We start from the raw sequence: 54030 nt of genomic DNA on the forward strand, positions 1-54030 counted from the left end.
CCGAGGAGATGTTCAGCACCTTGCGGGCACCGCGCCAGTCCTGCGTGGCGCGCAGGAAGGCGGCCGTGAGCAGCAGCGGCGCCTCGAGCCCGATGCGCAGCGATTGCGCCAGGTCGGCCGCATCGGCCTTCTCGAGCGGGCCGAGCTGGCCGACGGTGCCGGCGTTGTTGATCAGCGTGACGCTGTCGAAGGCCTGCGCGTCCTGCGTGGCGAGCCAGGCGGCCACGCGCTCGGCCGCGGCGGCCGGTGCAGCCAGGTCGAAGGACCACTGCTCGATCTTCGCGCCGTGCTGCGCGGCCTTGGCGGCCAACGCGTCGTCGGTCTTGCGCGAGATGCAGACCAGCGTGTGGCCGGCCTCGAGCAGCTGTTCGGCCATGGCGCGGCCCATGCCGCGGGAGGCGCCGGTGAGGAGGGTGAGGTGCGATGCGCTCATTGCTTTGTGTCCTGGAAGGAGATGGCGGAAGAAGAAGAACTGGAAGAAGGGGCCGTGACGCTGGCGCGCAGCGCCGGCAGGTCGAGCACGCGCAGGCCGCCGTACTCGACCTGGATCATGCCTTGTGCCTCGAGGGTGCGCAGCGCTTCGTTCACGCGCTGGCGCGACAGGCCGATCAGGTAGGCGAGCTCCTGCTGCGTGATGCGCAGCAGCTGGCCCACGCCGGGGAACAGCACCGGATTGAACAGCGCCGCGAGGTTGCGCGCCACGCGCACGTCGGGGTTGTTCAATCGGTCGGCCTCGCGCGCTGCGATGAACTGGGCCAGCCGCTCGTTGAGCTGGTTCATCACGAAGCGGTTGAAGCCGATCGAATGGTCGAGCAGCCAATGGAAATCGTCGACCGGCAGGCCGGCGATCACGCTGCGGCGCAGCGCCTGGATGTTGTAGCGGTAGGGCTCGCGCTTCATCACCGTGCCCTCGCCGAACCAGCCGCCGGGCGGCAGGCCGCTGTAGGTCATCGAGGTGCCATCGGCGTTGTCGTTGCTCATCTTGAACAGGCCCTCGATCACGCCGAACCAGTAGGTCGGCGGCCGGCCCACACGGCAGATCAGGTCGCCGGGTTCGGCCTCGCTGACCACCAGCGCGGCTTCGGTGCGCTGCCGCTCGGCCGGCGCCAGTGCATCGAGCCAGGGGATGTTGCGCAGCTCGTCGGCACGGGCCGCGCGCAAGCGATCCCGGATCGAACCGGAGGCAGGGGCCGCGGAGGTCATCGGGTAAGTCCGGGGGAGTGGAGACCCTGAGATTGTCGTTGGAACGACAACTTGGCGTCAAAGTCGGTCCTACAGTCGCCCCATCGTGAACACAAGCACACCGGCCGACACCACCTTTCCCCGCCTGCTGCGCGCCCATGCCGCCGCGCAGCCCGACGCGCCCGCCGTGCGCGAGAAGGACCTGGGCATCTGGCAGACCTGGACCTGGGGCGAGACCGCGCAAGCGGTGCGCGAGATGGCCTGCGGCCTGGCGAGTCTGGGCTTCGAGGCCTTCGACAACCTGGCCATCGTGGGCGCCAACCGCCCGCACCTCTACATGGCGGTGGTCGCGGCGCAGAGCCTGCGCGGCGTGCCGGTGCCGCTGTACCAGGACGCGGTGGCGAGCGAGATGGTCTTCATGCTCGACGACGCGGAAATCCAGTTCGTGATCGCCGAGGACCAGGAGCAGGTCGACAAGCTGCTCGAGTGCCGCGAACTGCAGAAGGACAGCGGCCACGCGATCCGCCACATCATCTATGACGACCCGCGCGGCCTGCGCCACTACACGCAGCCGGGGCTGATCAGCTTCGAGCGTCTGCGCGAACTGGGCCGTGCCCACGACGCCGCCCACCCCGGCTTCTTCGACGCCCGCGTGGCGAGCGGCGAGCCCGGCGACGTCGGCGTGATCCTCTACACCTCGGGCACCACCGGCCGGCCCAAGGGCGTGTGCCAGACGCATGCGAGCTTCATCGCCGCGGGCCACGGCGGCGTGGTCACCGACCGGCTCGGCCCGGGCGACAACGTGATGAGCTACCTGCCCATGGCCTGGGTCGGCGATCACCTGTTCTCGGTCGCGCAATGGCTGGTGGGCGGCTTCACGCTCAACTGCCCCGAGTCGGCCGCGACCGTGATGAACGACATGCGCGAGATCGGCCCGAGCTACTACTTCGGCCCGCCGCGCACCTTCGAGGGCCTGCTGACCGCCGTGTCGATCCGCATGGAAGACGCAGCCGCGCCCAAGCGCTGGCTCTATGCGAAGTTCATGGCGCTGGCGCAGCGCGTGGGCGCCGACATCCTGAACGGCGCGCCGGTCGGCGCGGGCGACCGCCTGCTCTACGGCATCGGCAACGTGCTGGTCTACGGCCCGCTGCGCAACGTGCTGGGCATGAGCCGCATCCGCGTGGCCTACACCGCGGGCGCGGCCATCGGCCCCGACCTGTTCCGCTTCTACCGCTCGATCGGCGTCAACCTCAAGCAGTTCTACGGCCAGACCGAGACCTGTGCCTACGTGTGCCTGCAGCAGGACGGCAAGGTCAAGCTGCAGACCGTGGGCCCGGCGGCGCCCGGCATGGAACTGCGCATCGCCGACAACGGCGAGGTGCTGGTGCGCGGCGTGTCGGTGCTCAAGGAGTACTACAAGCGGCCCGATGCCACGGCCGAGGTGCTCGATGCCGACGGCTACTTCCACACCGGCGACGCGGGCGTGCTCGACAGCGAAGGCCACCTGCGCATCATCGATCGCGCCAAGGACGTGGGCCGCATGTCGGGCGGTGCGATGTTCGCGCCCAACTACATCGAGAACAAGCTCAAGTTCTTCCCGCAGATCAAGGAAGCCGTGTGCTTCGGCGACGGCCGCGACGCGGTCTGCGCCTTCGTCAACATCGACTTCGAGGCGGTCGGCAACTGGGCCGAGCGCCGCGGCCTGGCCTACGGCGGCTACGTCGACCTGGCCGGCAAGCCGGAGGTGCTGACGCTGATCGCCGAATGCATCGCCAAGGTCAATGCCGACCTGGCGGCCGAAGCCGGCATGGCCGACACGCAGGTCGCGCGCTTCCTGGTGCTGCACAAGGAACTCGACCCCGACGACGACGAGATGACCCGCACGCGCAAGGTGCGCCGCGGCTTCGTCGCGCAGAAATACGCGGTGCTGCTCGATGCGCTGTACGGCGGCAGGAGCGAGCAGTTCATCGAGACGCAGGTGAAGTTCGAGGACGGCCGCACCGGCTCGGTCAGCGCCACGCTGCAGATCGTCGATGCCAAGCGTTATCCCGAAGTGAAGGCCGCAGCATGAGCAACAGGAAGACCGGCGACGTCATCCTCGACGTCCAGAACATCAGTCTCAGCTTCGGCGGCGTGAAGGCCCTGACGGACATCAGCTTCAACGTGCGCGAGCACGAGGTGCGGGCCATCATCGGCCCCAACGGCGCGGGCAAGAGCTCGATGCTCAACTGCATCAACGGCGTGTATGCGCCGCAGCAGGGATCGATCACCTTCCGCGGCCAGACCTTCAAGCACATGAACTCGCGCCAGGTGGCCGAGATGGGCGTGGCGCGCACCTTCCAGAACCTGGCGCTGTTCAAGGGCATGAGCGCGCTCGACAACATCATGACGGGGCGCAACCTCAAGATGAAGAGCGGTCTGCTGGCGCAGGCCTTCCGCAACCCCTTCGGCTGGGGCTCGGCCGAACGCGAGGAGCTGGCGCAGCGCGAGTTCGTCGAACGCATCATCGACTTCCTCGAGATCCAGCCCTTCCGCAAGACGCCCGTGGGCCAGCTGCCCTACGGCCTGCAGAAGCGCGTCGACCTCGGCCGCGCCCTGGCGATGGAGCCGCAGGTGCTGCTGCTCGACGAGCCGATGGCGGGCATGAACGTGGAAGAGAAGCAGGACATGAGCCGCTTCATCCTCGACGTGAACGACGAGTTCGGCACGACCATCGTGCTGATCGAGCACGACATGGGCGTGGTGATGGACATCTCCGACCGCGTGGTGGTGCTCGACTACGGCAAGAAGATCGGCGACGGCACCCCCGACGAAGTACGCAGCAACGAAGACGTGATCCGGGCTTATCTCGGCGCGGAACACTAGGAACGGCGGGCCCCATGGGTTTCTTTCTCGAAACGATTTTCGGCGGCTTGATGGCCGGCATGCTCTACGCCCTCGTGGCGCTGGGCTTCGTGCTGATCTTCAAGGCCTCGGGTGTCTTCAACTTCGCGCAGGGTGCGATGGTGCTGTTCGCGGCGCTGGCGATGGCGCGCTTCGCCGAATGGATTCCGAAGTGGTTCGGCTTCCAGAGCGTGGTGCTCGGTGCCGTGCTCGGCTTCATCGCCGCCGCGCTGTGCATGGTGATCGTGGCCTGGCTGATCGAGCGCCTGGCGCTGCGCCGGCTGGTCAACCAGGAAGGCATCACGCTGCTGATGGCCACGCTGGGCATTTCGCACGTGCTCGACGGTGCGGGCCAGCTGATCTTCGGCAGCGCCACCTACAAGATCGACATCGGCATGCCCAAGGAACCGCTGCTGGTGCTGGAGAACATGTTCGAAGGCGGCCTGCTGCTGAGCAAAGAAGACCTCTACGCGGCCGCGATCGCCGCCACGCTGGTGGTGCTGCTCACGCTGTTCTTCCAGAAGACCGGCACCGGCCGCGCCTTGCGCGCGGTGGCCGACGACCACCAGGCCGCGCAGTCGATCGGCATTCCGCTGGCGCGCATCTGGGTCATCGTCTGGTCGATCGGCGGCATCGTCGCGCTGGTGGCCGGCGTGATCTGGGGCAGCAAGCTGGGCGTGCAGTTCTCGATCTCGCTGGTGGCCCTCAAGGCCTTCCCGGTGGTGATCCTCGGCGGCCTGACCTCGGTGCCCGGCGCCATCCTCGGCGGCCTGATCATCGGCATGGGCGAGAAGCTCTCCGAGATCTACCTCGGCCCCTTCCTCGGCGGCGGCATCGAGAACTGGTTCGCCTATGTTCTGGCGTTGGCCGTGTTGCTGATCCGGCCCCAAGGCCTGTTCGGCGACAAGATCATCGATCGCGTATGAAAAAGCTCGCCCCCAGTCTTCGCGCACTTCGTGTCGCTTCGCCAACCCCCTCGCCGGGGGCAATACCAACGGCCCGGCAAAGCCGGTTCCGCGGTATTCCTGGACTCTCCCCCGAGGCTTCGCGCACTTCGTGTCGCTTTGCCCTCCCCTTCCGGGGGCCATACCAGCGGCCCGGCAAAGCCGGTTCCGCGGTATTCCTGGAATGGTTCACGCACTGAGCGACTGATATGTTCTATCGAGAAAACGGTCAATTCAAGAGCAGTTACCGCGCGGATCTGGCGCTGTTCCCGGTCGCGCAGGACCGCTGGGTCATGCTGGCCTTCGCGGCCATCGCCTTCATCGCGGTGCCGATGCTGGCCAGCGACTACAGCTTCCGTGCGGTGCTGATCCCCTTCCTGATCCTGGCGCTGGCCGCGATCGGCCTCAACATCCTGGTCGGCTACTGCGGCCAGATCTCGCTGGGCACCGGTGCCTTCATGGCGGTGGGCGCCTATGCGGCCTACAACCTGCAGGTGCGCATCGAGGGCATGCCGCTGCTGGTGTCGCTGATCGGCGGCGGCCTGGCGGCCACGGTGGTGGGCGTGCTGTTCGGCATCCCCAGCCTGCGCATCCGCGGGCTGTACCTCGCGGTGGCCACGCTGGCGGCGCAGTTCTTCATGGACTGGTTCACCAACCGCGTGAAGTGGGTCACCAACGATTCGTCCTCGGGCTCGGTCAGCGTCAATTCGCTGCAGATGTTCGGCTACGAGTTCAACACGCCGACGCAGAAGTACCTGCTGTGCCTGAGCCTGGTGGTGGTGTTCGCGCTGCTGGCCAAGAACCTGGTGCGCGGCGCGATCGGCCGCGAATGGATGGCGATGCGCGACATGGACGTCGCGGCCTCGGTGATCGGCATCCGGCCGGTCTACGCCAAACTGACCGCGTTCGCGGTGAGCAGCTTCATCGTCGGCGTGGCCGGCGCGCTCTGGGGCTTCGTGCACCTGGGGGCCTGGGAACCCGCGGCCTTCGGCATCGACAAGTCGCTGCAATTGCTGTTCATGATCATCATCGGCGGCCTGGGCTCGATCGCCGGCAGCTTCTTCGGCGCCGCCTTCATCGTGCTGCTTCCGCTCTTGCTGAACTACGTGCCGCACTGGCTGGGCCTGTCGATCTCGACGGCCACCGCATCGCACCTCGAGCACATGATCTTCGGCGCGCTGATCGTGTTCTTCCTGATCGTCGAGCCGCACGGCCTGGCGCGCCTGTGGTCCACCGCGCGGCAGAAGCTGCGGCTCTGGCCCTTCCCCCACTGATCCCCACCGATCCCCATATTCCGTTCCACCACGCACTCACGTGCTATTACAAGGAGACAAGCCATGCAATTCAGGAATCTCGCACGCACCGCGGCACTCGCCGCCGCGGGGCTTTCGATGGTCGTCGCGGGTTCGCTCGCGCAGGCCCAGCCGGCCGAGCAGTTCGTGCCGCTGCTGGTCTACCGCACCGGCCAGTTCGCACCGCTGGGCATCCCATGGGCCGACGGCAAGCAGGACTACCTGAAGCTGGTGAACGCACGCGACGGCGGCGTCAACGGCGTCAAGCTGACGTATGAAGAATGCGAAACCGCCTACGACGCAGCCAAGGGCGTGGAGTGCTACGAGCGGCTCAAGGGCAAGGGTTCGGGCGCTTCGGGCTTCGACACGCAATCGACCGGCATCACCTTCGCCGTGACCGACAAGGCCTTCGTCGACAAGGTGGTCGTCGAGACCCCCGGCTATGGCCTGTCGCAATCGGCCGACGGCACGGTGTTCGAGTGGAACTTCCCGCTGCTGGGCACCTACTGGACCGCGGCCGACGTGATGATCCAGGACATCGCGAAGAAGGAGAAGGGCAACCTCAAGGGCAAGAAGATCGCGCTGGTCTACCACGACTCGCCCTACGGCAAGGAGCCGATCCCGCTGCTGCAGAAGCGTGCCGCGGCCCAGGGCTTCGAGCTCTCGCTGTTCCCCGTCACGCCACCCGGCGTGGAGCAGAAGTCGACCTGGCTGCAGATTCGCCAGCAGAAGCCCGACTACGTGCTGTTCTGGTCGGCCGGCGTGATGACGCCCGCCGGCATCCGCGAGGCGCAGGCCAGCGGCTACCCGCGCGAGAAGATCTACGCGGTCTGGTGGGCGGGTTCGGACCATGACGTGAAGGACATCGGCGCCGGCGCCAAGGGCTACAACGCGATCACGCTGCACAACAGCGCGGCCAAGGACAAGATCCACGACGAGCTCAAGAAGCTGGTGTACGACAAGGGCCAGGGCACCGGCCCGGCCGACGGCATCGGCTCGATCGCGCACACCCGCGGGATGATGATCTCGATGCTGCAGGTCGAGGCGATCCGCGCCGCGCAGGACAAGTACGGCAAGGGCAAATCGCTCACGTCCGAGCAGGTGCGCTGGGGCTTCGAGAACCTGAACCTCACGGCCGACAAGCTCAAGGCACTGGGCTTCGGCGAAGTCATGCGGCCGGTGAAGACATCCTGCAGCAACCACATGGGCGACGACTGGGCGCGCATCGTGCAGTGGGACGGCGGCAAGTGGGAGATCAAGTCCGACTGGTACCAGTCCGACAAGAGCTACATCGATCCGCTGGTCAAGGAATTCGCGGCCAAGTACGCCAAGGACAAGAACGTCAAGCCACGGAACTGTTGATCTCCCCCAAGCTTGCGCACTTCGTGTCGCAGCGCCAACCCCCTCTCCGGGGGCGACACCAGCGGCCCGGCAAAGCCGGTTCCGCGGTGTCCCGCGACAAGAAGTGCGTAGCCAGGGGGCCGGCTCGACAGAGCCGGCATCTGAAAGGCGCGCACAAGCCCGCCTTCCACATGCTTCGGACACCACCATGAGCGAACCCAACATCCTTCTCAACGTCAACGGCATCGAGGTCATCTACAACCACGTGATCCTGGTGCTCAAGGGCGTGTCTCTGACCGTGCCCGAAGGCGGCATCGTGGCGCTGCTCGGCGGCAACGGCGCGGGCAAGACCACCACCCTGCGCGCGGTGTCGAACCTGCTCGCGGGCGAACGCGGCGCAGTGACCAAGGGCACGATCGAGCTGCGCGGCGAGCGCATCGAGGCGCTGTCGCCCGCGGCGCTGGTGCAGCGCGGCCTGATCCAGGTGATGGAAGGCCGCCACTGCTTCGCCCACCTGAGCATCGAGGACAACCTGCTGACGGGCGCCTACACGCGCACCGACGGCAAGGCCGCGATCGCAGAGACGCTCGAGAAGGTCTACGCCTACTTCCCGCGGCTGAAGACGCGGCGCGCCTCGCAGGCGGCCTACACCTCGGGCGGCGAACAGCAGATGTGCGCCATCGGCCGTGCGCTGATGGCCAACCCGACCATGGTGCTGCTCGACGAGCCCTCGATGGGCCTGGCGCCGCAGATCGTCGAGGAGGTGTTCGCGATCGTGAAGGACCTGAACGAGAAGGAGCGCGTGACCTTCCTCTTGGCCGAGCAGAACACCAACATGGCGCTGCGCTTCGCCGACTACGGCTACATCCTCGAGAACGGCCGCATCGTGATGGACGGCGAAGCCCAGAGCCTGCGCGAGAACGAGGACGTGAAGGAGTTCTACCTCGGCGTCGGCGGCGCCGACCGCAAGAGCTTCAAGGACGTCAAGAGCTACAAGCGCCGCAAACGCTGGCTGGCATGAGCGCGCGACGGAACCGAATCCATGACTGATTTCTACGACGCACTCGAAACACGCGACCCCGCCCGGCGCGAGGCCGACCTGCTGGCGGCCCTGCCCCACCAGATCGCGCACGCGCAGGCCGCGGCGCCGGCCTTCGCAGCCCTGCTCGACGGCGTCGATGCCACGCAGGTGACCAGCCGCGAGGCGCTGGCGAAACTGCCGGTGGTCCGCAAGTCCGAGCTGCTGGAGCGGCAGAAACAATTGCGCGCAAGCGACCCCTTCGGTGGCTTCAGCGCGATCGCGCGTGGCCCGGCCATGCTGCGCGTGTTCGCCAGCCCCGGCACCATCTACGAGCCCGAGGGCGCGACCCGCGACTACTGGCGCACGGCGCGTGCACTGCACGCCGCGGGCTTTCGCAGCGGCGAACTGCTGCACAACAGCTTCAGCTACCACATGACGCCGGCCGGCGCGATCCTGGAGAACGGCGCGCACGCGCTGGGCTGCACGGTGTTCCCGGGCGGCACCGGCCAGAGCGAGCAGCAGGTCGAGGCCATGGCCGAGCTGCGGCCCGACGGCTACATCGGCACGCCCAGCTTCCTGCGCATCCTGCTGGAGAAGGCGGCGGCCATGAACGTCGCGCTGCCCAGCCTGACCAAGGCGCTGCTGTCCGGCGAGGCCTTCCCGCCCAGCCTGCGCGACTGGCTGGCCGAGCGCGGCATCGACGGCAAGCAGTGCTACGCCACGGCCGACCTGGGCCTGATCGCCTACGAGACCAGCGCCCGCGAAGGGCTCGTGCTCGACGAAGGCGTGCTGCTGGAGATCGTGCGCCCCGGCACCGGCGACCCAGTGCCCGAGGGCGAGGTCGGCGAGGTGGTCGTGACCACCTTCAACCGCGACTACCCGCTGGTGCGCTTCGGCACCGGCGACCTCTCGGCCGTGCTGCCGGGCCATTGCCCGACGGGGCGCACCAACACGCGCATCAAGGGCTGGATGGGCCGCGCCGACCAGACCACCAAGGTGCGCGGCATGTTCGTGCACCCCGGCCAGGTCGCGAGCGTGCTCAAGCGCTTTCCCGACGTGCTGCGCGCACGTCTGGTGGTCGAGGGCGAGATGGCCGACGACCGCATGACGCTCAAGGTGGAAGCGGCTTCTTCGGAAGCAGCCGCCCAGATCGCCGAGGCGATGCGCGACGTGACCAAGCTGCGCTGCACGGTCGACGTGGTGGCGCCGGGCACGCTGCCCAACGACGGCAAGGTGATCGAGGACGCGCGCAGCTACAAATAGCCGCAGCGCACGCGCTTCAGATCGCCGCCACGCTGCCCGTCACCGGCAGCACGATGCCCGTGATGTAGCCCGCGCACACCGGCGAGGCCAGGAACACGTAGGCGGGCGACAGCTCCTCGGGCTGGGCCACGCGCTTGAAGTCGGTCTCCTTGCCGAACTTGCGCACGTCCGCGGGCTTCTTGTCGGCCGGGTTGAGCGGCGTCCACACCGGCCCGGGCGCGACCGCGTTGACGCGGATGCCGCGGTCGATCACGTTGAGCGCCAGCGCCTTGGTGAACGCATGGATCGCGCCCTTGGTGGCCGAGTAATCGATCAGATTGCGGCTGCCCTGCAGCCCGGTGCGCGAGCCGGTGTTGATGATCGATGCGCCGTTCTGCATGTGCGGCAGCGCCGCGCGCGCCATGCGCATGTAGCCGCCGATATTGGTCTGCAGCGTGAGGTCCATGCGCTCGTCGCTGATGTCTTCCAGCGTTTCCGCATGCATCTGGAAGGCCGCGTTGTTGACCAGCACGTCGAGCCGACCGAAGGCTTTGAGCGTGCGCGCCACCGCGCGTTCACAGAAGGCCGTGCGGCGCACGTCGCCGCGGATCAGCAGGCAGCGCCGGCCTTCGGCCTCGACCGCGGCCTGGGTTTCCTTCGCATCGTCGTCTTCGTGCAGGTAGACGATGGCCACGTCGGCGCCCTCGCGCGCGAACAGCACGGCGACGGCGCGGCCGATGCCGGAGTCGCCGCCGGTCACGATGGCGGCAAAGCCTGCGAGCTTGCCGCTGCCGATGTAGCCGGGTGCGGTGTAGCGCGGGCGCAGCGCCATGTCCTTCTCGCGGCCGGGCTTGGCGAGGTGTTCGCCCGGCAGCGTGTCGGGCTGCACGCGCGCGCCGGCCTGGACGGCGCGGGTCTTCTTGCGCGCGGCGGGCGCGGCGCGGTCGCGCGCGTCCTGGCTGCGCTGGATGGCGCGCTGGCGTTCGACGACCGGACGTGTGGTGGTGGTGACTGACTTGGCCATGCGGCGGACTCCTGGATTGGCGCGATGCGGTCCATGCTGGGCATGGCGCGGACTCGGCCGTGTCGGCCAAAGCCCTGCGCCAGGCGCCGAAAGCGCCACGTTCGACACCGTGTTCACCCCGAGTCGTACCCATGCCACCCCTCAAAAAATAAGGGCTATTTCTTAGGGCATTTCGGGATGAGTCCGGCCCGTATCAGCCCGTAAGATCGCGCCCTTTGATACCTCCGGAGTCCTTTCATGAAGAAACTGTTCGCATTGGCTGCCATTGCCGCTACCGTCTCAGGCGCCTTCGCCCAGAATTTTCCGGACGGCAAGGTGATCACGATCGTGGTGCCCTTCGCAGCCGGCGGCCCGACCGACCGCGTGGCCCGTGACCTGGCCGAAGCCATGCGCAAGCCCCTGGACGGCGTGAGCATCGTGATCGACAACGCCGCGGGCGCGGGCAGCACCATCGGCAACGCCAAGGTCGCACGCGCCAAGAACGACGGCTACACGCTGCTGCTCACCCACGTGGGCATGGCCACCACCCCGGTGCTCTACCGCAAGCTGCCCTACAACTACGAAACCGACTTCGAGTACCTGGGCCTGATCAACGACGTGCCCATGACCGTGATCGGCAAGCCGCAGCTCGAAGCCAACAACTTCAAGGAACTGCGCGAGTGGATCGGCAAGAACCCGGGCAAGGTGAACCTGGGCAACGCGGGCATCGGCTCGGCCTCGCACCTGTGCGGCCTGTTGTTCCAGAGCGAGCTGAAGGCGGAAATGACCACCGTGCCCTACAAGGGCACAGCCCCTGCCATCGCCGACCTGCTGGGCGGCCAGATCGATCTGCTGTGCGACCAGACCACCAACACCACGAGCCAGATCGAGGCGAAGAAGGTCAAGCCGTACGCGGTGACCACGCTCAAGCGTCTGACGACGCCGGCCCTGAAGGACCTGCCGACACTGGACGAGTCGGGCATGAAGAACTTCCAGGTGACGATCTGGCACGGCCTGTATGCGCCCAAGGGCACGCCGGCGCCGGTGCTGAAGAAGCTCAACGACGCGCTGAAGGTGGCGCTGAAGGACCCGGACTTCATCAAGAAGGAAGAGGGCCTGGGCGCGGTGGTGGTGACGGACAAGCGCGTGGAGCCGGCCGAGCACAAGAAGTTCGTGCAGGCGGAAGTCGCGCGCTTCGGCCCAGTGATCAAGGCGGCGGGCGTGTACGCGGACTGACCTCGCGCTTCGCTTGAGTGACAAAGCCGCCGGCCCTCGGGTCCGGCGGCTTTTTCAATGATGGCGCCTCATTTCGGCCGGATCGCGTCGGCCGTGCCCTGGATGAAGGCCTTGAGGCTGTCGATGTCGTCGTTGCTGAGCTTGCCGGTGAAGTCCGGCATGCCGCGTGCCATGGCCGGCCCCTTGAGCACGAACTTGTCGAGGTTCTCGATGTAGGCCGGGTCCATGTAGCCGAGGTTCGGGATGTTGCCGCCGCGGTCCACGCCCGGCACACCATGGCAGAACACGCAGTTGGCCACGTAGAGCATCGTGCCCGCCTGCACCTTGGCCGGGTCGTACTTCACGCCCTGCACCAGCTTGTCCATGCGGTACTGCACGAACTCCGGCATCTTCGCAGTGCCGCCGACCGCGAAGGTGTAGACCGTGCCCGGGCCCTGGCGCTCGGTGGCGCGCTGTGCGAGGCCATAGACGCCGCCCCAGCCCACGGCCACCGACACGTACTGCTTGCCGTCGACCAGGTAGGTCGCGGGCGCCGCCACCACGCCGGTGCCGGTGGGCGACTCCCAGAGCTTGGTGCCGTCCTTCGCGTCGTAGGCCACGAGCCGGCCGTCGGCCGTGCCCTGGAACACCAGGTTGCCGGCGGTGGTGAGCGTGCCGCCGTTCCAGGGCGATGCGTAATCGACGCCCCAGGCTTCCTTCTGCGCCACCGGGTCCCAGGCGACCAGCCGGCCGAAGGGCTTGCTCTTGGGCGCCTCGGCATTGGCGAACTTGGCGGTGTTCCAGCCCAGCGCGGCATGCGGGCGGCCGGGCTTGTCCTCGTCGAACTTCCAGTCCTTGTCGTCCATCAGGTTGAGCGGCACGTGCTGCGCGGGCAGGTAGGCCAGGCCGGTCTGCGGATTGAAGGACATCGGATGCCAGTTGTGTGCGCCGAAGGGTCCGGGGATCGCGTCGTAGGGCTTGCTGCCGTCGCGTGCGGCGGCCAGTTCGATCGGCCGTCCGTTCTTGTCGTAGCCCGTGGCCCAGTTGACCTCGGTGAAGTTCTTCGCCGACACGAACTTGCCGTTGGTGCGGTCGATCACGAAGAAGAAGCCGTTCTTCGGCGCGTGCAGCAGCACCTTGCGCGGCTTGCCGTCGACCTTGAGGTCGGCCAGGATCATCGACTGCGTCGAGGTGTAGTCCCAGTTGTCGCCCGGCGTCTCCTGGTAGTGCCACTTGTACTTGCCGGTGTCGGGGTCCAGCGCCACCACCGAGCCCAGGTAGAGGTTGTCGCCGCCGCCCGGGCTGCGCGCCTTGTGCGACCAGGGCGAGCCGTTGCCGGTGCCCACGTACATCAGGTTGAGTTCGGGATCGAAGGCGAAGCTGTCCCATGCGGTGCCGCCGCCGCCGGCCTCCCAGTATTTGCCGCTCGGGTCCCAGGTCTTGGCCGCCTTGGCCATCGAGGCGTCCTCGAAGGGCTTGGACGGGTCGCCCGGCACCACGAACCAGCGCCACTTCTGGTCGCCGGTCTTGGCGTCGTAGGCCGTGACGTAGCCGCGCACGCCGTACTCAGCGCCGCCGTTGCCGATGATCACCTTGCCCTTGAACACGCGCGGCGCGCCGGTGATGGTGTAGCTGCCCTTCTGGCCCTCGAGGGTGTTCTTCTCCCAGGCCTTCCGGCCCGTGGCCGCGTCGAGTGCGATCAGCCGGCCGTCGTAGGCGGCCACGTAGACCTTGCCCTGGTAGAGCGCCACGCCGCGATTCACCACGTCGCAGCAGCCACGGAAGCCCTTGGACTTGTCGACCTCCGGATCGAAGCGCCAGAGCTGGCGGCCGGTGCGCACGTCGATGGCGTGCACCACGCTCCAGGAGGCGGTCACGTACATCACGCCGTCGACCACCAGCGGCGTGGCCTCCACCCCACGCGTCGACGCGAGGTCGTAGGACCAGACCAGCCCCAGGCCCTTGACGTTCGCGCTGCTGATCTGGTCGAGTCGGCTGAAGCGGGTCTCGGCGTAGTCGAGCCCGTAGCTGGGCCAGTCGGGCGTCTTCGCGGCGTTCTGCCGGATGAAGTTGCCGTCGACCTTGGCCGCGGTGGCCTGCAGGTGGGCGGTCGAGCCCTTGGCGGCGGGCTGCGCGTGCGCCGGGAACACAAGGCCCGCGCACAGCCACGCGCCGAGCGCGATGGCGCCGGTGATTCTTCTCATCGTGTCGTCTCCTGTTGTTCTGGTGCGAAGGATGTCCCTGCGACACACTTTGATCACCTTCGGGATTTCCCGGTCCCGTGACTGTTCCATTGCGGAACACAGTCGGCAGGTCGCATCCATCCCTGCAGGCCATGCCCATGGCGCACCGAACGCCCCCCTCAGACGCCATCCCCCGCGTGCTCTTTCCAAGCACGCTCGCCCAGCGGACCGCGCTGGCGCGCCATCAGTTCTTCGAGGAAGGCATCCGCCCCTCGGGCCTGGTGGGCGAGGAGGTCATCCAGTCGTGGCTGCGGTGCAGCCGGCTGCACCGCGACCCGAAGCGCATCGTGCCCTTCGATCCGGTCACGCCCAGCCGGCGGCACTCGGTGCTGCAGCGCAACCGTGCGCTGATCGACGCGGCCGGGCCCGACCTGCTCTCGATCGAAGGCACCCTGGCCGGCACCGACTGCCGGGTGATCCTGACCGACCGCGACGGCGTGGTGCTGCACGCCACGCACCATCCCACGGCCGCGCAGCAGCCCGTGCTGCAAGCCACCTCGCGCGTGGGCGTGAACATCGCCGAGGGCATCGTGGGCACCACCGCGCCGGGCATCGTGACGCAGACCGGCAAGGCCTGCACGGTCGATGGCGCCGAGCACTACTTCGACGTGCTCCAGGGCATGCAATGCGCGGCGGCACCGATCCGCGACGTGCACGGGCGGCTGGCCGGCGTGCTCGACCTCACGGCGGAGCAACGTCGCTTCGGCTTCGACGCGGCGGCGATGGTCGGCCTGTATGCGACCACCATCGAGAACCGGTTGATGCAGGCGCAGTCGCGCGACCAGCTGGTGCTGCGCTTCCAGGCGCATCCGACGCTGCTGGGCACGCCGCTGGAAGCGCTGGCGGGCGTGTCGTCGGAGGGGCGCGTGACCTGGCTCAACGATGCCGCCGCGCGCCTGCTGGGCGGGCTGCCCGAAGACGCCGAAGCGCGCGCGGTCGAGCAGTTGCTCGGCCATGACCTGGCCAGCCTGCTGCGCCTGGGCCGTCGCGATGCGGCGTCCGCGCTGCGCCTGCCGAGCGGGCTCGGCGTGTGGCTGCAGGTGGCGCTGCCATCGTCGAACGGCACCGACTTCCGGCATGCGGTGGCCGTTGCGGTGCCCGACGGTCTGCACGCGCCGGCGCAACCCGAAGCGGTCGCGCCCTCGCCGCCCGAAGCGCCATCGCCCGCCGCCACGGCCGAGACACTGCGCGCGCAGCATCGCAAGCTGATCGAGGACACGCTCCAGGCGCAAGGCGGCAACATCTCGCAGGCCGCGCGGCAACTGGGCGTGTCGCGGGGCACGCTGTACCGGCAACTGCGCCGCGGTTCGAGTTAGGGCCTTCCGCCGAGCCTTCGTTACGATCACCGGGACGCGTCAAAAAAACAGGCGCGCTGGAGACAAGACGACATGGATTCGAATTTCCCCCCGGCCGAGCGCGCGCACGCGCTCTACCGAACAATGGTGCGCATTCGCGCCTTCGAGAACGCCGCCGAGATCGCCAGCCAGGGCGGCGTGAGTGCCTATGGCCAGCAGGCGACCGGCACGGTGCGCGTGCGTGGGCCGCTGCACCTGTCGACCGGCCAGGAGGCCGTGCCGGCCGGCGTGTGCGTGCACCTGACACCCGCCGACTACCTGACCTCGACCCACCGCGGCCACGGCCACACGCTGGCCAAGGGCGCCGACCTGGGCCGCATGATGGCCGAGCTGTTCGGCAAGGCCACGGGCTTCAACGGCGGCAAGGGCGGCTCGATGCACATCGCCGACTTTTCAGTCGGCATGCTGGGCGCCAACGGCGTGGTGGCGGCCGGCCTGCCGATCGCGGTGGGCGCGGCGCATGCGCAGAAACTGCAGAAGAAAGATGCCATCACGGTCTGCTTCTTCGGCGACGGCGCGATCAACCGCGGCCCCTTCCTCGAAGCGCTCAACTGGGCGCAGGTGTACGGCCTGCCGGTGCTCTTCGTCTGCGAGGACAACCGCTGGAGCGCCACCACGGCCAGTGGCCCGATGACCGCGGGCGACGGCGCCTCGGTGCGGGCCGAAGCGCTGGGCATCGCCGCCACGCAGGTCGACGGCAACGACGTGTTCGCGGTGCATGCCGCCGCGGCACGGCTGGTCGACCAGGTGCGCAGCGGCAGCGGGCCGCGCCTGCTGCACGCGCTGACCTACCGCGTGAAGGGCCATGTGTCGGTCGACCCGGCCGCTTACCGCGACCCGGCCGAACTGGCCGCCGCGCTCGAGACCGACCCGATCGCCCATGCGCGCGCACGCTGCCTGGCAGCGGGCACGGCCGCCACGTTGCTCGACACGATCGATACCGAGGCGCACGCCGAAGTCGAGGCCGCGCTCGCGGCCGCGGCCGCCGCACCCTGGCCCGACGCCGCCGCCGCCTTCACCGACATCCAGACCACGGGAGCCGGTCAATGGCACTGAACGACACGACGACGACCGCAGCGGAGATGAGCTATGCCGAGGCCGCGGTGCTGGCGGTGCAGCGCGAGATGGAAGCCGACCCGAACGTGGTGGTGCTCGGCGAGGACGTGGGCCGCGGCGGCATCTTCGGCCAGTACAAGGGGCTGCAGCAGCGCTTCGGCGACCAGCGCGTGATCGACACGCCGATCAGCGAGGCCGCGATCATGGGCGCCGGCGTGGGCATGGCGCTCGCGGGCCTGCGCCCGGTGGTCGAGATGCGCGTGGTCGACTTCGCGCTGTGCGGCATGGACGAACTCGTGAACCAGGCCGCGAAGAACCGCTTCATGTTCGGCGGCCAGGGCCGCGTGCCGCTGGTGGCGCGCATGCCCGGCGGCATCTGGGACGCCTCGGCCGCGCAGCATTCGCAGTCGCTCGAAGCCTGGTTCGCCCACATGCCGGGCCTGGTGGTGGTGAGCCCCTCGACGCCGCAGGACAACTACAGCCTGCTGCGCGCGGCCTTGCAATGCGGCGACCCGGTGGTCTACATCGAGCACAAGGCGCTGTGGGGTGCGCGCGGGCCGGTGGACGAGACGCGCGCCGTGCCGCTGGGCCAGGCCGCGCGCCTGCGCGAGGGCGATGCGCTCACGCTCGTGAGCTGGGGCAAGCAGGTGCAGGCCTGTGCCGCGGCCTGCGATGCGCTGGCCGCCGAAGGCATCGCGGTCGATCTGATCGACCTGCGCACGCTGTGGCCCTGGGACCGCGAGGCAGTGCTGTCTTCGAGCGCGCGCACCGGCCGGCTGCTGGTGGTGCACGAGGCGGTGCAGGCCGCGGGCTTCGGCGCCGAGATCGCGGCCACCGCGGCCGAGGCCACGGGCTGCCGCATCGCGCGCCTGGGCGCGCCGCGCATTCCGGTGGGCTATGCGCAGGCGCTGGAAGCGCAGTCGCGCGTCACGGCCGAGGCGATCGTGGCTGCGGCGAGGAAGCTCGCGGGCTGAACCTCAGGCTGCGAAACCCCCGTCGATGTTCAATCCAGCACCGGTCACGAACGCGGCCTCGGGGCTGGCCAGGTAGGCCACCATGCCGGCGATCTCGTCGGCATGGCCGTGGCGGGCCAGCGCCATGAAGCTGTGCATGGTGGCGGCCATCGGGCCGTCGGCCGGGTTCATGTCGGTGTCGACCGGGCCGGGCTGCACGTTGTTGACCGTGATGCCGCGCGGGCCCAGATCGCGCGCCAGGCCCTGCACCAGGCCGGTCAGCGCCGACTTGCTCATCGCGTAGACGCTGCCGCCCGCGAACGGCATGCGCTCGGCGTTGGTGCTGCCGATGTTCACGATGCGCCCACCCGTGCCCATGTGCGCCAGCGCGGCCTGGATCGCGACGAACACGGCGCGCACGTTGACCGCGAGGGTGCGGTCGAAGTCGGCCAGGCTGAACTGCTCGACCGGGCCCAGGTACAGCACGCCCGCGCTGTTGACCAGGATGTCGATGCGCCCGCCGAAGTGCTTCGCGGCCTGGTCGATGCCGGCCTTGAGCGCGTCGGCGTCGGCGCTGTCGATCTTCAGCGCCAGCGCACGGCCGCCTTCGGCCTCGAGCGTCCGCACGAGGTCGTCGGCAGCGGCCTGCGCATTGCTGTAGCTGAAGGCCACGGCCGCGCCGTCGCGCACCAGCCGGCGCACGATGGCGGCGCCGATGCCGCGCGAGCCGCCGGTGACGAAGGCGACCTTGCCGGCCAGCACGGGGGAAAGGGATGCAGTGGTTGAAGTCATGGATTTTCCGATCGCTTGAAGAAGCATGGGTGGAGAAGGAAGGCCTTCAGTGTCGGCATTCCAATCCGTTGCCGGTAGCCATCAATAGCCGCAAGCAGCTTCAACCCAAAGTTGAAGATGCGATCCACAATGCGCCCATGGAACCGCTCAACCACCTCGAGTCCTTCGTGCAGAGCGCCGAGGGCGGCAGCTTCTCGGCCGCGGCCCGGCGCCTGGGACTGACCCCTGCGGCGGTGAGCAAGAATGTGGCGCGGCTCGAGGCCCGGCTGGGTGTGCGGCTGTTCCAGCGCAGCACGCGCCGCCTCACGTTGACCGAAGGCGGCGAGCGCTTCCTTGCGCAGATCGGCGGCGCCCTGACCACGCTGCAGGAAGCGGTGGCCGGCCTGGCCACCGACGACGGCCAACCGGCGGGCACGCTCAAGGTGAGCATGGGCCAGGCCTTCGGGCGCGAACATGTGTTGCCGCTGATGGGCGACTTCCTCGCGCGCTACCCGGCCATCCTGCCCGACTGGCACTTCGAGAACCAGCAGGTCGACCTGGTCGGCGAGGGTTTCGACGCGGCCATCGGAGGCGGCATCGAGTTGTCGGCCGGGCTGGTGGCGCGCGAGCTGGCGCGCATCCACGTGGTGGCGGTGGCGTCGCCCGCGTACATGAAGGGCCGCAAACGGCCGCGCCACCCGTCGGAGCTCGCCGCCCTCGACACGCTGCTGCGGCGCTCCTCGCCCACCGGCCGACTGCGCGGCTGGACGCTGCGGCATGCCGCGCGCGGTGAGGAGGCCACGGTCGACCTGCCGCGCCCGCGCGCGATCTTCAACGATCCCGAGGCCATCGCGCATGCCGCGCAGATGGGGCTGGGCGTGGCCATGTTGCCGATGCCTTTCGTCGAACGCGGGCTGCGCAACGGCGAGCTGCTGCGGCTGCTGCCCGAGTGGTACCAGGATGCCGGCGCGATCTGGCTCTACTACCCGAGCAAGAAGCTGCTGCCGCCGAAGACGCGTGTCTTCATCGACTTCGTGCTCGCGCGTTTTCGCGAAGAGCGCTTCGCCCAGCGCATGCAGGCCGGCTGAGCGACCGTCTCAGGGGGTTTCCACTCGCGACGCCTGTGGCGCGCGCCTGTACAAACACGCGCATGACATCCTCTCTCTTCCCCTCGAATCGCCGCACCGCGCTGGTCGCTGCCGTCGCCACCGCCCTGGCCGTGATCGCGGCGCCCGCATGGGCCCAGGGCGCCTGGCCGAACAAGCCGGTGCGCATCGTCGTGCCCTTCGCGGCCGGCGGCACCACCGACATCCTGGCGCGCGCGATGGCGCCCGAACTGTCGAAGGCCTTCGGCCAACCCTTCATCGTGGACAACCGCGGCGGTGCGGGTGGCAACGTGGGCACCGACATGGTGGCCAAGGCACCGACCGACGGCTACACGCTGCTGATGGGCACGGTGGGCACGCATGGCATCAACCGTGCGCTCTACCCCAAGCTGCCTTTCGACCCGATCAAGGACTTCGCGCCGATCACGATGGTGGCCGCGGTGCCGAACGTGATGGAGATGAACGCCGACAAGGCCAAGGCGCTGAACATCCGCAACGTGCAGGACTTCATCAAGTACGCCAAGGCCAACCCGGGCAAGCTCAACATGGCATCGAGCGGCAGCGGCACCTCGATCCATCTGGCCGGCGAACTGTTCAAGAGCATGACCGGCAGCTTCATGACGCACATCCCCTACCGCGGTTCGGGCCCTGCGCTGCTCGACATGGTGGGCGGCAGTGCCGATGTGATGTTCGACAACCTGCCCTCGTCGATGCAGCAGATCAAGGCCGGCAAGCTGGTGGCATTGGCCGTGACCAGTTCCCAGCGTTCGCCGGCATTGCCGGACGTGCCCACGGTGGAAGAAGCCGGCGGTCCCGCGCTCAAGGGCTTCGAGGCCAGTTCGTGGTTCGGCCTGCTCGCGCCCGCGGGCACCCCGCCCGAGATCGTGAGCCGCATCCAGCAGGAGGTCGCGAAGTCGCTCGGCACGCCGGCCATGAAGGAGAAGCTGCTCGCGCAAGGCGCGATTCCCAGCGGCAACTCACCGGCCGATTTCGCGAAGCACATCGACCGCGAGCACACCAAATGGGCCAAGGTGGTGAAGGACTCCGGCGCAAAGGTCGACTGACGCGCGTCGGTTCCGCCTGATGCAAGGAACACCGCAGAACCGGCTATGCCGGGCTGCTGGTGTTGCCCCCGGTAGGGGGTTGGCGAAGCGACACCCTTCGACAAGCTCAGGACGGGCCAAGGTGCGCGAAGACTGGGGGCGAGCCTAAACCCCCCAGACGACGTCCCTGCCTTCGGCGGCCGAGCGCTTGAGCATGTCGATCAAGGGCGCGGCACGCTGGTGCAGCGCGACGTGCTCGCGTTCTGCGGGCTCCTCGTGCTTCTCGGACGCGAAGGCATCGTCGTTGTTCCGGTGCTGCGCATGCTCGTGCGCAATGGCGGCCTCGAGCGCGGAGAGGGCGGCAGGGATCTGCTCGCTGGTGATGATGCCTTGCGCACCGGGTGCCTTGCCGATGACCTCGAGCAATTGGCGGGCATTGGGTTCGAGCATCACGACATCGGCCGTGGCCTGCGATTTGAAACGGTAGAGCATGTTGTTTACTTGTAAAGAAAATCCCGGTTGAAAGGGTACACCGATTGCGCACCGCGCATCGGGCCCCCTTCGACCTTGTCATCGGGGCGCGTCGCCAGCATCTGGTGCAGCGAGATCCAGCCACGCTCGAAACTCATCGCCGAGCCCGCCAGGTACAGGCGGTAGGCGCGCAGGATGCGTTCGGCCCGCTCGTCGCCGGTGCTCGTGCGTCGCAGCACCGCGCGAGCCTCGTCGAGCTGCGCCTCCAGCGCATCGGACCAGGCCCAGAGCGTGCGCGCGTAGTGCGGCCGCAAATTCTCTGTATCGACCATCTCGAGGCCCGCGCCGGCCAGGTCGCGCAGCACCTGCGTGACGTGCAGCAGTTCGCCGCCCGGGAAGATGTACTTCTCGATGAAGTCGCCCATGCCCGCGCCCAGTTGCTGGGTGTCGAGCCGTCCGGAGGTGATGCCGTGGTTCATCACCAGGCCGCCCGGCGCGAGCAGGTCGTGGATGTGCTTGAAGTAGGTCGGCATGTTGGCACGCCCCACGTGCTCGAACATGCCCACCGAAGAGATCTTGTCGAAGGGCTTCGCAATGTCGAGCAGCCGGTAGTCGCGCAGCTCGACACGCACCCGCGCCTGCAGCCCCTTCTCCTCGATCAGCCGCTGCACGTACGCATGCTGGTTCTTCGACAGCGTGATGCCGGTCGCGTCCACGCCGTAGTGCTCGGCGGCCCACAGCAGCAGGCCGCCCCAGCCCGAGCCGACATCCAGGTAGCGCTCTCCGGGCCGGAGCATGAGCTTGCGGCAGATGTGGTCGAGCTTGGCTTCCTGGGCCTGGGCCAGCGTCAGATCGTCGCTGCGGTAGTAGGCACAGGAGTAGACGCGGCGCGGGTCCAGCCACAGCGCGTAGAAGTCGTCCGAGACGTCGTAGTGGAACTCGATCTGCGCCGCGTCCTTGCCCAGCGTGTGCGATCCGCGCGACTTGGCGCGCTGCAGCAGGCGTGACCACCATCCGGTGTCGGTCTCGGCCGGATTGCCGGGCAGCAGGCCCGCCGCCGCGTCGATCAGGTCGCGCATGGCGCCGTCGATCTGGACGCGGCCCTCGACATAGGCCTCGCCGATCGCACCAATCTGGCGCGCCGCGAGCTTGGCCAACGAGGCCCAGTCGGCGAAGGCGAGCGTGACGCGCGAGCCGGGCGAGGAGACGGTTCGACCATCGGGCAGCTGCAGCGCGATGGGGACCGGCAGGCTGGCAAGTTGAGACTCGATCTTCGGTATCAGGCTTGGCATGCCGATGATTTTTCCCAGCCCATCGACACCCGTCAACCGGCCCCGTCCTAAGACCCTTCCCCCATTGACACCCAAATGTTTATGCCTAAACTATTTATCCATGAACATCCTCACGCCCTCCCTCCAACGCATCCTGTGTATCGGCGGCGGGCCCGCGGGCCTGTACTTCGCCCTGCTGATGAAGGCGCGCCATCCGCGCCTCGACATCACCGTGGTCGAGCGCAACCGCCCCTTCGACACCTTCGGCTGGGGCGTGGTGCTCAGCGACCAGACGCTGGCCAACCTGGCGGCCGCCGAGCCCGAAACGGCCGAACTCATCGGCCAGTCCTTCCACCATTGGGACGACATCCAGGTCTTCTTCAAGGACCGCCAGGTGCGTTCGGGCGGCCACGGCTTCTGCGGCATCGGGCGCAAGCGGCTGCTCAACATCCTGCAGGAGCGCTGCCTCGCATTGGGCGTGGACCTGGTGTTCGAGACCGACGCCACCGATGACCAGGCGCTGGCCGCGCAGTACCGTGCCGACCTGGTGATCGCCAGCGACGGCCTCAACAGCCGCATCCGCACGCGCTACGCCGAGGTGTTCCAGCCCGACATCGACCAGCGCAAGTGCCGCTTCGTCTGGCTGGGCACGCACCAGACCTTCGACGCCTTCACCTTCGCCTTCGAACAGACCGAGCACGGCTGGTTCCAGGCCCACGCCTACCAGTTCGACGACGAGACCTCGACCTTCATCGTCGAAACGCCTGAAGAGGTCTGGAAGGCGCACGGCCTCGACCAGATGGAGCAGCCCGAGGCCGTGGCCTTCTGCGAGAAGCTGTTCGCCAAGTACCTGGGCGGCCATGCGCTGATCAGCAACGCCTCGCACCTGCGCGGCTCGGCCAACTGGATCCGCTTCCCGCGCGTGATCTGCAAGCACTGGACGCACCGCGTCGAAATCGACGGCAGGACCGTGCCCGTGGTGCTGATGGGCGACGCCGCCCACACCGCCCACTTCTCGATCGGCTCGGGCACCAAGCTGGCACTGGAAGACGCGATCGACCTGGCCGACGAGTTCGGCCATGGCGGCAGCATCGACGAGGTGCTGGTGGGCTACGAATCGCGCCGCAGCGTCGAGGTGCTGAAGATCCAGAACGCCGCGCGCAACTCCACCGAGTGGTTCGAGAACGTCTCGCGCTACACCGGCATGCAGGTCGAGCAGTTCGCCTATTCGATGCTCACACGCAGCCAGCGCATCAGCCACGAGAACCTGCGGCTGCGCGATGCGGCCTGGCTCGGTGGCTACGAGAAATGGCTGGCCGGCGGCAAGAAGATCGCGCCCATGCTCACACCGTACAAGGTGCGTGGGCTCGAGCTCAAGAACCGCATCGTGGTCTCGCCGATGGCGACCTACAGCGCGGTCGACGGCCTGCCGCAGGACTTCCATCTGGTGCACCTGGGCGCCCGCGCGATGGGCGGCGCCGCGCTGATCTTCGTCGAGATGACCAGCCCGACGCCCGAAGGCCGCATCACGCCGGCCTGTCCCGGCCTCTACACCGACGCCCAGGGCGCCGCGTTCAAGCGCATCGTCGACTTCGTGCACACGCAGACCAGCGCCAAGATCGGCATGCAGCTGGGCCACAGCGGCCCCAAGGGCTCGACGCAGGTGGGCTGGGAAGGCACCGATGAGCCGCTGCCCGCGGGCAACTGGCCGCTGCTGGCTGCCAGCGCACTGGCCTACGGCGCGCAGAACCAGACGCCGGCCGCGATGACGCGCGTCGACATGGACACGCTGCGCGATCAGTTCGTCGCCGCGACGCGCCGCGCCGCCGAGGCCGGCTTCGACTGGCTCGAACTGCATTGCGCGCACGGTTACGTGCTCGCCTCCTTCCTGAGCCCGCTCACCAACCGGCGCACCGACGACTGCGGCGGCGACATCGCGAACCGCGCGCGCTATCCGCTCGAAGTGTTCGAGGCGATGCGCGCGGCCTGGCCGGCCGAGCGCCCGATGAGCGTGCGCATCTCGGCCCATGACTGGGCGCCCGGCGGCAACACCGATGACGATGCGGTCGCGATCGCGCGGCTGTTCAAGGCCGCGGGCTGCGACTTCATCGACGTCTCGTCGGGCCAGACCACGCGCGACGCCCAGCCCGTCTACGGCCGCATGTACCAGACGCCCTTCGCCGACCGCATCCGCAACGAGGTCGGCATCGCGACCATCGCGGTGGGCGCGATCACCGACGCCGACCAGGCCAACAGCATCATCGCGGCCGGCCGCGCCGACCTCTGTGCCGTCGCGCGCCCGCACCTGGCCGATCCGGCCTGGACGCTGCATGAAGCCGCCAAGCTGCAGAGCCGCCACGTCGACTGGCCCAAGCAGTACACCGCGGGCCGCGACCAGCTGTACCGCGAGATCGCCAAGCAGCAGGCCCTGGCCGCCGGCCCGGCCGCGCTGCAGCCCGAAGAGGAGCGCTGAATGGACCTCGAAGCCCGCGCCCACAGCGAACACCCCGACGAGCTGCGCCTCTGGCTGCGGCTGCTGACCTGCACGCAACTGATCGAGAAGGAAGTGCGCAACGGCCTGCGCGAGCAGTTCGCCACCACGCTGCCGCGCTTCGACCTGATGTCGCAGCTCGAACGTTCGCCCGAAGGGCTGAAGATGAACGAACTCTCGCGCCGCATGATGGTGACGGGCGGCAACGTGACCGGCATCACCGACCAGCTGGTGGCCGAGGAACTGGTCGAGCGCGTCAACGTCGAGGGCGACCGGCGCGCCTGGCGCGTGCGCCTCACGACACGCGGCCGCGCGCTGTTCAACGAGATGGCGCACCAGCACGAAGCCTGGATCGTCGAAGCCTTCGCCGGCCTCGCGCCCAAGGAGATCACCCAGCTGCACAAGCTGCTCGGCAAGGTCAAGCAGCACACCCACCCCCTGATGACAACGACGACGGAGACCGAATGAAGCACTACATCGGCGCAGGCAATCCCATGCATGCGCAATTCGAAGCCAAGGCCGGCTACCAGGCCACGCACTTCCAATGGACGCATGAAGACGGCGTGGGCACGCTCACGCTCAACCGGCCCGAGCGCAAGAACCCGCTGACCTTCCAGTCGTACGCCGAACTGCGCGACCTGTTCCGCGCGCTGCACTACGCGACCGACGTCAAGGCGATCGTCGTCACGGGCGCGGGCGGCAACTTCTGCTCGGGCGGCGACGTGCACGAGATCATCGGCCCGCTCACCAAGATGAGCATGCCCGAGATGCTCGAGTTCACGCGCATGACCGGCGACCTGGTGAAGGCGATCCGCCAGTGCCCGCAGCCCGTCATCGGCGCCATCGACGGCATCTGCGCCGGTGCCGGCGCGATGATCGCGCTGGCCTGCGACATCCGCTACGGCACGCCCGCCGCGCGCACCGCCTTCCTGTTCACACGCGTCGGCCTGGCCGGCGCGGACATGGGCGCCTGCGCGCTGCTGCCGCGCATGATCGGCCAGGGCCGCGCGTCGGAGCTGCTGTTCAGCGGCCGCGCGATGACCGCCGACGAAGGCCTGGCCTGGGGCTTCTTCAACGCACTCCATGCCAGCGATGCGGTGCTGGCCGCAGCGACGAAGATGGCACGCGATCTCGCGGCCGGCCCGACCTTCGCGCACGGCATGACCAAGACCATGCTGTCGCAGGAATGGTCGATGACCATCGAGCAGGCGATCGAAGCCGAAGCGCAGGCCCAGGCCATCTGCATGCAGACGGCCGACTTCACGCGCGCCTACGAGGCTTTTGCCGCCAAGCAGAAGCCGGTCTTCGGCGGAGACTGAACCATGTCCGCCTCCAAGGTCGATCCTTCGACAGCGCACCTGGCGCTGCCCTTCTTCGATGACGCGCACCGCGAGCTCGCGCGCGGCCTGCTGCCGTGGACGGCCGCGCAGGACGTCGACGAGCGCGACGACCGCGCGGCCTGCCGCGACTGGGTTCGGCGCCTGGGCGATGGCGGCTGGCTGCGCTACTGCGTGCCGGCGGCCTTCGGCGGCGCGCTCGAGCGCCTCGACTCGCGCGCGCTCGTGCTGCTGCGCGAGACGCTGGCCTTCCACTCGCCGCTGGCCGACTTCGCCTTCGCGATGCAGGGCCTGGGCAGCGGCGCGATCACGCTCGCAGGCACCGCGGCGCAGCAGTCCGGGTACCTGAGCGCAGTGGCGCGCGGCGACAGGATCGCGGCCTTCGCCTTGAGCGAACCCGAGGCCGGCTCCGACGTGGGCGCGATGGCGATGCAGGCCGTCGACACCGGCAACGGCTGGCGGCTCGACGGCGCCAAGACCTGGATCAGCAACGGCGGCATCGCCGACTTCTATGTGGTGTTCGCCAAGACCGACCCCACCGGCGGCACGCGCGGCATCACGGCCTTCATCGTCGATGCGGAGGCCAAGGGCCTCGACACCAGCGAGCACATCCAGGTGATGGCACCACATCCACTCGCCACGCTGCGCTTTGGTGCCTGCGAGGTGCCGCACGGTGCGCAGCTGGGTGAACTGCATGGCGGCTTCAAGCTCGCGATGCGCACGCTCGACATCTTCCGCGCGTCGGTGGCCGCAGCCGCATTGGGCATGGCGCGCCGCGCACTGAGCGAAGCCATCGCGCATGCGAAATCGCGCCGCATGTTCGGCCAGACATTGGCCGACTTCCAGCTCACGCAGGCCAAGCTCGGCGACATGGCCGCGCTGGTCGACAGCGCCGCATTGCTCACCTACCGCGCGGCCTGGATGCGCGACGAAGGCGAGCGCATCGGCAAGCCCTTTGCCGACTACACCGCAGCCGCGGCGATGGCCAAGATGTGCGCCACCGAGAACGCGCAGCGCGTGATCGACATGGCACTGCAGATGCACGGCGGCAGCGGCGTGCAAGTGGGCACGAAAGTTGAGAGTCTCTACCGTGACATCCGCGCGCTGCGCATCTACGAAGGCGCGACGGAGGTCCAGCAACTGATCATCGGCAAATCCGTCCTGCGGGAGTAGACACCTTGAGCGCACAAATCGACCGTTTCGTCCACGATGGACTTCCACCTGCGGATCAGCTGCCGGTCTTCCGGTACGACCTGCCGGAACTGCAACTGCCCGACCAGTTGAACCTGGTCGAGGAACTGCTGGACAAGGCCGTGGCCAAGGGCTTCGGCGATCGGCCGATGCTGCGCTCTCCCGCTCGCACCTTGACCTACGCGCAGGTGGCGATCGAAGTGAACCGCATCGCGCAGGTGCTGACCGAAGACCTCGGCCTGGTGCCCGGCAACCGCGTGCTGCTGCGCGGCGGCAACTCGATCCCGATGGCGCTGGCCTGGCTCGCGGTGGTCAAGGCGGGCCTGATCGCGGTCGCGACCATGCCGCTGCTGCGCGCACGCGAACTCGGCGACATCATCGACAAGGCCAAGCCCACGGTCGCGCTGTGCGAGGCCAGGCTGCTCGACGACATGCTCAGCGCGCAGAAGGTGAACCCGGTGCTGAAGACCGTCGTGGCCTTCAAGTCGGACGCCCCCGATGCGCTCGAGGCCTTGGCCGCGAAGAAGGACGGCACGTTCACCGCCTGCCCCACCGCGTCGGACGACATCGCGTTGCTGGCCTTCACCTCGGGCACCACCGGCAAGCCCAAGGCGCCCGCGACCACGCACCGCGACGTGCTCGCGATGTGCGAGACCTGGCCGCGCCACGTGCTTCGTGCGACGCCGGACGACATCGTGATGGGGTCGCCGCCGCTGGCCTTCACCTTCGGCCTCGGCGGCCTGCTGGTCTATCCGATGTGGGCCGGCTCCTCGGTCTACTACCCGGACATTCCGTACACGCCCGAGGGCATGGTCAAGCTGATCAACGAGACCGGCGCGACCATCGTCTACACCGCGCCCACCTTCTACCGGCAGATGGCGCCCTTCGCCAAGCAACTGGGCACGCCAACGCTGCGCATCACCGTGAGCGCGGGCGAAGCCTTGCCCGACGCGACGCGCCAACTCTGGAAGGACGCGACCGGCATCGAGATGCTCGACGGCATCGGCGGCACCGAGGTGTTCCACATCTACATCTCGGCCGCGGGCGCCGACGTGCGGCGCGGTGCTGTGGGCAAGGCCGTGCCCGGCTTCACCGCCAAGGTGGTCGATGACGAAGGCCGTGAAGTGCCGCGCGGCACCGTCGGCCGGCTGGCCATCCAGGGGCCGGTGGGTTGCCGCTACTTCGACGATGCGCGCCAGGCCAAGTACGTCAAGGACGGCTGGAACTACCCGGGCGATGCCTTTCGCCAGGACGACGACGGCTACTTCTTCTACCAGGCGCGCGACGACGACATGATCATCACCGCCGGCTACAACGTCGGCGGCCCCGAGGTCGAGGACGCGCTGCTGCAGCACCCGGCCGTGGCCGAATGCGGCGTGATCGGCAAGCCCGACGAGGACCGCGGCATGATCGTCAAGGCCTTCTGCGTGCTCAAGCCCGGCTTCACCGGCGACGCCGCGCTGTGCAAGGCGCTGCAGGACCACGTCAAGGCCGCCATCGCGCCCTACAAGTACCCGCGAGAAATCGAGTTCGTCGAGGTGCTGCCCCGCACCGAGACCGGCAAGCTCCAACGCTTCAAACTGAGACAGAACACATGATGAACAAGCTATTGCAACCACCGGGCTGGCTCCCACCCAAGGGCTACGCCAACGGCATCGCCGCGCGCGGCACACAGATCTTCGTCGGCGGCCAGATCGGCTGGAACGCGCAACAGGTCTTCGAAACCGACGACTTCATCGCGCAGACCGGCCAGGCGCTGCGCAACATCGCCGAAGTGCTGCGCGAGGCCGGCGCCGGCCCCGAGCACATGGTGCGCATGACCTGGTACATCACCGACCGCGATGAGTACAACCGCCGCCTGGCCGAGCTGGGCCCGGTGTACCGCGACGCGATGGGTCGCAACTTTCCTGCGATGACCTGCGTGCAGGTGGCCGCGCTGGTCGAGGCGCGTGCCAAGGTCGAGATCGAAGTGACGGCGGTGCTGCCGGATTAGCCCTTGCGCGGGCGTTCCGCTGGCCCAGCGCATCATGCTCGGGCACGGAGCCGTAGGCACCCTTGCTGCAGGTCGCTTCCGCGCGCGAGGCGGAAGACCCGCAGCCGCTGCGTACGCTGCGGCGGGCCCATCGGATGGGACCACGGAAATCACCCGGACGCTGCTGCGCATGCTGCGCGTGCCCCCGTCGCGCTGATCCGCAACAGAATCAAAGCCAGGCGCAGACCTGGCTTTTTTTCGCCCTTCGACGGGCCGCGTCCGATGCATTGCCAACATCGAGCGCACAAAGCAAAACACCCACTGAAAAGTGGGTGTTTTGGGTATCAGCTGGTAGGCTGATATGTTGGTTGCGCGAGCAAGATTTGAACTTGCGACCTTTGGGTTATGAGCCCAACGAGCTACCAGGCTGCTCCATCGCGCGGCAAGCTAGAAGTATACCTTATTCCGAGGCGCTTTGCTCGTCAGAAGCTTCTTTAATTTCGGGACGGTCGACCAGTTCGACCAATGCCATCGGCGCGTTGTCGCCCACGCGGAAACCCATCTTCAGGATGCGCGTGTAGCCGCCCGGACGTGCCGCGAAACGCGGGCCCAGATCGGCGAAGAGCTTGACGACGCTGTCGCGGTCGCGCAGGCGGTCGAATGCCAGGCGCTTGTTCGCGAGCGTGGGGGTCTTGGCCAGCGTGATCATCGGTTCGATGACGCGGCGCAGTTCCTTGGCCTTGGGGAGCGTGGTCTTGATGACTTCATGCTCGATGAGCGAGTTCATCATGTTCTGCAGCATCGCAAGGCGGTGCGAGCTGGTGCGGTTGAGTTTGCGGAGTCCGTGTCCGTGACGCATGGTGCTTTTTCCTTTACTTTATAAAAACAGGCAGCCGTATCAGGTACTGCCCATTGCACTGGCTGCTCCTTGCGAAGCGATGCCGATTACTTTTTGGCCGAATCGCGGATTATCGCTTATCGAGGCCGGCCGGCGGCCAGCTTTCGAGCTTCATGCCCAAGGTCAGGCCGCGCGAAGCGAGCACTTCCTTGATTTCGTTGAGCGACTTGCGACCCAGGTTGGGGGTCTTGAGCAGCTCGTTCTCGGTGCGCTGGATCAGGTCGCCGATGTAGTAGATGTTCTCGGCCTTGAGACAGTTGGCCGAACGCACGGTGAGCTCGAGCTCGTCGACCGGGCGCAGCAGGATCGGATCGAACTGCTGAGCACTGCGCGGCGCGGGTGCGTCGAATGCAGCGAGTTCGCCACCTTCGAGCTGCGCGAACACGGCCAGCTGTTCCACCAGGATCTTGGCCGAAGCACGAACCGCATCTTCAGCGGTGATGGCACCGTTGGTTTCGATTTCGATCAGCAGCTTGTCGAGGTCGGTACGTTGTTCGACACGGGCGCTTTCGACCGTGTAGCTCACGCGCTTCACAGGCGAGAACGACGCGTCGAGAACGATGCGGCCGATCGACTTGGTCGGCTCGTCCGCGTAACGGCGCATCGTGCCGGGCACGTAGCCACGACCCTTTTCGACCTTGATCTGCATGTCGAGCTTGCCGCCTTGCGACAGGTGCGCGATCACGTGATCCGGGTTGATGATCTCGACGTCGTGCGGCGTCTGGATGTCCGATGCGAGCACCGGGCCGTCGCCGTCCTTGCGCAGGCTCAGCGTGACTTCATCGCGGTTGTGGAGCTTGAACACCACACCCTTGAGGTTCAGCAGGATGTTAACGACATCTTCCTGGACGCCATCGATCGACGAGTACTCGTGGAGCACGCCGGCGATCGTGACTTCGGTGGCCGAATAACCGACCATCGACGACAGCAGCACGCGACGCAGCGCGTTGCCGAGCGTGTGGCCGTAGCCGCGCTCGAAAGGCTCGAGCGTGACCTTTGCCTTGTTGGCGGCCATTTGCTCGACCTGGATGGTCTTGGGTTTCAGCAGGGTGGTTTGCATGCAGACTTCCTCTCAATACCCCCGGTTCGTTACACCGGTAAGGCTGGTGAAGTGCCCTGCCGCGGTGCGGAGGGAACAAATAAATCAAGTACGAGGCCGCGCAGCAGCCTCGTTATTCACCGTGTACTCGCTTTAGCGCGAGTACAGCTCGACGATCAGCGATTCGTTGATGTCGGCAGCGAATTCGTCGCGATCCGGAACCTTCTTGAACACGCCTTCTGCCTTGTCGGCATTCACGTCCACCCAGGCCGGCATGCCGACCTGTGCAGCGAGTTGCAGCGCTTCGGCGATACGGGTCTGCTTCTTCGACTTGTCGCGCACGGCGATCACGTCGCCGGTCTTGACCAGGTACGACGCGATGTTGACCGACTGGCCGTTCACCGTGATCGCGCGGTGCGACACGAGTTGACGTGCTTCAGCGCGGGTCGAGCCGAAGCCCATGCGGTAGACGACGTTGTCCAGGCGCGATTCGAGGATGAACAGCAGGTTCGCGCCGGTGTTGCCACGGCGGCGATCGGCTTCTTCGAAGTAGCGGCGGAATTGCTTTTCCAGCACGCCGTACATGCGCTTGACCTTCTGCTTTTCACGCAGTTGCAGGCCGAAGTCGGAGGTGCGTTGACCCGAGGTGCGACCGTGCTGGCCGGGCTTGGAGTCGAACTTCGACTTGTCCTGGATCGAACGGCGAGCGCTCTTCAGGAACAGGTCGGTGCCTTCACGGCGGGAAAGTTTGGCCTTGGGGCCGAGGTAGCGTGCCACGTGATCGTCCTTTGTGTCATCTGCTGCAAGGGTTACCTGCAGGAGCCATCAGCGGCGTGCCGATGGCGGTGGGCTTGTTGAGAAAACAAAACGCGCAGCCGCTGTGAAGCAGACTGCGCTGGGGCATCGACGCTTAGATGCGGCGACGCTTTTGGGGGCGGCAACCGTTGTGCGGAACCGGGGTCACGTCGGCAATGGAATTGATCCGGATGCCGAGCGCAGCCAGGGCGCGCACCGACGATTCGCGACCGGGGCCGGGGCCCTTGATCTCGACGTCGAGGTTCTTGATGCCTTGTTCGACAGCAGCACGACCGGCCACTTCCGACGCCACCTGGGCAGCGAAAGGCGTCGACTTGCGCGAACCCTTGAAGCCCTGGCCACCCGACGAGGCCCACGACAGGGCGTTGCCCTGGCGGTCCGTGATCGTGATGATCGTGTTGTTGAACGAGGCGTGCACGTGAGCGATACCGTCTGCAACGTTCTTGCGAACCTTCTTGCGGACGCGCTGTGCGGCGTTATTGGCAGGAGCTTTAGCCATGCTGTTTCAATCCTTATTTCTTCAGGGACTGCGCGGCCTTGCGCGGACCCTTGCGGGTGCGGGCATTGGTGCGCGTGCGCTGGCCGCGCATCGGCAGGCCACGGCGATGACGGAAACCGCGGTAGCAACCGATGTCCATCAAGCGCTTGATGTTCATCGTTGTTTCGCGGCGCAGATCGCCTTCAATGGTGAAGAGAGCGATCTGGTCGCGGATCTTCTCGAGATCAGCGTCGGTCAGATCCTTGATCTTCTTCGAATATTCGATGCCGCTCGCTTCGCAGATTTGACGGGCGCGGGTGCGTCCGATACCGAAAATGGCGGTCAGGCCGATTTCAGCGTGCTTGTGCGGCGGGATGTTGATGCCTGCAATACGTGCCATGTGCGTCCTCTAATACTTCTTTGACTTAACCCTGGCGCTGCTTGTGGCGCGGGTCAGAACAGATCACACGAACCACACCCTTGCGGCGGATGACCTTGCAATTACGGCAGATGGGTTTGACCGAAGCCGAAACTCTCATTTCATTCTCCTAAAACTGTTTAACGTGGCGCCAGCCGCCCGGACTCAATACTTGAAACGCCAGTCCTACGATGTCTTGAAGTTGGCCTTCTTGAGCAGTGATTCGTACTGCTGCGACATCATGTAGTTCTGTACCTGGGCCATGAAGTCCATCGTCACGACCACGATGATCAGCAAGGAGGTGCCGCCAAAATAGAACGGCACGTTGTACTTGAGGATCAGGAACTCCGGCAGCAGACAGACGAAGGTGATGTACACCGCGCCAGCCAACGTGAGGCGAACCAGGATCTTGTCGATGTAGCGGGCCGTCTGGTCACCCGGACGAATGCCCGGAATGAACGCACCGCTCTTCTTGAGGTTGTCGGCCGTTTCCTTGCTGTTGAACACGAGAGCCGTGTAGAAGAAGCAGAAGAAGACGATCGCAGCAGCGTAGAGCATCACATAGATCGGTTGACCCGGTGTGAGTGCTCCGGCAATGTCCTTGATCCAGCGCATGCTGTCACCGGTGCTGAACCAGCCCACCACAGTGGCCGGCAGCAGGATGATCGACGATGCGAAGATCGGCGGAATCACGCCAGCCATGTTCAGCTTCAGCGGCAGGTGCGACGACTGGCCACCGTAGACCTTGTTGCCGACCTGGCGACGCGCATAGTTCACGAGGATCTTGCGCTGGCCGCGTTCGACGAACACCACGAAGTAGGTCACCAGCACCACGACTGCGATGATGAAGATGGCCACGATGGGATTCATCGCACCGGTCGTCACCAGGGAAGCCAGGCCGCCGATGGCGCTGGGCAGACCGGCCGCGATACCCGAGAAGATCAGGATCGAGATACCGTTACCCAGACCCCGTTCGGTGATCTGCTCGCCGAGCCACATCAGGAACATCGAACCGGCCGTGAGGCTGATCATGGCGGTGAGCCGGAAGCCGAAGCCAGGTGCGATCACCAGGCCAGCCGACGATTCAAGTGCCACTGCAATGCTGAAGGACTGGAACAGCGCGAGGCCCAAAGTGCCGTAACGCGTGTACTGCGTGATCTTGCGCCGCCCTGCCTCGCCTTCCTTCTTCAATTGCTCGAAGGTCGGCACCACGTAGGTCATCAGTTGCATGATGATCGACGCGGAGATGTACGGCATGATGCCCAACGCGAACACGGTGAAGCGCGACAGCGCACCGCCCGAGAACATGTTGAACAGGCTCAGGATCCCGCCTTGCTGCCCCTGGAACAACTGCGCCAGCTGGTCCGGGTTGATGCCCGGAACAGGAATGTGCGCGCCGATCCGGTACACCACGAGTGCGAGCAGCAAAAAGACCAGCCGACGACGAAGGTCGCCGAACTTGCCTGTTTTTGCGAGCGTTGCCGCGTTAGTAGCCACGAGGGATCTCTCTCAGTCCGGTCTTCAGGCGACGCTGCCGCCGGCAGCTTCGATCGCTGCCTTGGCGCCGGCGGTAGCGCCGATGCCCGTCAGCTTGACGGCCTTGGTCAGTTCGCCGGTCTTGATGACCTTGACGACCTTGATCATGTGACCGACGAGGCCAGCCTGCTTGAGTGCCAGCATGTCCACTTCGGCCAGGCCGAGGACTTCCAGCGACGCGAGCGTGACTTCAGCGTTGTACTTGAGCGTGAGCGACTTGAAGCCGCGCTTCGGCAGACGGCGCTGCAGAGGCATTTGACCGCCTTCGAAGCCCACCTTGTGGAAGCCGCCTGCACGCGACTTCTGGCCCTTGTGACCGCGACCTGCGGTCTTGCCGATGCCGGAGCCGATACCGCGACCGACGCGACGCTTTGCGTGCTTGGCGCCGGCTGCGGGCTTGATGCCATTGAGTTCCATATCAGTCTCTCTTACAGAACTTTGACCAGATAACTGATCTTGTTGATCATGCCGCGCACTGCGGGCGTGTCTTGCAGCTCGCTCACGCTGTTGATCTTGCGCAGGCCGAGGCCACGCACGGTCGCGCGATGCGATTCCTTGGTGCCGATCGGGCTCTTCACCAGCTGCACCTTGACGGTTTGTTGTTGGGTCGTCATATCGATGCTCCCGTTCAAGCGAACAGCTCTTCGACCGTCAGACCGCGCTTGGCAGCCACGGCCGACGCAGTCGTCGAGTTCTTCAGGCCGTCCAGCGTGGCGCGGACCATGTTGTAAGGGTTCGACGAACCATGGCTCTTGGCCACGATGTCGGTGATGCCCAGCACTTCGAACACGGCGCGCATCGGGCCGCCGGCGATGATGCCGGTACCCTTCGGAGCGGGGATCATGACCACCGAAGCGGCGCCATGGTGACCCGTCACGCGATGGTGCAGCGTGCCGTTCTTGATCGAGATCTTGAACAGGTTGCGGCGGGCTTCTTCCATGGCCTTCTGCACGGCAGCAGGCACTTCCTTCGACTTGCCCTTGCCCATGCCGACCTTGCCGTCGCCGTCACCGACCACGGTCAATGCGGCGAAACCGAGGATACGACCACCCTTCACCACCTTGGTGACACGGTTGATCGCGATCATCTTCTCGCGCAGGCCGTCCTCGGGTCCTTCGTTCTGCGTTCTTGCTTGAATCTTTGCCATTTTGAATCTCGTGTCCGGTTAGAACTGCAAGCCGGCTTCGCGGGCTGCGTCGGCCAGCGCCTTGACGCGGCCGTGGTACGCAAAACCTGCGCGGTCGAAAGCAACCTTCTCGACGCCGGCAGCCTTCGCCTTTTCAGCGATGCGCTTGCCGATCGCGATGGCGGCAGCGGCATTGCCGCCCTTGCCGGAACCGCCGAGCGTGCTGCGAACGTCGGCTTCGGCCGTCGATGCAGTCGCGATCACCTTGGTGCCGTCGCCAGAGATGACGGTGGCATAGATGTGCAGGTTGGTACGGTTCACCGTCAGACGGGCCACGCCTTGCGTCGCGATCCGGATGCGGGTCTGACGCGAACGGCGCAGACGCTGTGCTTTTTTGGTCAACATCATTTTGCTGCCCCTTACTTCTTCTTGGTCTCTTTGATCACGATCTTCTCGTCCGAATAACGGATGCCCTTGCCCTTGTAAGGCTCAGGCGGACGAACAGCGCGGATCTCAGCGGCGATTTGACCAACGCGCTGACGGTCAGCACCCTTGATCACGATTTCGGTCGGGGTCGCGGTGGCAACGGTGATGCCTTGCGGCATGTCGAAGTTGACCGGGTGCGAATATCCGACTTGCAGGTTCAGCTTGTTGTTCGAAGCTGCAGCCTTGTAGCCGACGCCGACGAGGTTGAGCTTCTTCTCGAAGCCCTTCGTCACACCGACCACCATGTTGTTGACCAGCTGGCGCAGCGTGCCGCTCATCGCATTCGCTTCACGCGATTCGTTGGCGGGCTCGAAGCTCAGCTTGCCGTCGTTGTTCACGACGTTGACCAGCGGGTTGCGGGTCAGGTTGAGCGAACCGCCCGAACCCTTGACGCTGATCTGGTCATCCTTGATCGACACATCCACGCCTGCGGGGATGGTGACGGGCATTTTTCCTACTCGGGACATTTCAGTAACTCCTTGATGTCTCGGTTAGGCGACGTAGCACAGGACTTCGCCACCGACACCGGTAGCGCGTGCCTTGCGGTCGGTCATCACGCCCTGGGGGGTCGTGACGATGGCGACGCCGAGGCCGTTCTGGACTTGCGGAATGGCTGCGCTGGCCTTGTAGACACGCAGGCCGGGACGGCTCACGCGCTCGATGCGCTCGATGACCGGGCGGCCAGCGTAGTACTTCAGCGTGATGACGAGTTCGGACTTGCCGTCTTCGGTCTTCACTTCGAAGCTGTCGATGTAGCCTTCGTCCTTGAGGACTTGTGCAATCGCGGCCTTCACCTTGGAAGACGGGATCGACACGGTCGGCTTCGCCACCATTTGCGCGTTACGGATACGCGTCAACAGGTCGGCAATGGGATCACTCATGCTCATGTTTTTTGCTCCTGCCTGGCTTACCAGCTGGCCTTGGTGACACCGGGGATGTCGCCATTGAAAGCCAATTCGCGGATCTTGGCGCGGGCCAGACCGAATTGACGGAAGGTGCCACGCGGACGGCCGGTGATGGCGCAACGATTGCGCTGGCGCGTCGGGTTGGCGTTGCGCGGGAGCTTTTGCAGGCCCAGGCGTGCAGCAGCGCGCTCTTCGTCGCTCTTCTTGATGTCGTTGGAAGTCGCCTTCAGTTCGGCGTGCTTCGCTGCGTACTTGGCGACCAGCTTGTCGCGCTTGATTTCGCGCTGGATCAGGGATTGTTTAGCCACGGTTCGCCTCAGTTCTTGAACGGGAAACGGAAGCCGGCGAGAAGCGCCTTGGCCTCTTCGTCGTTCTTTGCCGTCGTCGTGATGCTGATGTTGAGACCGCGCAGGGCATCGACCTTGTCGTATTCGATCTCGGGGAAAATGATCTGCTCTTTCACGCCGATGTTGTAGTTGCCACGGCCGTCGAACGCACGGCCGGAGATGCCGCGGAAGTCGCGAACACGCGGCAGCGCGATGGTCACGAAACGGTCCAGGAACTCATACATCTGCACGCCACGCAGCGTGACCATGCAGCCGATCGGTTGCATTTCGCGGATCTTGAAGCCAGCGATGGCCTTCTTCGACTTGGTCACGACAGGCTTCTGGCCAGCGATCTTGGTCAGGTCGCCGACAGCGTTGTCGAGAACCTTCTTGTCGGCAACCGCTTCACCCACACCCATGTTCAGGGTGATCTTGGTGATGCGCGGAACCTGCATCGGCGACTTGTAGCCGAACTTTTCGGTCAGGTCTTTCGCGATCTTGTCGCGGTAGATTTGTTGGAGACGTGCCATCTGAATGCTCCTTAGGCGGTCTTGATTTCGTCGCCGCTGGACTTGAAGATCCGCACGCGCTTGCCGTCGGCGATCTTGATGCCCACGCGATCGGCCTTGCCGGTCGCAGCATTGAAGATGGCCACGTTGGATTGATGGATCGGCATGGTCTTTTCGGTGATGCCACCGGTCGTACCCTTGAGGGGGTTCGGCTTGGTGTGCTTCTTGACGATGTTGATGCCGTCGACGATCAGATGCGAGTCGTCCTTGCGAAGCGAGACGGTGCCGCGCTTGCCCTTGTCACGACCGGCCAACACGATGACCTGGTCGCCTTTGCGAATCTTGTTCATGGCGTTGTGTCCTTACAGAACTTCGGGAGCCAGCGAGACGATCTTCATGAACTTCTCGGTGCGCAGTTCGCGCGTGACCGGTCCGAAGATGCGGGTGCCGATCGGCTCCAGCTTGGCATTGAGCAAAACGGCGGCATTGCCGTCGAACTTGACGAGCGAACCGTCTGCACGACGGATGCCCTTGGCGGTACGCACCACGACGGCGCTGTAGATTTCGCCCTTCTTGACGCGACCCCGGGGGGCGCATTCCTTGATGCTGACCTTGATGACGTCGCCCACGCTGGCATAACGCCGCTTGGAGCCACCGAGCACCTTGATGCACAGGACGGATTTCGCGCCTGTGTTGTCGGCTACTTCGAGCCGGGATTCAGTTTGGATCATTTCGATTGGTTCCCAACTTGTACCGAGAAACCGCCTCATGGCAGCACCGCAGTCAGTCTTGGGCCCGTCGTCAACGCCCCAAACCACTTGGAGCGCCTTCGTATGGGCGGAAAGCTTCGCCTTTTTGAAGCGAAGCCCGCGATTGTCACACGCTCCAACCGGCATGTCAACGCCCTGTTTTCCAAAGCTTCGAGCAGGTCGTGGCGTCGGGGCGACAATCGGCCCGCGCCTGCGCACTCTCCCTCCACGCCGCCCACGTCGACCTCTCATGCCACAGCAAGACCACACCACCCTCCCGCCCATCGCCTTCATCGGAGGCGGCAACATGGCCAGCGCCATCCTGGGCGGACTGATCCGCCAGGGACTGCCCGCCGCTGCCTTCGAGGTCGTCGAACCCTTCGAGGCGGCCCGTGCGCGCCTGGCCGAGCAGTTCGGCCTGGCGCCGCAGGCCGAGGCCGGCGCCGCGCTGGCGCGCTGCAAGCTCGTGGTGTGGGCGGTCAAACCCCAGGCCTTCGCCGAGGCCGCGCAGCCGGTGAAAGCCTGGACACCGGACGCACTGCACCTGAGCGTCGCAGCCGGCATCCCCTCCGACAGCATCGCCCGCTGGCTGGGCAGCGAGCGTATCGTGCGCGCGATGCCCAACACGCCCGCGCTGGTCGGCCAGGGCATGACCGGCCTGTTCGCCCGCCCGGCCGTGAGCGCCGAGGGCCGCGCGCAGGTCGAACAGCTGCTGGCCCCGACCGGCGACCTGCTGTGGGTGGACGGCGAGGCCGCGCTCGACGCGGTCACGGCCGTCTCGGGCTCGGGTCCGGCCTATGTCTTCTATTTCATCGAGGCCATGACCGAGGCCGGCATCGAGATGGGGCTGCCGCCCGAGCAGGCGCAGCGCCTGGCCGTCGGCACCTTCACCGGCGCCTCGGCACTGGCCCGCGCCTCGGAGGACCCGCCCGCGGTGCTGCGCGAGCGCGTCACCTCCAAGGGCGGCACCACCTACGCAGCGATCAGCGCGCTTGAGGCCGCGGGCGTCAAGGCGCAGTTCAAGACCGCCATTCGGGCGGCCGAGCAGCGGGCCCGCGAGCTGGCGAAGGAGTTCGGCAGCGCCTAAAGGCCGCGGAGTGAAAAGTCGGCCACGATGCCGGCGAACACCGCGAAGCCCAGCCAATGGTTCAGGCGGAAGGCCTTGAAGCAGCCTTCGCGCGAGCGATCGCGGATCAGTGCGCCGTGCCACAGCGCCTGGGCCGCCGCGGCGGCCATGCCCAACAGGAACGGCACGCCCAGTCCCGCACGCACGCCGACCACGCCCCAGACGCCGATGAACACCGCGTAGCAGAGCATCACCGCCGCCACATCGAAGCGGCCGAAGGTGATGGCCGAGGTCTTCATGCCGATCTTCAGGTCGTCGTCGCGGTCGACCATCGCGTACTCGGTGTCGTAGGCCAGCACCCAACCCAGGTTGCCGACCAGCAACGCCCAGCCGTAGGCCGGCACGCGCAAGAACGCTTCGACGGCCGGCACGTCGGCACCGCCCGCGGCGCAGAAGGCCATCGGGATGCCGATCGAAAAGGCGACGCCCAGCACCGCCTGCGGCAGCGAGACGAAGCGCTTGGCGAAGGGATAGAGCAGCGTCACGCCCAGCCCGATGAAGGACCAGACGATCACCGCCGCATTGGTGGTGAGCGCCAGGCCGAAGGCCACCAGCGCCAGCACGCCGCCCAGCCCCAGCGCCTGCTTGACCGAAATCGCGCCGCTGGTGACCGGCCGCTGGGCCGTGCGCTTGACGTGGCGGTCGAAGTCGCGGTCGGCCACGTCGTTGACGCAGCAGCCGGCGCTGCGCATGAGGATGGTGCCGAGCACGAACACGGTCAGCAGATGCCAGCCCGGCCAACCGCGGGCCGCGAACCACAAGGCGCCCAGCGTGGGCCACAGGAGCAGCAGCCAGCCGGCGGGCCGGTTCCAGCGGATCAGGTCGAGGTACAGGGAGAGGCGGCTGGCTGGCATGCGACGGACAAAAAAAGAGCGGCCATTGTGCCGCTCCCGTGCGCAGGCCTCGCGAGGCCGTGGCTGCTTGTTTACTCTTCCAGCAGCGAGCGCAGCATCCAGGCGGTCTGGTCGTGCACCGTGCAGCGCGCGGTCAGCATGTCGGCCGTCGGATCGTCGCCGGCTTCCTCGGCCACGGGGATGAACTCGCGCGCGATGCGCGACACGGTCTCGTGGCCCTTGACCAGGATGCGCACCATCTCCATCGCCTTGGGCGGCGTCTGCGGCACGTCGGGCACGGTGGCGATCTTGCTGAACTCGGCGTACGAGCCCGGCGCGTAATGGCCCAGCGCGCGGATGCGCTCGGCGATCACGTCGGTCGAGTTCCAGAGCTCGGTGTACTGCCCCATGAACATCGCGTGCAGCGAGTTGAAGTGCGGGCCGGTCACGTTCCAGTGGAAGTTGTGGGTCGTGAGGTAGAGCGTGTAGGTATCGGCCAGCACGCGGCTCAGGCCTTCGGCGATGGCCGCACGGTCCTGGCGCTCGATGCCGATGTTGATGATCGGCGCATTGCGGCTGCCCGACTCCTGCGCGACCCGCGTGTCGCCCTTGGTCGGCACCTTGCCGGCGCCGGCCGCCGGCGCGCTTGCGACCAGGGGCTTGGCTTTCTTCGGGGACTTGTTGTTGCTCGGTGCTTTGGCCATGGCGATTCCTCGTTGACGGTGGATGGTGTTCGTACGACGGGACGACTGTAGAGGCCGGCCGGCCCTGTCGCAACAGCGAGACTCTATCGCAGCCATTGGCCGCGGTGCCGAGGGCTCACGAGAGCCGCTTCACACCCGGCAGCTCGCACGCATAGATCGCGTTGCGCAGCGCCGCGATCGCCTCGTAGCGGGTGAAGCTGCGCCGCCAGGCCAGCACCACACGGCGTGTCGGCGGCTCGCGCCCTTCGCCGTCGCGCACCGGCAGGTAGCGCACGATCTGCTCGAGCTCCTTGCGGCCCTTGGCCTTGGGCTTGAGCGCATCGGCCGGCACCGACAGCCGCGGCACCAGCGTGACGCCCATGCCCGAAGCCACCATGTGCTTGATGGTCTCGAGCGACGAGCCCTCGAAGCTCTTGCGGATGCCTTCGGCGTTGCTCGAGAAGCGCGCGAACTCGGGGCAGACCTCGAGCACGTGGTCGCGGAAGCAGTGGCCCGCGCCCAGCAGCAGCATGGTCTCGTTCTTGAGTTCGTCCGAGCTGATCGATTCGTTGGCCGCCAGCGGGTGGTTGGCCGGCAGCACCGCGACGAAGGGCTCGTCGTACAGCGCCGCGATGGCCAGGCCGGTGTCGGGAAAGGGCTCGGCCATGATGGCGCAGTCGATCTCGCCCGCGCGCAGCATCTCCAGCAGCTTGACGGTGAAGTTCTCCTGCAGCATCAGCGGCATCTGCGGTGTGCGCGCGATGTTCTGGCGCACCAGGTCGGGCAGCAGGTAGGGGCCGATGGTGTAGATGATGCCGAGGTTCAGCGCGCCCGCCAGCGGGTCCTTGCCGCGCTTGGCGATCTCCTTGATGCTGGCGGCCTGGTCGAGCACGCTCTGCGCCTGCTGCACGATCTGCTCGCCCAGCGGCGTGACCGTGACCTCGCCCGCGCTGCGCTCGAACAGCTTCACCTCGAGTTCGTCCTCGAGTTTCTTGATCGCCACCGACAGCGTCGGCTGGGACACGTAGCAGGCCTCTGCCGCCTTGCCGAAGTGCCGCTCGCGGGCCACTGCGACGATGTATTTGAGTTCGGTGAGAGTCATAGCTTGCGTCAATTATGCGCAAGCGGCCCGACCCGGTCGGTGCCGGGGTTGGCGGCAGTCGGCCGACGGCCCTCGGCGCGGACCCGAAGCAGCCCGACGGTCACGCCAGCCCCGCTGCCTGCGGTTCCGCCCGCCAGCTTCGCCATCCGCATCGCCTCTCGCGCTCAAGCCTTGAGGTACTCGGCCTTGGTGCCGAGCCAGCGGTCGATGTGGCGCTGCGCCAGTTCAGGGTGCTTCTCCAGCATGACCGGCGCGAGCTCGCGTGCCCAGTCGAGCAGCAGCACGTCGGTCGTGAGGTCGGCGAAGCGCAGCAGCGGCGCACCCGACTGCCGTGCCCCGAGGAATTCGCCGGGCCCGCGGATCTCGAGGTCGCGCCGCGCGATCTCGAAGCCGTCGCCGGTCTCGGCCATGGCCTTGAGCCGGGCCCGCGCGGTCTCGCCCACGCGGCCGCTGTCGCCGGGCGCGTAGAGCAGCACGCAGGCCGAGGCCGCGGCACCGCGTCCCACACGCCCGCGCAACTGGTGCAGCTGCGACAGGCCGAAGCGCTCGGCATGCTCGATCACCATCAGCGAGGCGTTGGGCACGTCGACCCCCACCTCGATCACCGTGGTGCTCACCAGCACCTGGATTTCGTTCGCGGTGAAGGCCGCCATCACCGCCTGCTTCTCGGCCGTGGGCATGCGCGAATGCAGCAGGCCGACGTGCACGGCATCGCCCAGCGTGCCGGCCAGTTCGTCGCGCGTCTCGGTGGCGTTGCGCAGGTCGACCGCCTCGCTCTCCTCGATCAGCGGACAGACCCAGTAGACCTGCCGGCCCTGCGAAATCTGCGACTGGATGCGGTCGATCACCTCGTCGCGCCGGTGCTCGGCCACCAGCTTGGTGACGATGGGCGTGCGGCCCGGCGGCAGCTCGTCGAGCGTGGACACGTCGAGGTCGGCGTAGTAGCTCATCGCCAGCGTGCGCGGGATGGGCGTGGCGCTCATCATCAGCAGATGCGGCTCGAGGTCGCCCACGGCCTTGCCGCGCAAGGCCAAGCGTTGCGCCACGCCGAAGCGGTGCTGCTCGTCAATCAGCGCCAGCGCGAGGTTCTTGAAGCGCACCTTCTCCGAGATCACGGCATGCGTGCCGATGACCAGTGCCGCGTCTCCGCTCTCGACCGCGGCCGACATCTGCTCGCGTTCCTTTTTCTTCTGGCTGCCCGTGAGCCAGGCCACGCGCAGGCCGCGCGCGGCCAGCAGCGGGTCGAGCCAGCCGACCAGCTTGCCGAAGTGCTGCGCCGCGAGAATCTCGGTCGGCGCCATCAGCGCGCACTGGAAGCCCGCATCGATGGCACGCGCCGCCGCGAGCGCGGCCACCACCGTCTTGCCCGAGCCCACGTCGCCCTGCAGCAGACGGTGCATCGGGATCTCGCGGCCGAGGTCGTGCGTGATCTCCTCCCCCACGCGCCGCTGCGCGCCGGTCAGGCCGAAGGGCAGCACCGCAAGCAGTTGCGCGTGCAGCGAGCTTGCCAATGGCTCGGGTGAAGAAGGCAGCCTCGGCGCGCGTTGGGCCGCACGCTCCAGCCGCGCCTGCAACTGCGACAGCTGCTGCGCCAGCAGCTCCTCGGCCTTGATGCGCTGCCAGGCCGGGTGGCTGCGGTCCTCGAGCGCGGCCATCGACACATCGGGCGTCGGGTAGTGGAGGAAGCTCAGCGAGGCGCGCAGGTCCCAGGCGCCGCGCAGGCCGATCTGCACCGGGATGGTCTCGTCGAGCACCGCGCGCGAGAGGCCCGAGCGCACCTCGCGCCGCAGCACCGGCTGCGCGAGGCCGGCCACGGTCGGGTAGACCGGCGTGAGCGCGCTGGGCAGCGCGGTGCCCGCGGCCTTGATCGTGGGGTGCAGCATCTGCCGTCCCACGAAGCCGCCGCGCATCTCGCCGCGCACGCGCACCTTGACGCCGACCGCGAGCTGCTTCTGCTGCGACGGATAGAAATTGAAGAAGCGCAGCTGGCAGGTGTCGCTGCCGTCGTCGACGGTCACGACCAGCTGGCGGCGCGGGCGGTAGCTCACCTCGCTTTCGGTCACCACGGCCTCGAACTGGCCCAGGTCGCCCTCGCGCAGATCGACGATGCGCACGATGCGCGTCTCGTCCTCGTAGCGCATCGGCAGGTACAGCGCGAAGTCGATGTCGCGCACCAGACCCAGCTTGCGCAGGGCGCGCTGCACCAGGCTCAGGCCGGTGCCGGGCGGACCTGCGGGCGCAGGCGCGGCAGGGCTTGCAGCGGCGGCGGGGGACGGGGCTTTCTTGGCGGGCACGGAGGGGCTTCTAGCGCGGGCGGCAAAGGTCCGTCAAGGCGCTGCGCGCATCGGGGAACGCGAAGCGGAAGCCGGTCTGCAGCAGGCGCGCGGGCACCACGCGCTGCCCTTCGAGCAGCAGGTCGGCCTGTTCGCCCAGCAGCAGCCTGACCGGCGCGGCGGGCGTCGGCATCCAGCAGGGGCGGTGCATCACGCTGGCCGCCGTGCGGGTGAATTCTTCCTGCGTGAGCGCGCCGGGCGCGGTGAAGTTGAAGGCCTGCGCGGCCGCCTCGCCGCCGACCTGTTCGGTCAGCGTCCATACATGGGCCATGGCGCGGATCACGTCATGCACGTGCACCCACGACAGCCACTGCCGCCCGCTGCCCAGGCGCCCGCCCATGCCGAGCGCCACGGGCAGCAGCAGTTGCGGCAGCGAGCCCTGGTGGCCCAGCACGAAGCCGAAGCGCATGCAGGCCACGTGCACGCCGTGTGCCACCGCACCCCGCGCCGCCTGCTCCCAGCCCTGGCACAGCGTCGACATGAAGATGCCCTGTGGCGGCGCGTCTTCGGCCAGCTCGGTGGTGTCGCCCTGCGGCTGCACGCCGTAGTAGCCGATGGCCGAGCCCGACAGCAGCAGCCAGGGCTTGCGCGGTCGGGTGGCGATCCACGCGACCAGCGTGTTGGTCAGGCCCGCGCGACTCTGCATCAACTGGCGCTGGCGCCGTTCGCTCCAGCGCTGGCCGAGGATGCGCGCGCCGGCCAGGTTGACGACCACGTCGACGTCGTCCGTCGCCGGGATCTGCTCGAGCGCCTGCACGCAGCGCACCGCGCCGCCGAAGCCCCAGGCGGCCGAACGCGCATCGCGCGTCCAGACCGTCACCGCGTGGCCATCGGCCACCAGGTGCCGCACCAGGATCTGGCCGATGAAGCCGGTGCCGCCGGTCACCAGCACGCGCTGCGGTTTGCTGCCGAAACGCACGGGTGCATCGACCGCGCGCTGCGCTTCCTGCGCCGTGCGGCGAAACAGTGCACGCGCCGCCAGACCGTCGCGCAACCCCGAGAGGCCTACGCCCACGCCGCACAGTGCAAGGAAGGCGCCGAGCCAGCCGTGCGGCTGCCACACCAGCGCCGTCGGCTGCGCCGCCCAGTCCATCGCGTTCATCGCCAGCAGCGCGACGAACGCGCCAGCATTGATCGCCAGCACCGTGTGCGTGACGCGCTCGGTGGGCGGCAGCAGGCGGCTGCCGTCTTCCACCACGAAGTCCCACAGCGTGAGCACGATCTCGACGCCGAACACCGCGAGCAGCACCCAGGCCCACGAGGACAGCCCGATGAACATCGCGCAGTAGATCGACGAGCGCAGCGCATGGATGGACAACTCGCGCCGCGCGCTGTTGCGCTGGGCCAGCGCCTCGGTGCCTTCGTGGTGATAGAGCGTGTCGAACGCGCCCATCAGCCCCTGGGCCGCCATGAGCTGCAGCGCCAGCAGGTGGGTGTCGACCGTCATACAGCCACCGCCTTGGGTTCGGCCACTTCCTCGAACACGCCGACCTGCGTGAAGGTGGTGCCCATCAGCCAGTGCCGGATCTCGATGCGGATGTTGAAACGCTCCGGCGTCTCGTTGTGATGCCAGAGAAAGGTCTTGCCGGGCGTGAAGATGCCGGGCAGCGGAATGCGCCAGCCGAACACGTCCCAGAAATACCCGTCGCTCTGGAAATGCAGGCTGCCGTTGTCTTCCACGCTCAGCACCAGCTTCATGCCCAACCCCATGCCCACGTACTCCAGCACCTCACCGCGCGTGCTCTCGCGCATGAAGCTGGTGAACTGGATGGGCTTGCGGCCGTGCAGGCGGTAGATGCGCTGCTTGTAGATGGCCGGGTCGTCGGCCTTGGCGTAGACCTGGATCTCGACCGGGAAGTTGCTGTCGCTGTAGGGGATCAGCGCGCCCTGGATCAGCGGCTGCGTCAGGTAGCCCAGCAGCTTGCCGAAGCGCGAGCAGTGCAGCTCGCTGAGTGCGCCCCGGTAATGCAGCGCCTTGCCCGGCGACGGGTTCCTGTCGAAGCGCCGGCGGATGTCGGGGTGCAGGCCCTGCCACTTGCTCCCGAGGATCTTCTTGAAGAGTTCGCCTTCGGAGGGGCCGGGCTGGGGTGAAGTGCGCACGGCAAGTGAATCAGGCATGCGTCGATTCTGCCTCGGCCACACGGCCCCGATACCCCCGTGTCGCTGCCCCGTTTTCCGGCCATGGGACAATCCCGCCCGCTTCCGGTTTTCTCTTCCCTTTCCCCACGCCTCCTTGGCACGGGCCCGTCCGGCCCTCAAGCACCATGCGCGCCTTCACGCTCTCCGATTTCGATTTCGACCTGCCACCCGAACTGGTGGCGCAACACCCGGCCACCGAACGCACCTCGTCCCGTCTGCTCGACGGCACGACCGATGCACCGGCCGACCGCATCTTCCGCGACCTGCCCGGCCTGCTGCGTAGCGGCGACCTGCTGGTGTTCAACGACACCCGCGTCGTCAAGGCGCGCCTGTTCGGCGAGAAGCCGACCGGCGGCAAGCTCGAACTGCTGGTCGAGCGCGTGCTGCAGGGCCAGGAGGTGGTCGCGCACATGAAGGTCAGCAAGAAGCCGCCGGTGGGCACCACCCTGGAGATGGTCGGCGGCTTCCGCGCCACGCTGCTGGGCCGCTGGCCCGAGGAAGACGGCGCGCTGTTCCGCTTCGCCTTCGAGAGCGATGCCGGCGAAGACCCGTATGCACTGATGCAGCGCTGCGGCCACGTGCCGTTGCCGCCCTACATCACGCACACCGATTCGGCCGACGACGAGCGCCGCTACCAGACCGTGTTCGCGCGCGTGCCCGGCGCGGTGGCCGCACCGACCGCCGCATTGCATTTCGACGAAGGCCTGCTGGCCGAGCTCGAAGCGCGCGGCGTGCAGCGCGCCAACGTCACATTGCACGTGGGCGCCGGCACCTTCCAGCCGGTGAAGACCGAGAACATTTCAGAGCACACGATGCACGCCGAGCGCTACGACGTGCCCGAAGCCACGCAACGCGCCATCGCCGAATGCAAGGCGCGCGGCGGCCGCGTGGTCGCGGTCGGCACGACCACCGTGCGCACGCTCGAATCGTGGGCCAAGAGCGGTGAAGCGTCCGGTGACACCCGCATCTTCATCACGCCCGGCTTCGCCTTCGAACACGTGGACCTGCTGCTGACCAACTTCCACCTGCCCAAGAGCACGCTGATGATGCTGGTGAGCGCGCTGGCCGGCTACGAACGCGTGATGGCGCTCTATGCGCACGCCATCGAAAACCGCTACCGCTTCTTCAGCTATGGCGACGCGATGCTGCTGGCGCGACCCCAAAACTGAAGACGACCATGCTGAACTTCGACCTCCTTACCACCGACCCCGACAGCCACGCACGCCGCGGCACGCTCACGCTCAACCACGGCAAGGTGCAGACACCGATCTTCATGCCTGTGGGCACCTACGGCACCGTCAAGGGCGTGATGCCGCGCAGCCTCGAGGAGATGGGCGCACAGATCATCCTGGGCAACACCTTCCACCTGTGGATGCGCCCCGGCCTCGACGTGATGGCCAGCTTCGGCGGGCTGCACCAGTTCGAGAAATGGGACAAGCCCATCCTCACCGACTCGGGCGGCTTCCAGGTCTGGTCGCTGGGCGCGATGCGCAAGATCAGCGAGGAAGGCGTGAAGTTCGCTTCGCCCGTCAACGGCGACAAGCTGTTCCTCACCCCCGAGGTCTCGATGCAGATCCAGACCGTGCTGAACAGCGACATCGTGATGCAGTTCGACGAGTGCACGCCCTACGACACCAACGGCCACATCACGACCGAGGCCGAGGCGCGCACCTCGATGGAACTGAGCCTGCGCTGGGCGAAACGCTGCCAGACCGAATTCGCGCGGCTGGAAAATCCCAACGCGCTGTTCGGCATCGTGCAGGGCGGCATGTTCGAGAACCTTCGCGAGGAGTCGCTGGCCGCATTGGTCGACATGGACTTTCCGGGCTACGCCATCGGCGGCGTGAGCGTGGGCGAGCCCAAGGCCGAGATGCTGCACATCATGGGCCATACGCCGCACCGGCTGCCGGCCCACAAGCCGCGCTACCTGATGGGCGTGGGCACGCCCGAGGACCTGGTGCAGGGCGTGGTCGACGGCGTCGACATGTTCGACTGCGTGATGCCCACGCGCAATGCGCGCAACGGCACCATGTTCACGCGCTTCGGCGATCTGAAGATGCGCAACGCGCGCCACAAGAGCGACCCGCAGCCGGTCGACCCGAGCTGCACCTGTCATGCCTGTGCAGGCACCTCGGGCGTGTCGTGGAACGACGGCGGGCGCGAAGGCTTCAGCCGCGCCTATCTGCACCACCTGGACCGCTGCGGCGAAATGCTCGGGCCGATGCTGTGCACCATCCACAATCTGCATTACTACCTGAACCTGATGACCGAGATTCGTGCGGCGCTCGACGCAGGCGCGTTCACGGAATTTCGCGCACGGTTCAAGGCCGAGCGCGCGCGCGGCGTCTGAGCGCGCCCACGCGGTTCATCGCTTGACGCAGGCCTCGCGCCGGCGCGAGGCCGAAGCGATCAGTCGCGCAACTCGGCAGGCACCGTGCCGCCGTTGGCCGCCAGCTTGGTCATCACCTGGCGATGCAGCCAGACGTTCATCTTGGCGCTGTCGCTGGTGTCCTCCCCGTAGCTCAGTTCGGCGGCCAGCTCCTTGCGTGCGGCCAGGCTGCTGTCGAGGCCGAGCAGCTTCATGAGGTCGACGATCGAGGTGCGCCAGTTGAGGCTGGCGGCGCCGGGCATCGCATCGAGCACGGCGGCCACGTCGCCCAGCGGGATCGCCGGTGGCGGCGCCGCGACCGCGGGTGCGCCGGCCGCGGCCGGTGCGGGCGCGGGGGCCGGCGCGGGAGCGGCCTGGGCCGACGGGAAGATCTTGGAGAGGATGCTGCCGAAAATGCTCATGGAGATTCCTTGTGGGTGGTGGTTGAACTTGCGGGTGGACGCGCGCGCAAGGCGCCGCCCCAGCTTCTATCACGCAGGCGCCGCACCGGCCAACGGTGCCCCTTGCGATCGCGCGGTGGGATGTGCGGAAGTCCCGCAGGCATGGCAGAACTTCGAGAACGCGCTCTTGCGCGCATCGCAGGTGCCGCAATGGTCGAACAGGCCGATGCCGCAGTGCGGGCAGAAGTCGATCTCGGCGCTCTTCAGGTCGACCGGCCGCTCGCAGCCCGGGCAGACGCTCTTGGCCAGCCGGGTCAGCGCGGTGTCGTAGCTCAGCTCTTCGCGGCGCACGATGTCGGGCTGGGCCTCGGCCAGCTTCTGGCGCGCGAGGTAGCGGTTGAGCCCGACGATTGCATAGCGCCCGACCCCCACCGTGATCACGATGCCCACGATGTAGCGCACGTAGCCGCCGTAGCTGGGCAGATAGGGCACCAGCTCGACGAAGAAGGCGAACAACGCGAAGAAGATGAAGCCCCAGACGAAGGGCCAGTAGGTGCTCTTGCGCTTCTTGACGAAGAGCCAGCCTGCGACCAGCAACAGCGGCAGGGTCAGCGCGAGCCGGTAGCCGAACACGCGCAGCTCGACGCGGCGGTACTCGGCCATCATTCGCTGCTCGGCGTCGCTCTCGAGCACCGCCAGCTTGCGCTGCGCGGCTTCCTGGGCCTGGCGTGCATCGAGCGCCACCTGTTGCTGCGCCTCGACCTTCTGCTGCGCCGCGTCCTCCCTGGCCTTGAGCACATCGAGCGCACGGGTGCGCGCGATGAGCTCGGCGTCCTGGTCGGGCTGCGCGGTGGCACGGCGCGTGGCGATCCAGTTGTCGAAGGTCTCGCGCGCGCTGCGGCTGCTCTGCGCGGCGGCGCTGCGCTTGAGCTCGGCCTGCTCCAGCGCGTTGGCGGCCTGCTGCTCGATGCGCTCGGCCTCGCGCACGCCGTCGCGCAGCGGATCGGCCGCGACGCGATCGATGAAGTCGTCCGTCTGCAGCGTGCGTTCGACCCGGGGCAGGTCGCTCACCAGCGTGCCGCCAAGCCCGATCAGAAAACCGGCGAACACCAGCGCCACGACCCACAGGCCGCGACGAAACCATTTCTCCGAGAGACGCAGCGATTTGCTCATTTTTCTTTTCCTTCAGGAGGTGTGACCCCGTTTCAGAGCGCCAGTGTGACCGGTGCCGCGCCGAGCCCGCTGCGCTGCAGCCAGGCGAACACCGAATCGGCCGTGATGGTCTCGATGCGGTCCGAGAAACGCTTGTCGTTGGGATGGTCGTCGAAGGCCACGTTGGCCTTGCTGACCCGCCCCCCCAGCCGCGTGAGCGGCCCGAGCGCCAGCACGCCCGGCTCGTAGCCCTTGAACTGCAACCAGGCCTGGGCCTGCGCGCGGGTGCGGATGGTGCCGGGCTCCATCGCGGCGGCCAGCGTCTCCAGCGCCCACTGGTTGGACTGCTGGTACTTCTGCGCCCAGGCATAGCTCACGATGCTGTAGGCCGGCGTGTGCAGCCGCACGAGGCTGTCGGTCCGCGCTTCCAGCAGCGCCAGCAATTGCGACTGCACCGCCGGCGTCGGCACCGACCAGGCGGCCTGGTAGCGCCAGGGGTCGTCGAGGAAGAATTCGCCCAGGCCCTGGCGGTACACGCCGGCGACCGCGGTGCCGCACTGGTTGAGTTTGTGCGCCACGCGCCACGGCCCGGCCTCGGTCTTGTAGGCCAGGCCGAGGTGCGACCACTGCAGGCCGTAGCGCGTCAGGTCCTGGCCGGCACGCGCCAGCAGCACGACGCGCGCACCGCTGGCATCGAGCGCCTGCGAGGTGCGCTCGGCCAGCTGCATGCCCTTGGCCACGTTGTCCGGCGTCGGTCGGGCCTGTTCGCAGGAACGGCCCGCATGCGCCCGCATGGGAAAAAGGAAGGCCCCCGCAAGACACACCGCCAGTGCCAGCGCCAGGATGCGCAGCGCCATCCGCAGCTTGCGCTGCCAGCGCGGCACCCGGGCTTCTCCGTCGGGCCTGTAGAGATCGCGCATCTGCGAATTCACACCAGCCTTTCGTTGTGCAGCAGCGCGCGGCCGATGGCGTTGGGCACGAAGGCCAGCACTTCGCCCGCGGCCGAGAGCACCACGCCCGAGGCGATCACGCCGACCGTCACCGCCGTGCCGACCACCGCCGAAGCGCCCCCCACGGCCCGGCCCGCCACCCGGATGCTCGCGCGTGCGCCGTCGGAGGCTCGCGCCAGCACGTAGGTGATGCCGTCGACCGAGGCTTCGACCGCGACCACGGTCAGCACCGAGCCGCCGACCGACAGCGCGGCGGGCAGTGCGACCGAAGCGCCGACCGCGCCACCGGCGGCCGATGCGGCCCCCACCACGGAGGCCACGGGCATCAGGGACAGCGCAGCCGAAGTTTCGCTTTGCGCGTGCACCGACAAGGGAGAGAGAAGCGATACGGCGATCGCACCAGCGCTCATCCAGGCCAGGACCCGTTGTTTGTTCATGAATGACTTTCGAAGGAAAGGAGGAAAGAAGAGGAAGCCCCGAGAAAGAGCGCGAATGATGGGCGAGCGTTCCCCGTCCAGGCGCAGATCGATGCACCGGTTCCACGTCAGGAGGCTATAAGTACCGGAATTCGATACTTTTTGCGGGATTTCGCAGACTCAGAGCGCCTGGAGATCGCTGCGCGTGAAGGGTCGCTCGATGCCTGCCAGCCGAATGGCCATGGCTTCGAGCACCCCCTGTGTCGCCGCGGGCCGGCCCGGCGACAGGAACAGCAAGGGCAGCAGCAGCCCGCCCAGCCAGGCGACCCAGGGCAGACGCGGCGGCGCGCGGCGACGTGCCAGCCAGAGAAAGCAGAGGCTGACCGCCATGCCCAGCAACAGGCCGGCCACCACCTCGGACACCGAGTGCGCATGCAGGGCCAGCCGCGACATGCCGATGGCCGCACCCAGGCACCAGCCGGCGCCCACCGCGAGGGCGCGGGTGCGTGGCGAGCCGCGTGCGCTGGCCAGCCACAGCAGCACCGACCACACGCTGGTGCCGATCGCCGTGTGGCCGCTGAAGCCGGTGAAGTCCCAGCGTGCACTGCCGATGCCCCAGCCCATGAAGGCCAGCTTGCTCAGCAGGATCAGGCCGCCGCCCGCGCCGAAGGCCAGGCACCATGCGAAAGCGGCCCGGCGTCCGTCGCGTGAGACCCACAGCCCCAGCGCGAGCAGCAGGGACAGCGGCAGCATCAGCGCGCTGTCGCCCAGCCAGGTGAAGGCGCGCCAGGCGTCCGCGGGAACGGTGTCGAGCAAGCCCGCCATCAAGCCGAAAGCAGCCCGCTCACGCGCGACTGAAGCAGTTCGGGCGTCGTCTCCCGCGCGGCCACCACCGTGCCCACGTGCAGGCCGACCCGGCTGAACAGGCCGCGCCGGAAGGGCTGCACCATCGCCACGTTCTTGCCCTCGCGCACTTCGACGCGGCTGAAGAAGGAGCCCCAGAGGTTGGTCAGCGCCATCGGGATCACCGGCGGCTCGACGCCCGCGGCGCGCGCCCCGGCGAGGATCTTCATGATGCCGCCCTTGAAGGGCTGCAACGTGCCGTCGCTGGTGATCGCGCCCTCGGGGAAGATGGCCAGCAGGTCGCCTTCGCGCAGCACCTCGACGGCCTGTGCGAACGCGCGCTCGTAGGCGGCCGGATCGTCCTTCTGCGACGCGATCGGAATCGCCTTGGCCAGCCGGAACAGCCAGCCCAGCACCGGCACGCGGAAGATCCGGTGGTCCATGATGAAACGGATCGGCCGCGGGCTCGCCGCCATCAGCAGCACCGCGTCGATGAAGCTCACGTGGTTGCACACCAGCACGGCGGCTCCCTCGGCCGGGATGTGCTCCTCGCCCCGGAGATCGAAGCGGTAGATGAAGCGCGACAGCACCCAGGCCACGAAGCGCAGCAGGTACTCGGGCACCAGCATGAAGATGTAGAAGGCCACCAGCGCATTGGCGATGCCGGTGAACAGGAAGATCTGCGGGATGGTGAAGCCGGCCCCGAGCAACGCACCGGCGATCACCGAACTGGCGATCATGAACAAGGCATTGAGGATGTTGTTGGCCGCGATGATGCGAGCCCGGTGCGTGGGCTGGCTGCGCAGCTGGATCAGCGCATACATCGGCACGCTGTAGAGCCCGGCGAACAGCGACAAGAGCCCGAGGTCGGCCATCACGCGCCAGTGCGCGGACTGCGCGAGGAAGGCGCCCAGGCCCATCTCGGGGCCGGCCGGCAGGCCGCGCGAGGCGAAGTACAGGTCGATCGCGAACACGCTCATGCCGATCGCGCCCAGCGGCACCAGGCCGATCTCGA

The 54030-nt window shown here is 67.2% G+C and carries 58 protein-coding genes and 1 tRNA gene (2 of these 59 only partly in view); 22 read left to right on the forward strand and 37 right to left on the reverse strand.

Annotation, left to right across the window (positions count from 1 at the left end; translation table 11 throughout):
* Both ACSFBC_RS21455 and ACSFBC_RS21460 read right to left on the reverse strand, forming a co-directional pair.
* Positions 1 to 433, reverse strand: the 5' portion of a protein-coding gene (locus ACSFBC_RS21455) for an SDR family NAD(P)-dependent oxidoreductase (protein WP_435512384.1). It extends 332 nt beyond the left edge of the window; 433 of the gene's 765 nt are visible here — the first part of the coding sequence; the start codon lies at positions 431 to 433; its stop codon lies beyond the left edge, outside the window.
* On the reverse strand, positions 430 to 1203 hold the full coding sequence (locus ACSFBC_RS21460) for a Crp/Fnr family transcriptional regulator (RefSeq protein WP_435512385.1): 774 nt from the start codon (positions 1201 to 1203) through the stop codon (positions 430 to 432). Before ACSFBC_RS21460 ends, ACSFBC_RS21455 begins: the two co-directional genes overlap by 4 nt.
* Before the next feature lie 85 nt (positions 1204 to 1288).
* On the opposite strand from ACSFBC_RS21460, the gene ACSFBC_RS21465 reads away from it, so the two are divergent.
* The 7 genes from ACSFBC_RS21465 (at position 1289) to ACSFBC_RS21495 (ending at position 9926) form a co-directional block, all read left to right on the forward strand.
* Complete coding sequence (locus tag ACSFBC_RS21465; RefSeq protein ID WP_435512386.1) at positions 1289 to 3253, forward strand: AMP-dependent synthetase/ligase; 1965 nt, start codon at positions 1289 to 1291, stop codon at positions 3251 to 3253.
* Entirely contained in the window at positions 3250 to 4047 is a 798-nt protein-coding gene (locus tag ACSFBC_RS21470) for an ABC transporter ATP-binding protein (RefSeq protein ID WP_435512387.1), read from the forward strand. The genes ACSFBC_RS21465 and ACSFBC_RS21470 overlap by 4 nt, the downstream gene beginning before the upstream one ends.
* A 14-nt stretch (positions 4048 to 4061) precedes the next feature.
* Positions 4062 to 4991, forward strand: coding sequence for a branched-chain amino acid ABC transporter permease (locus tag ACSFBC_RS21475; protein ID WP_435512388.1), 930 nt, complete (start codon positions 4062 to 4064; stop codon positions 4989 to 4991).
* A 227-nt stretch (positions 4992 to 5218) separates the two neighbouring features.
* Positions 5219 to 6283, forward strand: a complete 1065-nt coding sequence (locus ACSFBC_RS21480) for a branched-chain amino acid ABC transporter permease (RefSeq protein ID WP_435512389.1) — start codon at positions 5219 to 5221, stop codon at positions 6281 to 6283.
* 63 nt (positions 6284 to 6346) lie between these two features.
* Positions 6347 to 7663: an ABC transporter substrate-binding protein gene (locus ACSFBC_RS21485; RefSeq protein WP_435512390.1), complete on the forward strand. Its 1317-nt coding sequence runs from the start codon at positions 6347 to 6349 to the stop codon at positions 7661 to 7663.
* A 187-nt stretch (positions 7664 to 7850) separates the two neighbouring features.
* Positions 7851 to 8663, forward strand: coding sequence for an ABC transporter ATP-binding protein (locus ACSFBC_RS21490; RefSeq protein ID WP_219211155.1), 813 nt, complete (start codon positions 7851 to 7853; stop codon positions 8661 to 8663).
* Positions 8664 to 8684: 21 nt separating this feature from the next.
* Positions 8685 to 9926 (forward strand): phenylacetate--CoA ligase family protein, encoded by a 1242-nt coding sequence (locus tag ACSFBC_RS21495; protein WP_435512391.1) that lies wholly within the window; start codon positions 8685 to 8687, stop codon positions 9924 to 9926.
* 16 nt (positions 9927 to 9942) lie between these two features.
* Here ACSFBC_RS21495 and ACSFBC_RS21500 read toward each other — a convergent pair whose 3' ends face one another.
* Positions 9943 to 10929: an SDR family oxidoreductase gene (locus ACSFBC_RS21500; RefSeq protein WP_435512392.1), complete on the reverse strand. Its 987-nt coding sequence runs from the start codon at positions 10927 to 10929 to the stop codon at positions 9943 to 9945.
* Positions 10930 to 11166: 237 nt separating this feature from the next.
* On the opposite strand from ACSFBC_RS21500, the gene ACSFBC_RS21505 reads away from it, so the two are divergent.
* Positions 11167 to 12144 (forward strand): tripartite tricarboxylate transporter substrate-binding protein, encoded by a 978-nt coding sequence (locus ACSFBC_RS21505; RefSeq protein ID WP_435512393.1) that lies wholly within the window; start codon positions 11167 to 11169, stop codon positions 12142 to 12144.
* A gap of 68 nt (positions 12145 to 12212) precedes the next feature.
* Here ACSFBC_RS21505 and ACSFBC_RS21510 read toward each other — a convergent pair whose 3' ends face one another.
* Positions 12213 to 14327 carry a PQQ-dependent dehydrogenase, methanol/ethanol family gene (locus ACSFBC_RS21510; protein WP_435512394.1) on the reverse strand — a complete coding sequence of 705 codons (2115 nt, stop codon included), beginning with the start codon at positions 14325 to 14327 and terminating at the stop codon, positions 12213 to 12215.
* Positions 14328 to 14464: 137 nt separating this feature from the next.
* On the opposite strand from ACSFBC_RS21510, the gene ACSFBC_RS21515 reads away from it, so the two are divergent.
* From ACSFBC_RS21515 to ACSFBC_RS21525, 3 genes are all read left to right on the forward strand, one after another.
* Positions 14465 to 15682 carry a helix-turn-helix domain-containing protein gene (locus ACSFBC_RS21515; protein ID WP_435512395.1) on the forward strand — a complete coding sequence of 406 codons (1218 nt, stop codon included), beginning with the start codon at positions 14465 to 14467 and terminating at the stop codon, positions 15680 to 15682.
* 72 nt (positions 15683 to 15754) lie between these two features.
* Complete coding sequence (locus ACSFBC_RS21520; RefSeq protein ID WP_435512396.1) at positions 15755 to 16777, forward strand: thiamine pyrophosphate-dependent dehydrogenase E1 component subunit alpha; 1023 nt, start codon at positions 15755 to 15757, stop codon at positions 16775 to 16777.
* Positions 16768 to 17751, forward strand: coding sequence for an alpha-ketoacid dehydrogenase subunit beta (locus tag ACSFBC_RS21525; RefSeq protein WP_435512397.1), 984 nt, complete (start codon positions 16768 to 16770; stop codon positions 17749 to 17751). Before ACSFBC_RS21520 ends, ACSFBC_RS21525 begins: the two co-directional genes overlap by 10 nt.
* 3 nt (positions 17752 to 17754) lie before the next feature.
* Here ACSFBC_RS21525 and ACSFBC_RS21530 read toward each other — a convergent pair whose 3' ends face one another.
* Entirely contained in the window at positions 17755 to 18522 is a 768-nt protein-coding gene (locus ACSFBC_RS21530; RefSeq protein ID WP_435512398.1) for an SDR family oxidoreductase, read from the reverse strand.
* 137 nt (positions 18523 to 18659) lie between these two features.
* Between ACSFBC_RS21530 and ACSFBC_RS21535 the strand changes: the two genes are divergently transcribed.
* Positions 18660 to 19589, forward strand: coding sequence for a LysR family transcriptional regulator (locus tag ACSFBC_RS21535; protein ID WP_435512399.1), 930 nt, complete (start codon positions 18660 to 18662; stop codon positions 19587 to 19589).
* A gap of 62 nt (positions 19590 to 19651) precedes the next feature.
* Positions 19652 to 20671 carry a Bug family tripartite tricarboxylate transporter substrate binding protein gene (locus tag ACSFBC_RS21540; RefSeq protein ID WP_435512400.1) on the forward strand — a complete coding sequence of 340 codons (1020 nt, stop codon included), beginning with the start codon at positions 19652 to 19654 and terminating at the stop codon, positions 20669 to 20671.
* Positions 20672 to 20815: 144 nt separating this feature from the next.
* Here the strand turns inward: ACSFBC_RS21540 and ACSFBC_RS21545 are convergent, their stop codons facing one another.
* On the reverse strand, positions 20816 to 21142 hold the full coding sequence (locus ACSFBC_RS21545; RefSeq protein WP_435512401.1) for a DUF1840 domain-containing protein: 327 nt from the start codon (positions 21140 to 21142) through the stop codon (positions 20816 to 20818).
* A gap of 5 nt (positions 21143 to 21147) precedes the next feature.
* Positions 21148 to 22413 carry a class I SAM-dependent methyltransferase gene (locus ACSFBC_RS21550; protein ID WP_435512402.1) on the reverse strand — a complete coding sequence of 422 codons (1266 nt, stop codon included), beginning with the start codon at positions 22411 to 22413 and terminating at the stop codon, positions 21148 to 21150.
* Between the two features lie 100 nt (positions 22414 to 22513).
* On the opposite strand from ACSFBC_RS21550, the gene ACSFBC_RS21555 reads away from it, so the two are divergent.
* From ACSFBC_RS21555 to ACSFBC_RS21580, 6 genes are read left to right on the forward strand one after another with little or no spacing between them, the layout of a single operon-like run.
* The gene (locus ACSFBC_RS21555; RefSeq protein WP_435512403.1) at positions 22514 to 24865 is read left to right on the forward strand and encodes a bifunctional salicylyl-CoA 5-hydroxylase/oxidoreductase; all 2352 of its coding nucleotides are present in this window, start codon (positions 22514 to 22516) and stop codon (positions 24863 to 24865) included.
* Positions 24866 to 25351, forward strand: a complete 486-nt coding sequence (locus ACSFBC_RS21560) for a MarR family winged helix-turn-helix transcriptional regulator (RefSeq protein ID WP_435512404.1) — start codon at positions 24866 to 24868, stop codon at positions 25349 to 25351.
* Positions 25348 to 26202, forward strand: coding sequence for an enoyl-CoA hydratase family protein (locus tag ACSFBC_RS21565; protein WP_435512405.1), 855 nt, complete (start codon positions 25348 to 25350; stop codon positions 26200 to 26202). The genes ACSFBC_RS21560 and ACSFBC_RS21565 overlap by 4 nt, the downstream gene beginning before the upstream one ends.
* A gap of 3 nt (positions 26203 to 26205) precedes the next feature.
* Complete coding sequence (locus ACSFBC_RS21570) at positions 26206 to 27393, forward strand: acyl-CoA dehydrogenase family protein (protein ID WP_435512406.1); 1188 nt, start codon at positions 26206 to 26208, stop codon at positions 27391 to 27393.
* Positions 27394 to 27398: 5 nt separating this feature from the next.
* Positions 27399 to 29009 carry an AMP-binding protein gene (locus ACSFBC_RS21575; RefSeq protein ID WP_435512407.1) on the forward strand — a complete coding sequence of 537 codons (1611 nt, stop codon included), beginning with the start codon at positions 27399 to 27401 and terminating at the stop codon, positions 29007 to 29009.
* The gene (locus ACSFBC_RS21580; protein WP_435512408.1) at positions 29006 to 29404 is read left to right on the forward strand and encodes a RidA family protein; all 399 of its coding nucleotides are present in this window, start codon (positions 29006 to 29008) and stop codon (positions 29402 to 29404) included. The genes ACSFBC_RS21575 and ACSFBC_RS21580 overlap by 4 nt, the downstream gene beginning before the upstream one ends.
* Positions 29405 to 29748: 344 nt before the next feature.
* Here ACSFBC_RS21580 and ACSFBC_RS21585 read toward each other — a convergent pair.
* The 18 genes from ACSFBC_RS21585 to rplN form a co-directional block, all read right to left on the reverse strand.
* Positions 29749 to 29825 (reverse strand) — tRNA-Met (locus ACSFBC_RS21585).
* Positions 29826 to 29843: 18 nt separating this feature from the next.
* Positions 29844 to 30242: a 50S ribosomal protein L17 gene (gene rplQ, locus ACSFBC_RS21590; RefSeq protein ID WP_435512409.1), complete on the reverse strand. Its 399-nt coding sequence runs from the start codon at positions 30240 to 30242 to the stop codon at positions 29844 to 29846.
* A 109-nt stretch (positions 30243 to 30351) separates the two neighbouring features.
* Entirely contained in the window at positions 30352 to 31341 is a 990-nt protein-coding gene (locus tag ACSFBC_RS21595; protein ID WP_183028321.1) for a DNA-directed RNA polymerase subunit alpha, read from the reverse strand.
* 132 nt (positions 31342 to 31473) lie between these two features.
* Positions 31474 to 32097: a 30S ribosomal protein S4 gene (gene rpsD / locus ACSFBC_RS21600; RefSeq protein ID WP_219211260.1), complete on the reverse strand. Its 624-nt coding sequence runs from the start codon at positions 32095 to 32097 to the stop codon at positions 31474 to 31476.
* A 133-nt stretch (positions 32098 to 32230) separates the two neighbouring features.
* Positions 32231 to 32635, reverse strand: coding sequence for a 30S ribosomal protein S11 (gene rpsK, locus ACSFBC_RS21605; RefSeq protein ID WP_009124825.1), 405 nt, complete (start codon positions 32633 to 32635; stop codon positions 32231 to 32233).
* A gap of 13 nt (positions 32636 to 32648) precedes the next feature.
* Positions 32649 to 33014, reverse strand: coding sequence for a 30S ribosomal protein S13 (gene rpsM, locus ACSFBC_RS21610; RefSeq protein ID WP_013544105.1), 366 nt, complete (start codon positions 33012 to 33014; stop codon positions 32649 to 32651).
* A gap of 25 nt (positions 33015 to 33039) precedes the next feature.
* On the reverse strand, positions 33040 to 33153 hold the full coding sequence (rpmJ, locus tag ACSFBC_RS21615; protein WP_140840881.1) for a 50S ribosomal protein L36: 114 nt from the start codon (positions 33151 to 33153) through the stop codon (positions 33040 to 33042).
* A gap of 65 nt (positions 33154 to 33218) precedes the next feature.
* Positions 33219 to 34529: a preprotein translocase subunit SecY gene (gene secY, locus ACSFBC_RS21620; RefSeq protein ID WP_183028319.1), complete on the reverse strand. Its 1311-nt coding sequence runs from the start codon at positions 34527 to 34529 to the stop codon at positions 33219 to 33221.
* Positions 34530 to 34553: 24 nt separating this feature from the next.
* Positions 34554 to 34985: a 50S ribosomal protein L15 gene (rplO, locus tag ACSFBC_RS21625; protein ID WP_435512410.1), complete on the reverse strand. Its 432-nt coding sequence runs from the start codon at positions 34983 to 34985 to the stop codon at positions 34554 to 34556.
* Between the two features lie 11 nt (positions 34986 to 34996).
* A complete protein-coding gene (gene rpmD / locus ACSFBC_RS21630; RefSeq protein WP_219211270.1) occupies positions 34997 to 35182 on the reverse strand; it encodes a 50S ribosomal protein L30 in 186 nt (61 codons plus the stop codon).
* A gap of 14 nt (positions 35183 to 35196) precedes the next feature.
* Positions 35197 to 35715 (reverse strand): 30S ribosomal protein S5, encoded by a 519-nt coding sequence (gene rpsE, locus ACSFBC_RS21635; RefSeq protein WP_140840889.1) that lies wholly within the window; start codon positions 35713 to 35715, stop codon positions 35197 to 35199.
* Positions 35716 to 35733: 18 nt separating this feature from the next.
* Entirely contained in the window at positions 35734 to 36099 is a 366-nt protein-coding gene (rplR, locus tag ACSFBC_RS21640) for a 50S ribosomal protein L18 (RefSeq protein WP_435512699.1), read from the reverse strand.
* A 14-nt stretch (positions 36100 to 36113) separates the two neighbouring features.
* Complete coding sequence (rplF, locus tag ACSFBC_RS21645; RefSeq protein WP_435512411.1) at positions 36114 to 36647, reverse strand: 50S ribosomal protein L6; 534 nt, start codon at positions 36645 to 36647, stop codon at positions 36114 to 36116.
* A gap of 24 nt (positions 36648 to 36671) precedes the next feature.
* Complete coding sequence (rpsH, locus tag ACSFBC_RS21650; protein WP_183028314.1) at positions 36672 to 37067, reverse strand: 30S ribosomal protein S8; 396 nt, start codon at positions 37065 to 37067, stop codon at positions 36672 to 36674.
* A gap of 20 nt (positions 37068 to 37087) precedes the next feature.
* Entirely contained in the window at positions 37088 to 37393 is a 306-nt protein-coding gene (gene rpsN, locus ACSFBC_RS21655) for a 30S ribosomal protein S14 (RefSeq protein ID WP_435512412.1), read from the reverse strand.
* Between the two features lie 8 nt (positions 37394 to 37401).
* Positions 37402 to 37941, reverse strand: coding sequence for a 50S ribosomal protein L5 (gene rplE, locus ACSFBC_RS21660; protein ID WP_435512413.1), 540 nt, complete (start codon positions 37939 to 37941; stop codon positions 37402 to 37404).
* 11 nt (positions 37942 to 37952) lie between these two features.
* Entirely contained in the window at positions 37953 to 38270 is a 318-nt protein-coding gene (gene rplX / locus ACSFBC_RS21665) for a 50S ribosomal protein L24 (protein ID WP_183028311.1), read from the reverse strand.
* Positions 38271 to 38282: 12 nt separating this feature from the next.
* Positions 38283 to 38651 (reverse strand): 50S ribosomal protein L14, encoded by a 369-nt coding sequence (gene rplN, locus ACSFBC_RS21670; RefSeq protein ID WP_068630284.1) that lies wholly within the window; start codon positions 38649 to 38651, stop codon positions 38283 to 38285.
* Positions 38652 to 38919: 268 nt separating this feature from the next.
* Here rplN and proC point away from each other — a divergent pair, with 268 nt between their 5' ends.
* Positions 38920 to 39756, forward strand: coding sequence for a pyrroline-5-carboxylate reductase (gene proC, locus ACSFBC_RS21675; protein WP_435512414.1), 837 nt, complete (start codon positions 38920 to 38922; stop codon positions 39754 to 39756).
* On the opposite strand, the gene ubiA is transcribed toward proC, so the two are convergent.
* The 6 genes from ubiA to ACSFBC_RS21705 form a co-directional block, all read right to left on the reverse strand.
* Positions 39753 to 40649, reverse strand: coding sequence for a 4-hydroxybenzoate octaprenyltransferase (gene ubiA, locus ACSFBC_RS21680; protein WP_435512415.1), 897 nt, complete (start codon positions 40647 to 40649; stop codon positions 39753 to 39755). The two genes, proC and ubiA, sit on opposite strands and share 4 nt — an antisense overlap.
* 71 nt (positions 40650 to 40720) lie before the next feature.
* Positions 40721 to 41332, reverse strand: coding sequence for a Dps family protein (locus ACSFBC_RS21685; RefSeq protein ID WP_435512416.1), 612 nt, complete (start codon positions 41330 to 41332; stop codon positions 40721 to 40723).
* Positions 41333 to 41447: 115 nt separating this feature from the next.
* Positions 41448 to 42413, reverse strand: coding sequence for a LysR substrate-binding domain-containing protein (locus tag ACSFBC_RS21690; RefSeq protein WP_435512417.1), 966 nt, complete (start codon positions 42411 to 42413; stop codon positions 41448 to 41450).
* Between the two features lie 164 nt (positions 42414 to 42577).
* Positions 42578 to 44707, reverse strand: coding sequence for an ATP-dependent DNA helicase RecG (gene recG, locus ACSFBC_RS21695; protein WP_435512418.1), 2130 nt, complete (start codon positions 44705 to 44707; stop codon positions 42578 to 42580).
* A 10-nt stretch (positions 44708 to 44717) separates the two neighbouring features.
* Positions 44718 to 46193: a TIGR01777 family oxidoreductase gene (locus ACSFBC_RS21700; RefSeq protein ID WP_435512419.1), complete on the reverse strand. Its 1476-nt coding sequence runs from the start codon at positions 46191 to 46193 to the stop codon at positions 44718 to 44720.
* On the reverse strand, positions 46190 to 46864 hold the full coding sequence (locus tag ACSFBC_RS21705; protein WP_435512420.1) for a DUF4166 domain-containing protein: 675 nt from the start codon (positions 46862 to 46864) through the stop codon (positions 46190 to 46192). Before ACSFBC_RS21705 ends, ACSFBC_RS21700 begins: the two co-directional genes overlap by 4 nt.
* Before the next feature lie 146 nt (positions 46865 to 47010).
* On the opposite strand from ACSFBC_RS21705, the gene queA reads away from it, so the two are divergent.
* Complete coding sequence (gene queA / locus ACSFBC_RS21710; RefSeq protein WP_435512421.1) at positions 47011 to 48054, forward strand: tRNA preQ1(34) S-adenosylmethionine ribosyltransferase-isomerase QueA; 1044 nt, start codon at positions 47011 to 47013, stop codon at positions 48052 to 48054.
* Positions 48055 to 48062: 8 nt separating this feature from the next.
* Complete coding sequence (gene tgt, locus ACSFBC_RS21715) at positions 48063 to 49235, forward strand: tRNA guanosine(34) transglycosylase Tgt (RefSeq protein WP_435512422.1); 1173 nt, start codon at positions 48063 to 48065, stop codon at positions 49233 to 49235.
* 59 nt (positions 49236 to 49294) lie between these two features.
* Here the strand turns inward: tgt and ACSFBC_RS21720 are convergent, their stop codons facing one another.
* From ACSFBC_RS21720 to ACSFBC_RS21745, 6 genes are all read right to left on the reverse strand, one after another.
* A complete protein-coding gene (locus ACSFBC_RS21720; RefSeq protein WP_435512423.1) occupies positions 49295 to 49675 on the reverse strand; it encodes a DUF3597 domain-containing protein in 381 nt (126 codons plus the stop codon).
* A 69-nt stretch (positions 49676 to 49744) separates the two neighbouring features.
* Positions 49745 to 50827, reverse strand: coding sequence for a serine endopeptidase (locus tag ACSFBC_RS21725; protein WP_435512424.1), 1083 nt, complete (start codon positions 50825 to 50827; stop codon positions 49745 to 49747).
* A gap of 32 nt (positions 50828 to 50859) precedes the next feature.
* Positions 50860 to 51663: a DUF2145 domain-containing protein gene (locus ACSFBC_RS21730; protein WP_435512700.1), complete on the reverse strand. Its 804-nt coding sequence runs from the start codon at positions 51661 to 51663 to the stop codon at positions 50860 to 50862.
* Between the two features lie 71 nt (positions 51664 to 51734).
* Positions 51735 to 52193, reverse strand: a complete 459-nt coding sequence (locus ACSFBC_RS21735) for a hypothetical protein (protein ID WP_435512425.1) — start codon at positions 52191 to 52193, stop codon at positions 51735 to 51737.
* A 159-nt stretch (positions 52194 to 52352) separates the two neighbouring features.
* Positions 52353 to 52988: a phosphatase PAP2 family protein gene (locus ACSFBC_RS21740; RefSeq protein WP_435512426.1), complete on the reverse strand. Its 636-nt coding sequence runs from the start codon at positions 52986 to 52988 to the stop codon at positions 52353 to 52355.
* A gap of 8 nt (positions 52989 to 52996) precedes the next feature.
* Positions 52997 to 54030, reverse strand: the 3' portion of a protein-coding gene (locus ACSFBC_RS21745; protein ID WP_435512427.1) for an MFS transporter. It continues 883 nt past the right edge of the window; only the last 1034 of its 1917 coding nucleotides appear in the window; its start codon lies off the right edge, out of view; the stop codon is at positions 52997 to 52999.

This window comes from Variovorax frigidus, from assembly GCF_051216515.1.
Classification (GTDB): Bacteria; Pseudomonadota; Gammaproteobacteria; order Burkholderiales; family Burkholderiaceae_C; genus Variovorax.

Excerpts from the sequence above, each read along its gene's own strand:
- ACSFBC_RS21460 (WP_435512385.1), bottom strand. The coding sequence starts at position 1,203 with ATGACCTCCGCGGCCCCTGCCTCCGGTTCGATCCGGGATCGCTTGCGC.
- ACSFBC_RS21470 (WP_435512387.1), top strand. The coding sequence starts at position 3,250 with ATGAGCAACAGGAAGACCGGCGACGTCATCCTCGACGTCCAGAACATC.
- ACSFBC_RS21475 (WP_435512388.1), top strand. The coding sequence starts at position 4,062 with ATGGGTTTCTTTCTCGAAACGATTTTCGGCGGCTTGATGGCCGGCATG.
- ACSFBC_RS21480 (WP_435512389.1), top strand. The coding sequence starts at position 5,219 with ATGTTCTATCGAGAAAACGGTCAATTCAAGAGCAGTTACCGCGCGGAT.
- ACSFBC_RS21485 (WP_435512390.1), top strand. The coding sequence starts at position 6,347 with ATGCAATTCAGGAATCTCGCACGCACCGCGGCACTCGCCGCCGCGGGG.
- ACSFBC_RS21490 (WP_219211155.1), top strand. The coding sequence starts at position 7,851 with ATGAGCGAACCCAACATCCTTCTCAACGTCAACGGCATCGAGGTCATC.
- ACSFBC_RS21495 (WP_435512391.1), top strand. The coding sequence starts at position 8,685 with ATGACTGATTTCTACGACGCACTCGAAACACGCGACCCCGCCCGGCGC.
- ACSFBC_RS21500 (WP_435512392.1), bottom strand. The coding sequence starts at position 10,929 with ATGGCCAAGTCAGTCACCACCACCACACGTCCGGTCGTCGAACGCCAG.
- ACSFBC_RS21505 (WP_435512393.1), top strand. The coding sequence starts at position 11,167 with ATGAAGAAACTGTTCGCATTGGCTGCCATTGCCGCTACCGTCTCAGGC.
- ACSFBC_RS21510 (WP_435512394.1), bottom strand. The coding sequence starts at position 14,327 with ATGAGAAGAATCACCGGCGCCATCGCGCTCGGCGCGTGGCTGTGCGCG.
- ACSFBC_RS21515 (WP_435512395.1), top strand. The coding sequence starts at position 14,465 with ATGGCGCACCGAACGCCCCCCTCAGACGCCATCCCCCGCGTGCTCTTT.
- ACSFBC_RS21520 (WP_435512396.1), top strand. The coding sequence starts at position 15,755 with ATGGATTCGAATTTCCCCCCGGCCGAGCGCGCGCACGCGCTCTACCGA.
- ACSFBC_RS21525 (WP_435512397.1), top strand. The coding sequence starts at position 16,768 with ATGGCACTGAACGACACGACGACGACCGCAGCGGAGATGAGCTATGCC.
- ACSFBC_RS21530 (WP_435512398.1), bottom strand. The coding sequence starts at position 18,522 with ATGACTTCAACCACTGCATCCCTTTCCCCCGTGCTGGCCGGCAAGGTC.
- ACSFBC_RS21535 (WP_435512399.1), top strand. The coding sequence starts at position 18,660 with ATGGAACCGCTCAACCACCTCGAGTCCTTCGTGCAGAGCGCCGAGGGC.
- ACSFBC_RS21540 (WP_435512400.1), top strand. The coding sequence starts at position 19,652 with ATGACATCCTCTCTCTTCCCCTCGAATCGCCGCACCGCGCTGGTCGCT.
- ACSFBC_RS21545 (WP_435512401.1), bottom strand. The coding sequence starts at position 21,142 with ATGCTCTACCGTTTCAAATCGCAGGCCACGGCCGATGTCGTGATGCTC.
- ACSFBC_RS21550 (WP_435512402.1), bottom strand. The coding sequence starts at position 22,413 with ATGCCAAGCCTGATACCGAAGATCGAGTCTCAACTTGCCAGCCTGCCG.
- ACSFBC_RS21555 (WP_435512403.1), top strand. The coding sequence starts at position 22,514 with ATGAACATCCTCACGCCCTCCCTCCAACGCATCCTGTGTATCGGCGGC.
- ACSFBC_RS21560 (WP_435512404.1), top strand. The coding sequence starts at position 24,866 with ATGGACCTCGAAGCCCGCGCCCACAGCGAACACCCCGACGAGCTGCGC.
- ACSFBC_RS21565 (WP_435512405.1), top strand. The coding sequence starts at position 25,348 with ATGAAGCACTACATCGGCGCAGGCAATCCCATGCATGCGCAATTCGAA.
- ACSFBC_RS21570 (WP_435512406.1), top strand. The coding sequence starts at position 26,206 with ATGTCCGCCTCCAAGGTCGATCCTTCGACAGCGCACCTGGCGCTGCCC.
- ACSFBC_RS21580 (WP_435512408.1), top strand. The coding sequence starts at position 29,006 with ATGATGAACAAGCTATTGCAACCACCGGGCTGGCTCCCACCCAAGGGC.
- rplQ (WP_435512409.1), bottom strand. The coding sequence starts at position 30,242 with ATGCGTCACGGACACGGACTCCGCAAACTCAACCGCACCAGCTCGCAC.
- ACSFBC_RS21595 (WP_183028321.1), bottom strand. The coding sequence starts at position 31,341 with ATGCAAACCACCCTGCTGAAACCCAAGACCATCCAGGTCGAGCAAATG.
- rpsK (WP_009124825.1), bottom strand. The coding sequence starts at position 32,635 with ATGGCTAAAGCTCCTGCCAATAACGCCGCACAGCGCGTCCGCAAGAAG.
- rpsM (WP_013544105.1), bottom strand. The coding sequence starts at position 33,014 with ATGGCACGTATTGCAGGCATCAACATCCCGCCGCACAAGCACGCTGAA.
- rpmJ (WP_140840881.1), bottom strand. The coding sequence starts at position 33,153 with ATGAGAGTTTCGGCTTCGGTCAAACCCATCTGCCGTAATTGCAAGGTC.
- rplO (WP_435512410.1), bottom strand. The coding sequence starts at position 34,985 with ATGGAACTCAATGGCATCAAGCCCGCAGCCGGCGCCAAGCACGCAAAG.
- rpmD (WP_219211270.1), bottom strand. The coding sequence starts at position 35,182 with ATGACGACCCAACAACAAACCGTCAAGGTGCAGCTGGTGAAGAGCCCG.
- rpsE (WP_140840889.1), bottom strand. The coding sequence starts at position 35,715 with ATGGCAAAGATTCAAGCAAGAACGCAGAACGAAGGACCCGAGGACGGC.
- rplR (WP_435512699.1), bottom strand. The coding sequence starts at position 36,099 with ATGTTGACCAAAAAAGCACAGCGTCTGCGCCGTTCGCGTCAGACCCGC.
- rplF (WP_435512411.1), bottom strand. The coding sequence starts at position 36,647 with ATGTCCCGAGTAGGAAAAATGCCCGTCACCATCCCCGCAGGCGTGGAT.
- rpsH (WP_183028314.1), bottom strand. The coding sequence starts at position 37,067 with ATGAGCATGAGTGATCCCATTGCCGACCTGTTGACGCGTATCCGTAAC.
- rplE (WP_435512413.1), bottom strand. The coding sequence starts at position 37,941 with ATGGCACGTCTCCAACAAATCTACCGCGACAAGATCGCGAAAGACCTG.
- rplX (WP_183028311.1), bottom strand. The coding sequence starts at position 38,270 with ATGAACAAGATTCGCAAAGGCGACCAGGTCATCGTGTTGGCCGGTCGT.
- rplN (WP_068630284.1), bottom strand. The coding sequence starts at position 38,651 with ATGATCCAAACTGAATCCCGGCTCGAAGTAGCCGACAACACAGGCGCG.
- proC (WP_435512414.1), top strand. The coding sequence starts at position 38,920 with ATGCCACAGCAAGACCACACCACCCTCCCGCCCATCGCCTTCATCGGA.
- ubiA (WP_435512415.1), bottom strand. The coding sequence starts at position 40,649 with ATGCCAGCCAGCCGCCTCTCCCTGTACCTCGACCTGATCCGCTGGAAC.
- ACSFBC_RS21685 (WP_435512416.1), bottom strand. The coding sequence starts at position 41,332 with ATGGCCAAAGCACCGAGCAACAACAAGTCCCCGAAGAAAGCCAAGCCC.
- ACSFBC_RS21690 (WP_435512417.1), bottom strand. The coding sequence starts at position 42,413 with ATGACTCTCACCGAACTCAAATACATCGTCGCAGTGGCCCGCGAGCGG.
- ACSFBC_RS21700 (WP_435512419.1), bottom strand. The coding sequence starts at position 46,193 with ATGACGGTCGACACCCACCTGCTGGCGCTGCAGCTCATGGCGGCCCAG.
- ACSFBC_RS21705 (WP_435512420.1), bottom strand. The coding sequence starts at position 46,864 with ATGCCTGATTCACTTGCCGTGCGCACTTCACCCCAGCCCGGCCCCTCC.
- queA (WP_435512421.1), top strand. The coding sequence starts at position 47,011 with ATGCGCGCCTTCACGCTCTCCGATTTCGATTTCGACCTGCCACCCGAA.
- tgt (WP_435512422.1), top strand. The coding sequence starts at position 48,063 with ATGCTGAACTTCGACCTCCTTACCACCGACCCCGACAGCCACGCACGC.
- ACSFBC_RS21720 (WP_435512423.1), bottom strand. The coding sequence starts at position 49,675 with ATGAGCATTTTCGGCAGCATCCTCTCCAAGATCTTCCCGTCGGCCCAG.
- ACSFBC_RS21725 (WP_435512424.1), bottom strand. The coding sequence starts at position 50,827 with ATGAGCAAATCGCTGCGTCTCTCGGAGAAATGGTTTCGTCGCGGCCTG.
- ACSFBC_RS21730 (WP_435512700.1), bottom strand. The coding sequence starts at position 51,663 with ATGGCGCTGCGCATCCTGGCGCTGGCACTGGCGGTGTGTCTTGCGGGG.
- ACSFBC_RS21735 (WP_435512425.1), bottom strand. The coding sequence starts at position 52,193 with ATGAACAAACAACGGGTCCTGGCCTGGATGAGCGCTGGTGCGATCGCC.